Source organism: Sphingopyxis sp. SCN 67-31 (assembly GCF_001725095.1).
Genome location: NZ_MEFH01000056.1, coordinates 56936 through 112064, shown reverse-complemented (window position 1 = coordinate 112064; position 55129 = coordinate 56936). Strand labels below are relative to the sequence as shown.

Sequence of the window (55129 nt, the reverse complement as noted above, 5' to 3'; positions counted from 1 at the left end):
GACGGATGCTCGAACTGTTCAAGGCCGCGCTATAGTTTTTGATCACGGCATTGCGACCCCGGACCTGATCCGGGGGAAGCAATCCAGGGCGGGTTTACGCCAGCTCTGGATTGCCGCGTCGCCTTCGGCTCCTCGCAATGACGAGGTTACCCCATCGGGTATAGGATGTCCTTGCCGACCTTGTTCAGCGCCTTCATCACATCGTCACCCAGCACAAGGTCGATCGCATCGAGGATCGGGTCGACCTGGTCATAAGCGCTCACGCCTACGATCGTCGAGGCGACGAAATCATGCTGCTTCGACCAGGCGGTCGCCATCGTCACCGGATGCAGCCCCGCCTCTTCGGCGATGGCGAGGTAGCGTTCGGTCGCGGCGAGACTCCGGTCGTTCACGAAACGCCGCCCCATCGCGGCCTGCCGGCCCTCCATCGCCAGATAGCGCGAGAAGCGCGCGCCCTCCGGCCGTGCACCGTCCTGATATTTCCCCGACAGCACGCCGCCGGCGAGCGGCGAATAGGGGATCAGGCTGACGCCTTCCTGTCGGCAGACCTGCGCGAGCTCGTCCTCGAAGCGGCGGTTGTTGAGGCTGAAATTGTTCTGGATCGTATGATAGCGCGCGCCGCCCAGCCGCTCGGACGCCGCGAGCGCCTTCATCAGGCCCCAACTCGTCTCGTTCGAACAGCCGAGGATGCGCACCTTGCCCTCGCGCACCAGTTCGTCGAGCGCGTCCATCATCTCGTCATAAGGGGCGTCATGATCGGGCCAGTGCGTCTGGTAGAGGTCGATATAGTCGGTCTGGAGCCGCGTCAGGCTGCCCTCGATCGCCGCGCGGATATGGTGACGGTCGAGCGCGGTGGTGCCGCCGCGGCACGGCGATTTGAACCAGACGTGGCTCGGCCCGGACACCTTGGTCGCGAGAATGATCGCGTCGCGCGGCTTCGTCTTCATCCAGCGGCCGACGATCTCCTCGGTGCGGCCGACCCATTTGATGTCGGGCGGCACCGGATATCCCTCTGCCGTGTCGAAGAAATTGATGCCCGCCTCGAAGCAGCGGTCGAGTACCCGGAACGCGGTCGCTTCGTCGGCCTGGCTGCCGAAGGTCATCGTGCCCATGCAGATGTCGGTGACGTGGATGGCGCTCTGGCCGAGGCGGCGGGTCTTCATGGGCTGGGGTCTCCATCATTGTTCGGGGCCGAGGCGACTTGGAACGTCGGACATTAATTTGGTGCCACCCCTCTTCCGCGAGCGAAGTCGAGACACCTATCAACCTTGCGCTCTGTCGTTGGGTGTCTCGACTTCGCTCGACACGAACGGGAAAGATAATTCGGATATGACGGACGACGCTGTAGGTTGCGAAACGCAACGTTGCAATCGGAGGGGCGGGCACCCAATTAGGGCCGATGCTGAAACTCGCCTTCCTCGACCTCGTCCCCGTCACCGACAATGGGACGGTCGCGCAATCGCTCGCCAACGCCGCCGATCTGGCCGGCCATGCGGAAGAACTCGGCTATTCGCGCTATTGGGTCGCCGAGCATCACGGCATGGCGGGGATTGCGAGCGCCGCGACCTCGGTCGTTCTGGCGCATATCGGCCATGCGACGCGGACGATCCGCATCGGTGCGGGCGGCATCATGCTGCCGAACCATGCGCCGATGGTGATCGCTGAGCAGTTCGGGACGCTCGAGGCGCTGTTTCCCGGCCGCGTCGACCTGGGGCTCGGCCGTGCGCCGGGGTCGGACCAGCGCGTCGCGCAGGCGCTGCGGCGCAACCTTGCGAGCGACGAGCGCCAGTTCCCGCAGGACGTCGTCGAGTTGCAGGCCTTCCTCGCGGGCGACGAACGGCTCGGTATCCGCGCGGTGCCGGGAGAGGGAACGCACATCCCGCTGTGGATATTGGGGTCGAGCCTGTTCGGCGCGCAACTCGCGGCGATGCTGGGCCTGCCCTATGCCTTTGCCAGCCATTTCGCGCCCGACGCGCTCGACGAGGCCCTGGCGCTCTATCGCCGCCAGTTCAAGCCGTCGGCGCAGCTTTCCGAACCCTATGCCATGGCGGCGTTCAACGTCTTCGCGGCCGACACGCGCGAGGAGGCCGAATATCTCGCCTCGTCGCAGCAGCAGGCGTTCGTGGCGCTGCGCACCGGCAATCCGGGTCGCATGCCGCCGCCGCGCGCGGGGTACACGGACAGCCTGCCGCCGAATGCGCGCGCGATCCTCGACCATGTGCTGCAATGCTCGGCGGTCGGGACGGTCGAGGATGTCGCGGCGGGGCTGAAGGCGTTCGTGGCGCGCACCGGTGCCGACGAGGTCATCGTCGCATCCTCGATGTACGACCATGACGCGCGCAAGCGCTCGCTGGCGCTGGCGATGGAGGCGGCGAAGAGCCTTTAGCCCGCCGTGTTGACGCGCCTCCCGCCGCGGCGGTATAGGAGCCGCCCGACCAAGGGCGGCCCGGATGCGGTCGCCTTTTTCCTTTTATCTGTCTGGAAAGGTGCTGTGCCATGTCGATCACGCCGCTGATGCCCGTTTACCCCCGGTGCGGTGTGCGTCCGGTGCGCGGCGAAGGCGCCTATCTGATCGGCGAGCGAGGCGAGCGCTATCTGGATTTCGCCAGCGGCATCGCGGTCAACCTGCTCGGCCACGGGCACCCGCACCTGACCAAGGCGATCCAGGATCAGGCGGCGACGCTGATGCATGTATCGAACCTTTACGGGAGCCCGCAGGGCGAGGCGTTTGCGCAGCGCCTTGTCGACAATACGTTCGCCGACACCGTCTTCTTCACCAATTCGGGCGCCGAGGCGGTCGAATGCGCGATCAAGACCGCGCGCGCCTATCATTCGAGCGCGGGCAACGCCGAAAAGCATGTCCTGATCACCTTCAACAATGCCTTCCACGGACGAACGCTGGCCACGATCTCCGCAACGAACCAGGAAAAACTGCGCAAGGGCTTCGATCCGCTGCTTCCGGGTTTTGCCTATGCGCCGTTCGACGACCTCAACGCCGCGCTCGACCTCGTCGACGACAATACGGCGGGGTTCCTGGTCGAGCCGGTGCAGGGCGAGGGCGGCATCCGCCCCGCGTCACAGCCTTTTCTGCAGGGGTTGCGCGACATCTGCAACGAACGCGATCTGATGCTGATCTTCGACGAGGTCCAGTGTGGCGTCGCGCGCACCGGCACACTCTATGCCTATGAGCAATATGACGTCGCGCCCGACATATTGGCGAGCGCCAAGGGGATCGGCGGCGGCTTCCCGATGGGCGCCTGCCTGGCGGCCGAAAAGGCGGCGCGCGGCATGACGTTCGGCACGCACGGTTCGACCTATGGCGGCAACCCGCTGGCGATGGCGGCGGGACAGGCGGTGTTCGACGTGATCCTCGAGGAAGGGTTCCTCGATCAGGTCAAGGCGACCGGCGAGCGCCTGCGCGGCGCGCTCGAACAGATGATCCCGAACCACGACGACCTGTTCGAAAGCGTCCGCGGCATGGGGCTGATGCTCGGGGTCAAGCTCAAGGTGGAAAGCCGGGCCTTCGTCGCGCACCTGCGCGACAACCACGGGCTGCTGACCGTGGCGGCGGGCGACAATGTCGTGCGCGTCCTGCCGCCGCTCAACATCGAACAGCATCATATCGACGAATTCATCGAAAAACTGTCGGCGGGGGCGGCGAGCTATACGCCGCCGGAAAGCTGATGCGGCATTTCCTGAACCTGTCCGACGCCGGCGGCGACGCGATCGCGGCGATGCTGGCCGATGCGATCGACCGCAAGGCGGCGCGCGCCGGCTGGCCCAAGGGCAAGCCCGACGCCGATGCGCCGCTCGCCGGCCATGTGCTCGCGATGATCTTCGAAAAGAACTCGACCCGCACCCGCGCCTCCTTCGACATCGCGATCCGCCAGCTCGGCGGTTCGGCGATGGTCATGGACGCGGGGTCGATGCAGCTCGGGCGCGGCGAGACGATCGCCGATACCGCGCGGGTGCTGTCGCGCTATGCCGATGCGATCATGATCCGCACCGACGATCATGCCAAGGTCGAGGACATGGCGGCGCATGCATCGGTGCCGGTGATCAACGGGCTGACCGACCTGTCGCATCCCTGCCAGATCGTGGCCGACCTGCTGACGCTCGTCGAACATGGCAAGGCCCTGCCGGGGCTCGAACTCGCATGGCTGGGCGACGGCAACAATGTCCTGTCGTCGCTGATCGAAGCGGCGGGGCTGTTCGGTTTCCATATCCGCGCCGGCTGCCCACAGGGCTATGAGCCCGATCCAGGCTTCGTCGAGGCGGCGCGGGCGCGCGGCGTCCGCATCGACCTCTTTTGCGACGCGCGCGAGGCGGCGGCGGGTGCCGATGTCGTCGTCACCGACACCTGGGTGTCGATGGGGCAGGCGCATGCGCATAACAAACTCGCCGCGATGGCGCCCTTCCAGGTCGACGAGCGACTGATGGAGGAGGCGAAGGCGGACGCGCTGTTCCTGCATTGCCTGCCCGCGCATCGCGGCGAGGAAGTCGTCGACGCCGTGATCGACGGCCCGCAATCGCGCGTGTGGGACGAGGCGGAAAACCGCGTCCACGCCCAGAAATCGGTGCTGCTGTGGGCGCTCGGCCACCTATGAGCGAGGCGCCGGAAAGCTGGTTCGACCAGCCGCTGGTCTTCACCATCGCCGACCGCCATGTGCGCGGGCGGCTGGTGCGGCTCGGCCCGACGCTCAACCGGATCATGGCGGCGCACGACTATCCGCCGGTGGCCGAAAGGCTGCTGGCCGAGGCGCTGGCGCTGACGGTGCTGCTCGGCTCGACGCTCAAGGACGAGCGAAGCCAGCTTACCTTGCAGGCGCAGACGGGGGGGGGGGCGGTTGAGCTGCTGGTTTGCGATTATCGTGGCGGCGAGCTGCGCGGATATATGAAGTTCGATGCCGAGCGGCTGGCGGGAATCGGCCCGGATCCGAGCCTGTTCGCGCTGTTCGGCGAAGGCTTTCTCGCGATCACCTTCGACCATGCGGTGACCGGCGAGCGCTATCAGGGCATCGTTCCGCTCGAAGGCGCGTCGATCGGGGAGGCCGCGGAGCATTATTTCGAGCAGTCCGAACAGATCCCGAGCCTGATCCGCCTCGCGGCCCGGCGCGATCCGGAGGCGGGCTGCCTCGCGGGCGGCCTGCTGCTCCAGCATCTGCCCGAGGGCGAGGCGGGGCGCGACCGGCTGCACCTGCGGCGCGAGCATCCCGAATGGGAGCATGCCCGCACCATCGCGGCGACGCTGAGAGACGAGGAGCTGACCGACCCCGCGACCTCGCTCGAAACGCTGGCATGGCGCCTCTATCACGAGGATGAGGTGCGCGTGGAACCGGGCACGATGGTGTCGCGCGGGTGCCGGTGCAGCATCGAGCATTTTTCCGGGGTGCTGGCGCAGTTTCCCGAAGCCGAGCGGCGCGAGATGGCCGACGAAGGGGGCGTGATCCCGGTCGATTGCGCCTTCTGCTCGCGCATCTTCCCGATCGCGCTCGACGACATCGCGGCGCGCGATTGAGCCGGTGCGGTCCCGAAACGGGGCGACGAAACGACGCTATTCAGCGCCAAGCGGTTGAAACCGCGCCCTCGTCTTGCTAACGGACTGTCCACAGGGTCGCGTTTTGCCCGGGTGCGGGCAGCCGGTGGACAAGGTGGAAATGGCGATCTTCTCTCCCTTCATGCGATGGATTTCGATGAGCGCGGCGGTGGCGGCGGGTGCGACCGCTGTGCCCGCGCAGGCGCCGTCGCTGGCGATGCTCGACCGGCTCGAAAAGGGAAGCTGGCAGCTTCGCGAGCGCGGCAGCGACAAGGTCATGCAGACGCTGTGCGTCGGCGATGCGCGGCGGATGATCCAGGTCTATCACCCGCGCTCGGGCTGTTCGCGCTATGTCATCGAGGACACGCCCAATTCGGTGACGGTCCATTACACCTGCCCCGGCGCCGGGCACGGCCGCACCACCATTCGCGCCGAGACCAACCGCCTCGTCCAGATCGACACGCAGGGAATCGCCGAAGGACGGCCCTTTTCGCAGGCGATCGAGGGACGCCGCATCGGCGGCTGCTGAACCGCGTTAAGCGGGCCTTAACCTTCTTCCTTCACAAAGGGAGACAGAGCCGATGTGTGGTTCTTCTTCCTAAAGGCTTTCATGCCAAACTGGGCCGTGCGGCAAAGGCTGCGCGGCCCGTTTCCTTTGTCGGCGCGGGCCTTGCGCGGGCGCCGCCGCGAGCGTAACGGGCGGCGCATGCAGGACCTTGCCGGAAAGCCTTTGGTCGTCCTTTTGTCGGGCGGCCTCGATTCGATGGTCTGCGCGGGCCTCGCGCGCGAGGCCGGGGCGCGGATCGTCGCGCTCACCATCGATTATAACCAGCGCCACCGCGTCGAACTCGAATCGGCGGCGCGGATCGCCGCCGCGGTCGGCGCGGACGAGCATATCGTGCTGCCGCTCGACCTGCGGCGCTTCGGCGGGTCGGCGCTGACCGCCGACATCGCGGTGCCGAAGGACGGGGTGGGGGAGGATATTCCCGTCACCTATGTCCCGGCGCGCAACCTGATCTTCCTGTCGCTGACCCTGGGCCTTGCCGAAGCGCGCCGCGCGGCGGATATCGTGATCGGCGTCAACGCGCTCGACTATTCGGGTTATCCCGACTGCCGCCCCGAGTTCATCGCCGGCTTCGAGGCACTCGCGCGGCTCGCGACGCGCGACGGCGACCAGGGCGTCGCCTTTCGCATCCATGCGCCGCTGCAATATATGTCGAAGGCCGATATCGCGGCCGAGGCGGCGCGGCTCGGCATCGACGCGGGGATGAGCTGGTCCTGCTATGACCCGACGCCCGACGGCCTGCATTGCGGGCTGTGCGACAGCTGTCGCCTGCGCAGCAAGGGATTTGCCGAGGCGGGGCTGACCGATCCGACGCGCTATGCGGTGAAGCCCCCGGCATGAGCTATGCGGTCAAGGAGATTTTCCTGACCCTGCAGGGCGAAGGCGCCCGGTCGGGGCGCCGCGCGGTGTTCTGCCGCTTTGCCGGATGCAACCTGTGGACCGGTCGCGAGGTCGATCGGGCGAAAGCGGTATGCCGCTTTTGCGATACCGATTTCGTCGGCACCGACGGAACGCTGGGCGGCAAATATGCCGACGCTGCGACGCTGGCGGCGGCGATCGCGCGAAGCTGGGGTGAGGCGCGCGATCGTCGCTATGTCGTGCTGACCGGCGGCGAACCGATGCTGCAGGTCGACCGGGCGCTGATCGACGCGCTGCACGGCGAAGGTTTCACGATCGCGATCGAGACCAACGGCACGCTGCCGGTTCCGCGCGCCATCGACTGGATCTGCGTCAGTCCGAAGGCGGGAAGCGAACTGGTCCAGACGAGCGGCGACGAACTGAAACTGGTCTGGCCGCAGCCGGGCAGCGACGTCGGGCGTCTGGCCGGCCTCGATTTCGCACATCGGCTGATCCAGCCGCTCGACGACGCGCATGCGGCCGACAATGTACGCGCCTGCATCGAGCTGGTGATGCGCGATCCGCGCTGGCAGCTGTCGCTCCAGACGCACAAGCATCTGGGGCTGCGCTGACCGGCGGATCATGGGGAAGGCCGCGGGTGTCGACCTGGGTTCCAGGCGCGACGATCTGGATCGACCTGCTTGCGTCATTGCGAGCGGAGCGAAGCAATCCAGGGTGGTTTACGCACACTCTGGATTGCCGCGTCGCTTCGCTCCTCGCAATGACGATTCCAACGCATGACATCAGGCTCTAAATTCTTCCCCTTCAAGGGAGGGCCGGGAGCCAGCGGCCTTGCGCAAGGGTTCGAGCCCCCACCCCAACCCCTCCCCTGAAGGGGAGGGGCTTACCATGCCGCCTCGACCCTGAAACAAGCTGGCGATTATCGCTTTCCGGCGAGGGGCTGTTCCCCGGCGAAAGCCGGGGTCCATGTGGGGCAGCGCCATGCCATCTGGACCCCGGCTTTCGCCGGGGATCAGGCCGTTATCTGCCTGAGGGGCCTGTAGGCTGGCATCGCCTGCCGTTTTCTTCGCCGCAGCGCCGGAGGGCCGGAGGAGAGCCGGGCCATGGATGCCGAAACGGGTTCAGCGTGACGACATTCGGCAAAGGATCGGGTCAGCCCTTTTTGGCTGCGCTTTCCGGGGTGACCGCCTTGCGCGCCGCGGGCATGTCGACCGCGTCGGGATTGTCGTCGGCCGCGTCGGGGGCGGCATCGGCGTCGTCCGTCGCCGCCTCGTCGGGCTTGGCCGCTTCCTTCTTCGTCCCATCGTCGGGCACGCTGTTGTCGATCGCGGTGCCGTCGCCCGCGGCGTCGTCGAGGATGATCATCGAATCGCTGATCGTGCCCGGCTGCACCTCCACCGCGTCGAGCTTGGCGGTCGAGGAGCCGCCGCTGTCGCCGCCACCGCAGGCGGCAAGGGGAAGAAGCAGGAGCGAAGCGAGAAGCGAACGGTTCATGCGGGCTTCCTAATCGCTTGCCGGAAGCTTGTCGAGAAAGGCGGGCAGCGCCTGCCGCAAGGCGGCGTCGACGTCATCCATTCCCGCGTCGATGCCCAGCGCGGCGAGGCTGGTGACCGGAAATTCGGCGATGCCGCAGGGGACGATTCCGGAGAAATGCGACAGGTCGGGAGCGATGTTGAGCGCAAAGCCGTGCAGCGTCACCCAGCGCCGCACCCGGACGCCGATCGCGCCGATCTTCGCTTCGCGACCCTGCGCATCGTCGGTCCAGATGCCGATGCGCCCCTCGGCGCGCCGCGCCGCGACACCGAAAACCGCCAGCGCGTCGATCACCCAGCCCTCGAGCGCCGAGACATAGGCGCGCACGTCGCGCCCGCGCCGGGCGAGGTCCAACTGGACATAGCCGACGCGCTGTCCGGGGCCGTGGTATGTGTAGCGGCCGCCGCGTCCCGCGACATGCACCGGAAAGCGCGCTTCCAGCAGTTCGGCGGGATCGGCGCTCGTCCCGGCGGTGTAGAGCGGCGGATGTTCGAGCAGCCAGATGCGTTCGGGCGCATCGCCGGCCTGGATCGCGGCGGCGCGCCCCTCCATGTCGGCAAGCGCCTCCGCATAATCGGCAAGACCGGGCGTGACGCGCCATTCGGGCAGGACGGGGTCGGGCATGGTCGTTCCCTGCCTCGCGGTTCCCGACGACGCAAGCCCGCGCTGCGCGGCACTGCCGAGAATGCTGGACAGGAGAGGCCGGGCACGTCACTCTCCCCCCGAAAACGGAACCACCGAAGCGACGGGGTATCAATGACAAAATTCGACATGGGCGCGGCGTGGGACGATGCGGTCCAGCTACTGCGCTCCCACAGCGGCCTGACCGGCACGATCGCGGCAGTCTTTCTCTTCCTTCCGGCGCTCGCTGTCGCCTGGTTCGGCCCGGTGCCGATCGAACCGCCGAGCGGCGCGACGGTCGATCAGATCATGGCGACCTTTCGCGAGAATATCCGGCAGATGGTGCCGGGCAGCCTTATCGTGGCGCTGTTCACGATTGCCGGGACGCTGGCGATCCTGCGGCTGTGGCTGTCGCGCACCGGGACGAGCGTCGGCGAGGCGCTGAGCTTTGCGCTGACTTTGTTTCCGACGCTGGTGGTGGCGCATCTGCTGGCGGGCATCATGCTGGCGCTGGGCTTCATCCTGCTCATCGTGCCGGGACTCTATCTGGTCGGCCGGCTCGCCCTGATCGCGCCCGCGGTCGCCGACCGGCGAATCCGCAATCCCATGGCCGCGATCGGCGAAAGCTGGCGGCTGACCCAGGGCAATGCCTGGTCGATCTTCTTCTTCCTGTTCCTGGTCGCGCTGGTCTTCGGGATCGCATCGGTGATCCTCGGCAGCCTCGTCGGGCTCGTCGGCGGAACCGGCGCGGGGATCGGCCGGATCCTCAGCGGGCTTGTCGAGGCCGGGTTCGGCGCGGTTGCCAGCTTCGTTTCGATCGCGGTGTCGGCGGCGGCGTATCGCCAGCTCGCCGTGCGGCGGAGCGAACTGTTCGAATGATGGCAGGGGCCGGACAGCGGAAGCGCGGAAGCCGGTTCGGCAAGCAGGGGAGACGGACGATATGAACCGAATTAGCATAAGCGAGGCCTGGTCCTATGCGACCGGCTTTTTCAGCGGGCAGGCGGTCCATCACGCGATCGTGCTGATCGGCGTCGGCATCGCGGCGCCGCTGATCCTCCAGCTCCTGCTGGGCGGCGGCGCGACGATGTTCGATCCGGCGGCCATGGCCGAAAACAGCGCCGGCCTGGTCGCGGCGATGGGGGCGACGGGCGTCCTGCTCGGCATCGTCAACTATGTGCTCCAGACGGGCAGCTATTTCGCGTCGTGGCGGATCGGCCTGACCAATGGCGGCGAGCCGGTCGGCGCGGCGCTCGGCTATGGAATGATCGCTTCGTTGCCGGTGCTGTTGCTGGCGGTCGTGGTGGTCCTGCTGCTCGGCATCATCGGTTTCCTGTTCTTCGGCAGCGCTCTGACGACGCTGGCGAGCGGGGGCGAGCCGAGCAGTTCGGCGCTGATGGGAATCGGCGTGGCATTCTTTCTGATCGCGCCGCTGTTCCTGCTGTTCCTCGTCTGGCTCGCCGCGCGCCTTTGCTGCACCGGCCCCTATATGGCCGACCAGCGCAGCTATAACGTGCTCGCCGCGCTCGGCGCTTCGTGGCGGATGACCGCCGCGTCGCAGTGGAAGATTTTCGCCTATTTCATCCTGCTCGGCGTCGCGCTGATCGTGATCTTCATGATCCTGGGGATGATCGTCGGCGTGTCGCTGCTGGCCGGCGGCGCGCCGGGCACCGGGTCGATGCTCGGCCTGATCATCGGCGCGATCCTGCTCAGCGTCCCGATGGCCTATCTGCAGGTCGGGGTGCCAGCGGGCCTCTATCGCGCGCTGGGCGGGACCAACCGGAGCGACGTGTTCGCCTGATCTGCGACGTGAGGGAAGGCGGTCCGACCGTGGAGCCGCCTTCCGTCCGTCAGCTCCATTTGGCGACCGGCGGCAGGCTCATCAGGATCGCGTCGATATTGCCCCCGGTGCGCAGTCCGAACAGCGTGCCGCGGTCGTAGACGAGGTTGAACTCGGCATAGCGGCCGCGCCAGACGAGTTGCGCCTCGCGGTCCGCGTCGGTGAACGGCTGGTTCATCCGCCGCCGCACGATCTGCGGGAAGATGTCGAGGAACGCTTCGCCGACCCCGCGGGTGAATTCGAAGTTGCGGTCGAATTCGGCGTCGTCGCCGCATTCGAGATGGTCGTAGAAGATGCCGCCGACGCCGCGGGAAACGCCGCGGTGCGGGATGAAGAAATAGTCGTCGGCCCATTTGGCGTAGCGCTGATAGACATCGGGCCCGAAGGGCGCGCAGGCCGCGCGCAGCCGCGCGTGAAAGGCGTCGGTATCCTCGGCATAAGGAATCGGCGGGTTGAGGTCGGCGCCGCCGCCGAACCAGCGCTTCTGGGTGACGAGGAAGCGCGTGTTCATATGGACCGCGGGGACATGCGGATTCGCCATGTGCGCGACGAGGCTGATGCCGGTGGCGAAGAAGCTGGGGTCGTCGCCCGCGCCGTGGATCGACTGGGCGAAATCGGGCGCGAAACGGCCGCCGACGGTCGAGACGTTGACCCCGACCTTCTCGAACACCTGCCCCGTCATCACCCCGCGCACCCCGCCGCCGCCTTCGCCGGGGGCGAGCCCCTCGGCCTCGCGGTCCCAGGGCGTGTAAGCGAAGCGGGCGTCGCTGCCGGCTTCGGCCTCGATCGCCTCGAACGCGGCGCAGATCCGGTCGCGCAGCGACTCGAACCAGTCGCGCGCCGCCTGTTGCTGGGGATCGAGCGTGATCATGCGGGAAAGCCTTTCGTCTGCCTGAGCGCTTCGGCGAGCGCGATGCCAGCCGCCACCGCGACATTCAAGGACCGAAAGCCCGGACGCATCGGAATCGCGACCCGCGCCGCCGCGGCATCATGGACATGGGGCGGCGCTCCTGCGGATTCGCTGCCTAGCAGCAGCGTGTCGCCGGGCTGGAAATCGAAGGCGGGAAGGGGAGTCGCTCCGGCCGTCGTCAGCAGCACCAGCCGCTTCCCTTCCGCTGCGCTCCACGACCGGAACGCGGCCCAGTCGGCGTGGCGCCGGCTGTTGGCGCGCGTGGCGTAATCCATGCCGGCGCGTTTCAGCGCCGCATCCGAAAAGGGAAAGCCGCACGGCTCGATGATGTGGACCGCGACGCCCAGGCAGGCCGCGGTGCGCAGCGTCGTGCCGACGTTGCCCGCGATCTCGGGCTGGAACAGCGCCAGGTCCATGTCGCCGCCATAGCGCCGGCCCGGCAGCGAATCGAGAGGCGAGGGGCCAAGCCCGCCGCATTGGCGGAAAAGGGGAAATTGCCTGTTGGCAAGGCGGGTATGTGCGGCTATCAGGCCGGCAATTCCCGGAGGGGCCGCCGGGGCTGCGTCGTTTCGCGCGCATGCATCAGGGGCGGGTCATTCCTTTTCCGGGAACTTTGTCAGTTCACCCATGCAAGGGCAGTCGAATGGCCAGTGAAACCGAAACCTCCGCCGGCATCGAAGATGGCGTGCGGCGCCGGGACTTCATCAATATCGCGGCAGTGAGTTTTGCCGGAGTCGGGTCCGTCGCGGTGGTTCTTCCCCTGGTCAATCAGATGAATCCGTCCGCCGACGTGCTCGCGCTGTCGTCGACCGAAATCGACATTTCGGCGATCCAGCCGGGGCAGTCGATCAAGACGAGCTGGCGCAAGCAGCCGGTGTTCGTCCGCAACCTCGTTCCCGCCGAGATCGCCGAGGCGAACAAGGTGCCGCTCAGCGAACTGCGCGACCCCGAAACGCTGGCCGAGCGGACCAAGGTGGGCAAGGAGAACTGGCTGATCACGCTCGGTGTCTGCACGCACCTCGGCTGCGTTCCGCTGGGCGCCGCCGAAGGCGAGCCGCGCGGCGATTTCGGCGGCTATTTCTGCCCGTGCCACGGATCGCACTACGACACCGCGGCGCGCATCCGCAAAGGTCCGGCACCCAAGAATCTGGTCGTGCCGCCCTATGATTTCACCAGCGACACTGTCGTGACGATCGGCTGAGGAGCGAGATAAGATGAGCTTTCCCTGGGCCAACCAGTATCAGCCCCAGCACCCGCTGATGAAGTGGCTGGACGAGAAGCTGCCGATGCCGCGCCTCGTCTACAATGCCATCGGCGGTGGTTATCCGGTGCCGCGCAATCTCAACTATTTCTGGAACTTCGGCGTCCTCGCCGGCGCCGCGCTGGCGATCCAGATCATCACCGGCATCGTGCTGGCGATGCATTATGCCGCCAATGCCGGCGTCGCCTTCGACTCGGTCGAGCACATCATGCGCGACGTCAACGCGGGCTGGTTCATCCGCTACGCGCACATGAACGGCGCGAGCATGTTCTTCATCGTCGTCTATCTCCACATCTTCCGCGGCCTCTATTACGGGTCGTACAAGGCGCCGCGCGAAATGGTGTGGCTGCTCGGCGTCGTCATCTTCCTGCTGATGATGGCGACCGCCTTCATGGGTTACGTGCTCCCCTGGGGGCAGATGAGCTTCTGGGGCGCGCAGGTCATCACCGGCTTCTTCTCCGCCATTCCTGTGGTCGGCGAGCCGGTCCGCGTCTGGCTGCTCGGCGGCTTCGCGCCCGACAACGCCGCGCTCAATCGCTTCTTCTCGCTGCACTATCTGCTGCCGTTCGTGATCGCGGGGGTCATCATCCTCCACATCTGGGCGCTGCACATTCCGGGCTCGTCGAACCCGACGGGGATCGAGGTGAAGGACGAACAGGACACGGTGCCCTTCCACCCCTATTACACCGCGAAGGACGGGTTCGGACTCGGCATCTTCCTGCTCGTGTTCGTCGCGCTGACCTTCTTCGTCCCGAACATGCTGGGCCACGCGGACAACTACATCCCCGCGAACCCGCTTTCGACGCCCGCGCATATCGTGCCCGAATGGTATTTCTGGCCCTTCTACGCGATCCTGCGCGCCTTCACCTTCAACTTCCTGTGGATCGACGCGAAGCTGTGGGGCGTCATCGCGATGTTCGCGGCGATCGCGCTGCTGTTCTTCCTGCCCTGGCTCGACAGTTCGCCCGTGAAGTCGTCGAACTATCGTCCGCTGTACCGGAAGTTCTTCTGGCTGCTCGTCCTCGACGTGTTCATCCTGGGCTGGTGCGGCATGAGCCCCGCCGAGCAGCCCTATGTGATCATGAGCCAGCTCGCGTCGATCTATTATTTCGCGCACTTCCTGATCATTCTGCCGATCGTTTCGCGGATCGAACGTCCCGAACCGATGCCGAATTCGATCACGGAAGCGGTCCTTGCAAAACATGCCGACGCCGCGTCGGCGGCAACGGCCTGAGCGCCGGACTTATATAGGAGCTGATACAGCCATGGTTCGTCCGCTCGGTTTTCTCGTCGGCCTGGGTTTCATTGCCGCGCTGGTGCTCGCGATACTCACGACGCCGCTCACCAATGAGCCCAATGCCTCGCACGAGTTCCATAAACATCCGAAGCATTTGAAGCTCGCCAGTGACGGCCTGGTGCCGCACTGGGACAAGGCGCAGCTTCAGCGCGGGATGCAGGTCTACAAGGAAGTCTGCTCGGCCTGTCACAGCCTTAACCTCGTCGCGTTCCGCAACATTCAGGACCTGGGCTATACCGAAGGCCAGGTGAAGAGCTTCGCCAAGAGCTATGACAATATCCCGTCGATCAACCCGGACACGGGCGAACCGGCGACGCGCACCGGCCTGCCGTCGGATCATTTCCCGGCGCCCTATGCCAACGAGGTCGCGGCGCGTGCGGCGAACAACAACGCGCTGCCCCCCGACCTGTCGCTGATCACCAAGGCGCGCGAAGGCGGCAAGGATTACATCTATTCGCTGCTGACCGGTTTTCAGAACCCGCCGGCGAACCTGCCCAAGGAACTGCGCCCCGGCACCGGGCTGCACTACAACCCCTATTTCGCCAACCTGAACCTCGCGATGGCGCCGCCGCTCGCGGACGGTCAGGTCACCTATGCCGACGGCACCAAGGCGACCGTCGACCAAATGGCGAGCGACGTGACGGCCTTTCTGGTCTGGACCGCCGAACCGAAGCTGGTTAAGCGCGTGCAGGTGGGTTGGGGCGCCTTCATCTTCCTGCTGATCTTCAGCACGCTGACCTATCTGTCCTATCGGAACATCTGGGCCGACAAGGAGCACTGATCGGTGACGGAAGGGCGGCCGCTTGCATGATCGCCCTTCCGCCCCGTCCCGATCTCGACCTCGCGGCGCTCGTCCGCACGATCCCCGACTTTCCGAAGCCGGGGATTTCCTTTCGGGATATCACGACGCTGATTGGCGACGCTGCCGGTTTCGCCGAAAGCGTCCGCCGGCTTTGCGACCGCGCGGCGATCCATCGCCCCGACCTGATCGTGGCGGTGGAGGCGCGCGGTTTCCTGTTCGGTGCGGCGATGGCGACCGCGATGGGGCTGGGGCTCGTTCCCGTGCGCAAGGCGGGCAAACTGCCCGGCATGACGATCGGGGTCGATTACGAGCTCGAATATGGCGTCGATCGGCTTGAACTGCACGAAGGCGCGGTGCTTCCGGGCCATCGCGTCGTGCTGATCGACGATCTGCTGGCGACCGGCGGCACCATCCTCGCCACCGCACAGCTCATGCGCAGCGCCGGAGCCGAGGTCGCCGCCGCGCTGTTCGTGATCGACCTGCCCGACCTCGGCGGTTCGGCGCGGCTGGCAGCCGCCGGGCTGGCATGCGAAACGCTGATCGCCTTCGACGGGGAATAACGGGAATCCGGCGGCGGTTTCGGGGTGGGAAGCGGAGGTTTGGGCCATGCCCCGTTTTCTCCTCCCGCAGGCGGGAGGGGCAGCGAGGCTTACGAACTTGTTCGTTAGACTCTGATGACTTTGGATTGACCCACTTCGTCATTGCGACCCCGGACCTGATCCGGGGGAAGCAATCCAGAGCGGTTTGCGCACATTCCGGATTGCCGCGCGGCTTCGCCGCTCGCAATGACGATTCCATTCGATGTCATCACGCTTTAGTCGCAGCGGGGCGGGCCTTTGCACTGTCGCTGCCCACCCCCAGCCCCTCCCGCCTGCGGGAGGGGAGATGAACGTCGCCCAGGTGCCGAAGCGCGAGCCGTCTCATCCCTGGCGGGGCGGGATCAGAAGGGCAGCCAGCTCTGCTTCTTGCGGAACTTCATATAGCCGACATTGGCGCCGAGCCGCGCCCCGACGCCGACGCGGATCGGGATCAGCACGACGTCGCCGCGGCGCAGATAGGAGGCGTTGAAGCCGCCGAGCAGATAGGCGGCGCCTTCGCCCGCCGGATAGCGCTTGTAGAGATCTTCGCTGTCGAAGAGATTGTAGACGAGCACGAAGGTATTGCCGGCGTTGGCGCCCGCGTCGAAACCGATCGACGGCCCGGTCCAATATGCGGGGCGTTCGCCCTCGACCTTGTGGTACAGCGTTCCCGACCCATAGCGCAGCCCGATGCCGAGCGCGCCGCTGGCCTCGCGGCCGACGATATAGGCGTTGGGTTCGCCCTGCTTGCGCAAAATGTCCTCGATCATCGCGGCGAGCCCTTGCGCGCCCTTGCCGAACACGCCTTCGGCGGCGCCGATCAGGTCGTCCTGCTTGTAGGTCGTGCCGGGCTGGGCGCTGGTTGCCGCCGTCGCCGGATCGGTGGTTGCGGTCGTCGTGTCGGGCGTGGTGCCATATTGCTCGCTGCCCGTCGCGAGGTCGCTGTCATAGGATTCGCTTTCAGGCGCCGTCGAGGGCGTATCGACGGGCGGTGGCGGGGCGGGGTTGTCGAGATCCGAATCGATCGCGGTATTCGGATCGACCGAGGTCATCTGCGCGGCCGCCGGCAACGGCGCGAGCGCCATCCCGATCGACGCGAGGGCCATGGTCGCAAAGGTGGTGAGCGTCCGGCGCATTTCTTCCCCCAACAGCTGTCCGGCCCGCATCGACGGGCCGAAGGTCGCGTTAATCATGACTCGCTTTGGTCTTCGGGCAATGAACCGGCGATGACCCGAGTCGAATTTGCGTTGGACCGAATCGCGCGGGCCGTCAAATGCGCCGAACGAGCCGTGAAATGCCGAATCTTAGGCGTTGCGGGCTGGCACGGGGCTGGCTATAGGCCCCGCTCAGGCCAACACCGTCGCACTTGCGGCGGGCCATGCGGAGACGTGGGTGAGTGGCTGAAACCAACGGTTTGCTAAACCGTCGTACTGGTAAATCCGGTACCGAGGGTTCGAATCCCTCCGTCTCCGCCACCTTTTCCCATTTGGTCAGCGCCGGCGTTCGAGCCACCAGTTCTGGCGCCAGCCATAGCTGCTGGCGATCGGCCGGCCCGCCGCGTCGGTGGCGGGGCGGAAGCGGAAGCGCTCTTCGATCAGCCGGCAGGTGGTCGAATCGAGCGCGGGGTCGCCGCTCGACCGCGTGACGCGGCAGGCGGTGACGCGCCCGGTCGGCTGGATGGTGAAGCGGACCTCGACTTCTCCGCCGATCTTCGCGCGGCTGGCCGCCTTCGGATAGTCGCTGTCGCGGATCGTGCCGCTGCGCCAGACCGGCCGCGTCCCGCCGCCGGTGCCGTTCCCCGAGCCGCCGGCGCCGGTGCCGTCGCCGCGCCCTCCGGCGCCCGAGCCCGGTCCGGCGACCGGGGCGGCACCCGCCGACGCCTGGCTTCCCTCGCCGGGGCGCGGGGCGGCCGCGATCGGCGGAGGATTCGGCGGTGGAACCAGCGGTTTCGGGGCCGTGGCCGCCGCCGCTTTCGCCTGTTTGTTGGCGGGAGACGCCTTGCCGCTGGCGCTGCGGGACGGGGTCGGCTGCGGGGCGGGAGCGACCTCCGGCTCCGGCCGGGGTGCGGGAATCGCTATGGCCGCGATCGTCTCGCTGGCGCGGCGCACGACCGCAAGATCGAGGCCGCTCGCGAGGCCGAGTCCGATCGCGGCCGCGACCAGCAGCGACGCCGTGCCGGCCGCGACCCGCTCGCCCTTCGATGCCTGCCCCGAATAGACCCCCGAATAGACCATCGTGCGCCGTTCCTTCCGCGCACCCGCGTGCGCCGCGACGACATTCTAGAGAAACTCCTCTAGCGTGGACATGAACCGATCGAACTGGTCGTGATGCAGCCAGTGGCCCGCCTTTTCGAATTCGATCACCTTTGCGGTGCGGAAATGCTCGAGCCGCCCGTCCTTTTCGGGATTCGAGGCCCAGCTGTCGGCGCCGTAGAGAAGCAGCGTGGGGCAGGCGATCGCCGCCCACAGCGACGCAATGTCGTCCTGCGGCATGTCGAAACCCGACCAGACGTTCAGATAATTGTCGAACTTCCAGCTCCAGCTGCCGTCCTCGTTGCGGTTGATCCCCTGCACGGTCAGATGGCGCGCCTGTTCGGGTGTCAGATAGCTGTTCTCCGCCATCATCCGCGCGAGCGCGTCGTCGAGCGTGGCATAACGCTTTGGGATGCGCCCGGCGGCCTGGCGCTTGTCCTCGATCCATTGGCGGAAGCGGTCGGCGACGGGTTTCGCGGCGCGTTCGGCGAGCATCTTGGGCGAAGGGCCGAGTCCCTCGATCGCCACCAGCTTGCGCACATTGTCGGGGTAGAGACCGGTATAGCGCAGCGCGACATTGCCGCCCATCGAATGCGCGACGATCGTCACCGGCGCGAGGTCGAGCTGGTGGATGAGCTGCGCGAGATCGTAGACGAAGGCGTCCATGTCGTAATTGCCGTCGGGCGACCAGGCGCTGTCGCCATGGCCGCGCAGGTCGGGCGCGATGACATGATAACGGTCGCACAGCCTCTCCGCGACCCAATCCCAGCTTCGGCAATGATCGCGGCCGCCGTGGACGAGCAGCAGCGGCGGCGCGTCGTCATTTCCCCAGTCGACATAATGCAGCTTGAGCCGCTGCGAGATGAAGCTGTGCGATGTGGGGCCACTTGCCATCGGTTCGTCCTTGCTGTCTGGTCGCGTTTCAAAAGGCGACCGATTCCGATCCGTCAACCCGCTTTGCGGATCGGGGTGCGGTCGCCGCGCGAAAATCGAGCGAGGAGCAAGGACGGATGACGACGTTTCGGGACAATCTGCTGGCCGGCAAGACGGCGTTCGTGGCCGGCGGAACCAGCGGCATCAACCTCGGCATCGCGAAGCGCTTCGCCGAACTGGGGGCGAAGGTCGCGGTCGCCGGGCGCGATCCCGACAAGGCGGCGCGCGCGGCGGCCGAGATCGGCGCGGGCGCGCTCGGCCTGTCGGGCGATGTGCGCGATTATGATGCGATTCGCGGGGTGATGGAGACGGTCGCCGACAGGCTGGGGGCGATCGACATCGTCATTTCGGGCGCCGCGGGCAATTTCCTCGCCCCGGTGCTCGGCATGTCGGCCAACGCCTTTCGCACCGTCGTTGACATCGATCTCAACGGCACCTTCAACGTCTTCCGGGGGTGTCACGACCTGCTGAACAAGCCCGGCGCGTCGCTGATCGCGATCACGGCGGGGCAGGCGGTCAACGCGATGGCGCTTCAGGCGCATGCCTGCGCCGCGAAGGCCGGGATCAACCAGCTCGTCCGCACGCTCGCGCTCGAATGGGGCCCCGACGTACGGGTGAACGGCATTTCGCCCGGGCCGATCGCCGATACCGAAGGCATGAAGCGGCTGGCGCCCGACGCGGCGACCCGCGAGGCGCATTATGCGCGCATTGCGATGAAGCGGTGGGGCAAGGTCGAGGAAGTGGCCGAATCGGCGGTGTTCCTCTGCTCGCCGGCGGCCGCCTACATCACCGGAACGATCCTCGATTGCGACGGGGGCAGCCAGGTCGGCGATGCGTCGCGCATCGACCAGACCCAAGGCCTGTGACGGACGCGCCGTGCCATGTACGGCGCGGCCAGGTCGGCGGCGATGGGAAGGGAATGGTGGGCGTGGCAAGGATTGAACTTGCGACCCCTGCGATGTCAACACAGTGCTCTACCACTGAGCTACACGCCCACACGTTCTGGGGTGACGCGCCCCTTAATGGGCTTGGCGCAGGCTGGCAAGCCTTTCGCGCGCCCGGCGATGATTATTGTTGGTGCGACCGGTCGGCGCGCCCGAACAGCAGGTCGACCTCGCGCACCAGGTCCTTGAGGTGGAAGGGCTTCGACAGCAGCTTCGCCTGCGGGACATTCTCTTCCGCGCGCAGCGTGACGGCGGCGAAGCCGGTGATGAACATCACCTGCGTCTGCGGCGCCGCCTTCGCGCAGTGCTGCGCGAGTTCGATGCCGTCCATCTCCGGCATCACGATATCGGACAGCAGCAGGTCGAACGTCCCCGAATCGATATAGGGCACCGCTTCGGTGCCGCGGTCGACGGCGGTCACGTGATAGCCGGCGCTGGTCAGCGCATGCGCCAGATATTCGCGCATCACGTCATCGTCTTCGGCCAGCAAAATCCGGATCATGCTGTCAATTCGCCCCCTGGTCATGCGGCGTCGCCCCATGGGATCCTGCCGTCGTCGCGATGCCCGCCATAGTGGCAGAGGCTTAACAAATTCGGTGACGCTGGATTCGCCGGGCGAATTTTGCCACCTTGGCCGCATGCCGCAGCCTATCTTCCAGAGCGCCGCCATCGCTGTCAATCGGCCTGCGGTCAGCGGCCCCGTTCTGGTCTCGGTTCCCCATGCGGGACGTCTTTATCCGCCCGAGATATTGGCGGCGGCGCGCGTCGACCGCGCGATGCTCGAGCGGCTGGAGGATGGCTGGTGTGACCTGCTGGCGGCCGGTGTGACGGCGGCGGGCGGCACGGTCGTCCAGGCCCTGTGGGCGCGCGCGGTCGCAGACTGCAATCGCGGCGAAGGCCAGATGGCGCCGGGCGAGGTCGCGGTGACGCTGCGCCCGCAATTCTCGGCGCCCGGCCGCAAGGAGCGGGCGGGGCTGGGCGTTGTCCCGACGCGCCTCGCCGATTGCGGGCCGCTGTGGAAGCGCCCCATGGATGCGGCCGGCCTGCGCTGGCGACTCGATTCGCTGCACCGGCCCTATCATGCCGCGCTCGCGGCCGAGCTGGCTGCCCTGCGTGCGCGCTTCGGCCACGCGATCCTGATCGACCTCCACAGCATGCCGCCGATTCCGTCGGGTCAGCCGGGGCATGGCGCGCGGATCGTGGTCGGCGACCGTTTCGGCGCGACGGCCGATCCGGCGCTGGTCGATCTGGTCGTCGATGCGGCGGCGGGGCTTGGCGAGCCGGTAACGCGCAACCAGCCCTATGCCGGCGGTCATATCATCCGGACCCACGGCTGCCCCGCGGACGGCCAGCATGCGGTTCAGATCGAGATCGATCGACGCCTGTATCTGGACGGGATGGGCAGACCCGACGCCGCGGGCGTGGCGCGGCTCTCGCGCTGGCTCGCGGAACTGGTCGCCGCCGCAAACAGCCTGTTTTCGGGCGACGAAGGGCTGCCGCAAGCGGCCGAATAAAAAACCACCTCGTACCGAAGTACGAGGTGGCCAGGGTCCAGGGAGGACGCACCCGCGTCATGGGACGGGGCACTCGCCGCAGTGGAAAGGGGGCAACCACGACGGCGTACCGACAATCTAGGACGTTCCGCGCCGCGTTACAAGAAGCGGAAAGAAATAATGTTGCGAAAGAAAACTGGTCGGGGAGAGAGGATTCGAACCTCCGGCCCCTGCCTCCCGAAGACAGTGCTCTACCAGGCTGAGCTACTCCCCGACCGATCTCCAGCGCCGACGAAGCGGCGCGAAGGCAGGGCGGTCCTCTAGACGCGCCGCCCGGGAACTGCAAGCGGCAATCGCACCAGGATCGGGACCTACAGCAGGTGCGCGCGGCGAAAGCTGAAATGACCGCTGTCGACGAAGATCAGATGGTCGAACAGATCGATCCCCATCGGACGAAGGAGCCGCGAAACCGCGCGGGTGCAGGCGAGGTCGCCTTCGCTGGGCCAGGCGACGCCCGAGGGATGGTTGTGCGCCATCAGCACGCCGGTCACCGCCGGGCCGAGCAGCCTTCGCCAACGCATCGGGGGAATGGTGCAGCGCCCCGACAGCGTCGCTTCGATCCGTTCGGCGGAAATCAGCCGTGCATGGCCATCGAAGGCCAGCAACTGGACGGTTTCGCCGTCGTTGGTGAAGGACGGGCGCAGCAGGTGGCGCGCGACATCGTCCTCGTCCGCGCATTGCACGAAGCCGGTCGCGGCCATGTCGGCCCCGTTGCCAAGCGGATCGGAGAGATTCATCGCGCCGTCTATGCGGCGCGGAGGCCGGCGCTCCAATCGGCATCTGCGCCGTAACGGAGAGTCATGGCTGCTGCCGCCCTTGCCGTCCTTCCGTCGCGCGCTTAGCACTGGGGCCCGCAACACAGGAGCAGGTCTTGCCCGATTCCATCCATTATGAACTGCAATATCTCGACCTGATGCGCCGAATCTGGGCCGAGGGCGACGAGCGGGTCGACCGCACCGGCGTCGGCACGCGCTCGCTGTTCGGCGAGACGATGCGATTCTCGCTCGCCGACGATGCGATCCCGCTGCTCACCACCAAGCGGGTCTATTGGAAAACCGCGCTGCGCGAGATGCTGTGGTTCCTGACCGGCGACACCAATATCCGCCCGCTGGTCGCGCAGGGGGTGCGGATCTGGACCGACTGGCCGCTCGATCGCTATCGCCGCGAGACCGGCGAAGATATCGGCGCGGAGGATTTCGAGGCGCGCATCCTTTCGGATTCCGATTTCGCGGCGGCATGGGGCGATCTCGGTCCCGTTTACGGCCACCAATGGGTGAACTGGCCGCGCTACGAGCCCGCGGGGGATGGTCTGTTCCGCCGGGCCGAAAAGGGGCACGACCAGATCGCGGCGCTGATCGATTCGCTGCGCAGCAATCCCGGGTCGCGGCGGCACATCTTCACCGGCTGGAACGTCGCCGACCTCGATCGCATGGCCTTGCCGCCGTGCCACATGACCTATCAGTTCCATGTGCGCAGCGACGGCGGATTGTCGTGCCTGCTGTTCCAGCGCTCGTGCGACCTGGGGCTCGGCTTCGCGTTCAACATATTCGAGGCGGCGCTGCTGACGCGGATGATCGCGCAGCAATGCGACCTGCACGCGCACGAACTGGTGTGGACCGGCGGCGACGTGCATCTCTATCTCAACCACACCGCGCTCGTCGAAGAGCAGTTGCGGCGGACCCCGGCCGGCGCGCCAAAGCTGCGCCTCCTGCGGCGGCCGGAAAGCATCTTTGCCTATCGCTTCGAGGATTTCGCGGTCGAGGCCTATGCGCCGCAGGCGCATATTCCGGCGCCCGTCGCGGTCTGATCGCAGGCATTGCAATGGATCGGCGACGGTAATAATATGTCGCCGCATTGAAATATAACTAAACGGCGCGTGATTCGCGTCGAAGGGAAGAAGACATGCCTGAGACGCCTCGGCGCCCGGCGGGCAATCTGCCGCCGCTGTCGCTCCATATTCCCGAACCGCGCTATCGCCCCGGCGATACCCCCGACTTCAGCGACGTTCCGGTTCCTGCCGTCGATGCCACGCCGCGCCCCGGCGAGGCGACGAAACCCGACGCGATGCGCGACCTGTGTTACGGCCTGGTGCGCGTGCTCGATTTCGACGGGCAGGCGAAAGGACCGTGGGACCCGAAGCTGGCGCCCGAGCGGCTGCGCACGATGCTGCGCTACATGATGACGGTGCGGGCGTTCGACGACCGCATGTTCCGCGCGCAGCGGCAGGGCAAGACCAGCTTCTACATGAAATCGACCGGCGAAGAGGCGACCTCGGTGGCCTCGACGATGGCGATCGACCGCGCCGACATGGTGTTTCCCAGCTATCGCCAGCAGGGCATATTGATCGCGCGCGACTATCCGCTGGTCCAGATGATGAACCAGATCTATTCGAATCGCGGCGACCATCTGCTCGGGCGGCAGCTTCCGATCATGTATTCGGCGCCCGACTACGGCTTCTTCAGCGTCTCGGGCAATCTGGCGACCCAATATCCGCAGGCGGTGGGCTGGGCGATGGCGTCCGCTTCGAAGGGCGACAGCCGCATCGCGACGACATGGTGCGGCGAGGGATCGTCGGCCGAGGGCGACTTCCACTCGGCGCTGACCTTCGCGACCGTCTACAATGCGCCGGTCATCTTCAACGTCGTCAACAACCAGTGGGCGATCTCCAGCTTTTCGGGTTTCGCCGGCGGTGAGCGCACCACCTTCGCGGCGCGCGCGGTCGGCTATGGCATCGCCGGGCTGCGCGTCGACGGCAACGATCCGCTCGCGGTCTATGCAGCGACCCAGTGGGCCGCGGACCGTGCGCGGACGAACAACGGCCCGACGCTGATCGAACATTTCACCTATCGCGCCGAGGGGCACAGCACCTCCGACGACCCGAACGCCTATCGCGCGGCGCAGGAGGCCAGCGCCTGGCCGTTCGGCGATCCGATCATGCGGTTGCGCGAGCATCTCGAACGGCTCGGCGAATGGGACGGCGAGCGTCACGAAGCGTTGAAGCAGGAACTCGACGATCTGATAAAGACGTCACAGAAGCAGTCTGAAAAACTTGGAATTTTGGGGCATGGCATGCACCAGCCCTTCGAAACCATGTTCGAGGATGTGTTCGAGCACATGCCCTGGCATCTTCAGGAACAATGCGAACAGATGCTTGCCGAACAAAGGGCCAAGTTCGGCCCCGACTGGAAGCCCGAGTGATGAGCGCGCCCGTGAAGACCATGAACATGATCGAGGCGATCAACAGCGCCATGGACATCATGCTCGAACGCGACCCCGCCACCGTCGTGATGGGCGAGGACGTCGGCTATTTCGGCGGCGTTTTCCGCGCCACCGCGGGGCTGCAGAAAAAGCATGGCCGGACCCGCGTCTTCGACACGCCGATCAACGAATGCGGCATCATCGGAGTCGCTGTCGGCATGGGCGCCTATGGCCTGCGGCCGGTGCCGGAGATTCAGTTCGCCGACTATATCTACCCCGGTCTCGACCAGCTGGTCAGCGAGGCGGCGCGCCTGCGCTACCGGTCTGCCAACGACTATATCTGCCCGATGACGGTGCGCACGCCGTTCGGCGGCGGCATCTTCGGCGGGCAGACGCACAGCCAGTCGCCCGAAAGCATCATGGCGCATATCTGCGGCGTGAAGACAGTGATTCCGTCCAATCCCTATGATGCGAAGGGGCTGCTGATCGCGGCGATCGAGGATAACGACCCCGTCGTATTCCTCGAACCCAAGCGCATCTACAACGGGCCGTTCAGCGGCTATTACGACCGCCCGGTCGAGCCCTGGTCGAAGCATGCGGCGAGCGCGGTTCCCGAGGATTATTACCGCATCGAACTCGGCAAGGCCGCGACGGTGCGCGAGGGCGAGGCGGTGACGGTGCTCGTCTATGGCGCGATGGTCCATGTCGCGAAGACGATCATCGAGGAGATCGGGGTCGACGCCGAGATCATCGACCTGCGCACGCTGCTGCCGCTCGACATCGAGGCGGTCGAGGCGTCGGTGAAGAAGACCGGACGTTGCCTGATCATCCACGAGGCGACGCGCACGTCGGGTTTCGGCGCCGAGCTCGCCGCGCTGGTGCAGGAACGCTGCTTCTATCATCTCGAGGCGCCGGTCGAGCGCGTGACGGGTTTCGACACGCCCTATCCGCACAGCCTCGAATGGGCCTATTTCCCGGGTCCGGTGCGTATCGCGACCGCGCTCGACAAGTTGATGAAGGACTGACCGCCATGGCCCGCTATTCGTTCCGCCTGCCCGATATCGGCGAAGGGATCGCCGAGGCCGAGATCGTCGCCTGGCACGTCCGGGTCGGCGACCGCATCGAAGAAGATGCGCAGCTTGCCGACATGATGACCGACAAGGCGACCGTCGAGATGGAATCGCCGGTGTCGGGCGTGATCGTCGAACTGGCGGGCGAGGTCGGCGACATGGTGCCGATCGGATCGACGCTCGCGGTCATCGAAACCGATGCCGACGCGGAAGCATCCGATACGCCGGCGGATGGTTCGAGTAGAGAATCGACCGATGAAGTCACGGTTTTAGAAGAAGTTGCAGAGACTTCCGAAGATTCCGTCGAGGAGTCAGCCGAAGCGCCTGCCGCCGTTGCCGAAGCAAGCCCGTCCGCGGCCGCTCCCGCAGGCGGGAAAGAGGACAGGGCGGTGCTGGCGTCTCCCGCCGTTCGCGCGCGGGCGCGTGATCTCGGCGTCGACCTGTCGCAGGTCCAGGCCGAGGGCGACCGTATCCGCCACGCCGATCTCGACGCCTATCTGCGCTATGGCGCGGGGCAGGGCTATCAGGCGCCGGGCGCATCGCGCGCCCGCGCCGACGAACCGATCAAGGTCATCGGCATGCGCCGCAAGATCGCCGAGAATATGGCCGCCTCGAAGCGCGCGATTCCACATTTCACCTATGTCGAGGAAATGGACGTCACCGCGCTCGAGGCGATGCGCGCCGATCTGAACGCAAATCGCGGAAATCGGCCGAAGTTGACGATGTTACCTTTCCTGATCGTCGCGATCTGCCGCACGATTCCCGAATTTCCGATGATCAACGCGCGCTACGACGACGAAGCGGGCGTGGTGACGCGGCACGGCGCCGTGCATCTGGGCATGGCAACGCAGACCGACGCCGGGCTGATGGTCCCGGTGATCCGCGACGCGCAGGACAAGAATGTCTGGCAATTGGCGTCGGAAATCAGCCGCCTGGCTGAAGCCGCGCGTACCGGCAAGGCGAAGGTCGACGAACTCACCGGCGGCACGCTGACCGTCACCTCGCTCGGCCCGCTCGGCGGCATCGCGACGACGCCGGTGATCAACCGGCCCGAGGTCGCGATCATCGGCCCCAACAAGATCGTCGAGCGCCCGGTGTTCGCCAAAAATCCTCAAGGGGGCGACGACATCCGCCGCGCCAAGCTGATGAACCTGTCGATCAGCTGCGATCACCGCGTCGTCGACGGCTGGGACGCCGCGAGCTTCGTCCAGGCGCTCAAGCGGCTGGTCGAAACGCCAGTGCTGCTGTTCGCCGACTGATAGGCTTGCCCTACAGGCCGAGCCCCGCGAAGCTCGTCTGGTCGAATTTCAGCCGGAAGGTCGCATAGGCGCCCGAGCGGGCGAAGCGCGCTTCCTCGAAATCGCGGTCGTGAAAGCCCGCGAAATTATAGCCGAGGGTGATGTTGACATTGTCAACCGGCGCAATCGTCAGCGTCGGACCGCCGGCCCAGGCGACGGTATTGGCGTCGGTGCCGACGCGCAACGTGCCCGAAGCGCCGATCGCGGCCCGCGTGCCGAGGTTGAGGCGCAGGTCGGCGCCGAACAGGTTCGACCAGCCCTTCACATCGTCGGCGCCGAACCGGTCGAAATTGTAGCGCGTGCCCCAGAAGAAGCCGAATTCGCCGCGTTCGTACCACATACGGCCTTCGGCCTGCCGTGCGTCGCGAGCGGCAAGCGGCGTCCAGTTCACCGACAGGCTGTTGAGCAGCCGGCGGCTCGTCACGTCGCCGCTGACGGTCAGCGGGGCGCTGCCCACGGGACCGGGCTGGCCCGCAACGGCGCCGCGCACCTCGTCCGACCGATATTCGGCCTTGTTCAGCCACGACACGCGCGAATCCGCGGGGCGATGCGCCCAGCTCGCTTCGAACTGCATCGTTTCGGTACTCGGCATCGCGCCGCTGCCGCTCGCCCGCGTCCAGCTGAGCAGCGCGCCGAGCGCCCGGCCTTCGCCGAGCTGGCGGAGACCGCCGAGCGTCAGGCCATAGCGGTTGGCCAGTTCGCCGTCGCGATATTCGGCGCGGCTGGTCAGCGTCCAGCGGTCGGCGCGATAGGTGGCGCCGCTGCTGATCGCGACGAAATCCTCGGTCAGCGTGCCTGGATTGCCAAGGAAACCGCCCGAGGCGACCGGGGTGTTTACATTGATAACATCGCGCGCTCGGATACCGCCGAGCGTCCGGTTGCCGTCGACGGCCATGTCGACCGACCAGCGCTCACCGAGCCGCAGCGACTGCGACAGACCATAGGCGGCGAAACTGCGCGGGCCATATTCGCTGATCTGCTGCTGGTTGGCGGCGGCGAGCAGGCGAGCGCCGGCCCACGGCGTCAGATCGAAGCCGAGGCGGGCCGTGCGCGCCTTCACCGTGTCGCCGTCGGCAATCTCGTAGCTGCCGACCAGATTGACGTCGCGCGTCACCGCGAAGCGTGCGCCGAGGCGGTGTCGGCTCGGGAAATCGACGCTCGCATCCCGGCCGCCGAGCGCGAATTCGGTCTGGGCGTCGAGTTCAAGCCGCTTTTCGAACAGGCGCTGCGTCGCACCCAACTGGACGATGTCCGAACGGTTGCGCGTGCCGTCGCTCAGCCGGTCGTCGGCATGGGTCAGGCCGGCGCGCGCGACGGTCGTTCTCCCGCCCGCGCTCCGATCATATTCGACCAGCGCGCGCGCGGCGCGGCGGCGGGTGCCGGCGTCGAGGAAGCTTTCCTGCCACGCGCTTCCCGTCATCGACAGCGCCGAACCGACGCGCAGACGGGCATCGACTCCGATCTTGCGCGTGCCGTCCTCTCCGCCGCCGAGTTGGCCGGTGCCGAATCCCGCCTCGCGCTCGCGGGCGTAGGCGAGCAGGTCGGCGCGGCTGCTGTGATACTCGGCCTCGACCAGCCACGCGCGGGCCGTGCCGCGAGCGGCCTTGCCGCCCGCGCGGGTGCTGGCGTCGCTCAGGGCGAGTTCGGCGCGGATCTCGGTATCGGCGCCGGGGCGATAGCGCGCATCGACGCCGCCGAGGTCGGTGCGGGCGTCGCTATCCTCGTCGTGGATGAAGGTTGCGCCGACGCGCAGCTTTTCGTCGCGCGACCGATAGCTGACGCGGCCGCCCGCGTTGAGCACGCGCTCGCCGACGCCGTCGACCTCATATTCCGCGACGATATATTGGGGATCGAGGTTCGACGAGCGGCTGAGAATGGGGGAGCGGAACCGCAGCGTTCCAGCCAGATAATCGATATCGTAATCGACGTGGCGGGTCATGGTAACACTGTCAACAATGCGCTCGCTATGCAGGCGGTCGCGCGTTTCGATCGTGATCCGCTCGCTGTTCGGCAGGATATCGCGGGCGCCGAGCGGGTAGGGGCCGGTAAGGCCGTTGCCCTGGATCTCGTCGCGGCGAAAGCGGTAGGGGGTGTCGGCGACGAAAGCGGTCGCGGCAAGCGTGCGGCCGCGATACTCGGCCTTGCCGCCGTTCAGCGCCCGATTGTAGCGCGCGAGCTGCGGATCGGAGATGCCGGTCTCGAAATCGCCGAACATCGCATAGAATTGCGGCCGTTCGAGCCGCAGATAGAGCTTGCGTACCGACGCCGCATCATGGCGCATCTCGTTGCGGTCGGCGTAGACGGTGTAATAGGCGCGCGGGTCGATCACGCCGCCGAAGCGCGCGTCGTCCTGCTCCTTGTCGCTGTCATAGGCGAGCGTCATCAGCCATTTGCCGCGCACCCGCCCCTTGGCATAGAGTGCGAGCCGCGCGTCGGTGTGAAGGTCGTCGAGCGTTTCGGCCACCGATTCCATGCGGTCGTCGAGCGTATTGTAGCCGAGCGTTCCGGCGGCGAAGCCGACTACGGTCCACGGGCGGTCGCCGGGGTCGAGCCACATGTCGAGCGTCTGCCTGCGCTCGACCTTGTCGTCGCGAAAGGCGAAATCGATCGTCAGCGTGCCCGAGGCGGTGGTGGGTTCGAGCTCGATATAGGCGATGCCGTCGTCGCCCGCGGTTTTCCACAGCGGGCGCGCCCGTTCGAGCCCGGCAAGCTGGCGGGCCTGCTGCGCATCGGCCTCGACAGCGGGATAATATGGGGCAGGGACGCTGAAATCGCCCGTCAGCCCCTTGCGGATCGGCTTGCCGTCGCGGTCGGTCAGCCGCACCGCGATGACGGGACGGGTGACGCCGTCGGCGACGAGGATCGACCGTTCGCGCACCAGCGTCGCGCGCGTCGGGGTTATCGAATAATGGACCTTGCGCTCGATCCTTTCGATGATGACACCGTCAACACCGCGGATTTCCGCGGTCAGGCTGTTGTCGCCTTCGTGAATCTCGATCCCGCGCCAGACGCTGACCGCGATCCGGCCGTCGGCGGACTTGGTCATGCCGTCGAAGGCGAGCGGGTCGACGGGCTTGCCGTTGATGCGGAGCGCGACGCTCTGGCCGGGCAGATGCTTGATCGCCGCCCGCACCGACTTGGCGCGCGGATTGTGATCGGGGGCGGGAAAGAGCCATGCGATGCCCGGTTCCTGGCCAGCCAGCCAGTCGCGATGCGCGCCCGCGGCGTCTGCATCGCCGGGTACCGCCGTCGCTTCGGGGGCCGTGGTCCGGGGCGCGATCCGCGGAGCGGCGGGCGCGGCGCGGAAGTCGGCGCGCTTCAGCGATCCGCCGCGTCCCTCGACGAAGCGCGAGATGGGGCTGCCGGCGCTTTGCGTCGAGCGCGCGCAATCGACGGCTTCGCGATCGAGCGGCAGCGTCGACGGGTCGATCTGGACGACGTGAAGGCCCGGGCGCACGCCCTCGAAATGATAGCGGCCGTCCTCGTCGGTGACGGTATAGCTGCCGTCCTGCAGCATCACGCGCACGCCGGCGACGCCGGCCGCCTTGCCCGGATCGACGCTGCATCCGCCATCGGCGATGCGGCCGATGATCGTCATTCGATCGCCCAGCCGGTCGCGCTTGATCGCAATCGCCGCCTCCGCGACATTGCTCGCCGACCCGCGGTTGTCGGACGCCGATGCCCGATTGAGCGCCCGTCCCGGCTGCGCCGAGACGATCACCTCGGCCAGATAGGTCAGCAACACCGAACGGCCGGGCGCGACGCCGGGCAGCGTGACCGCGAAGTCTCGGCCGTTCGCCGCAACCTGTGCCTCGACGCGCTCACCGTCGGCGCGGACGGTATCGGTCCGCAGGCGCATGCCGGCGGGCAGCGTGTCGCGGACCGTCACCGCGCCCGTGGTGCGCCGCGCGTCGCCATTGGCGACCTCTATGCGATACTGGACGATGTCGCCGGGAACCGCGACTTCGGTCGAGGTCGTCTTGCGCAGCGCCAGCGGCAGGCCGGGCTTGTCCACCGGAATATCGATCCGGACCGGCGCCGGGCTGGCAAGGGTGAAGGTTCGGCCATAGCTGGCATCGCCGATCGTGAAGGGGTGATCCGCATCGGGACGGCGGAGACCGGCCAGTTCGGCCGGACTCGAAGCCGAGGGGGCGGCATAGGGCGCCGGCGGCTCGACGACCAGGCGATAACGGCCGGGCGCGAGGAAGGGAAAGCGATAGTCGCCTTCGGGAAAGCGATAGACGGTGCCGCCCGCGTCGGTCACCGACTGGCCGGTGACGACCGACGAAGGATAGGCGGACACGCCGTCGTCGCCGAACACCGGCGCCGGGTTGCCGGTCGCCGCATCGACGATCGTCACGCGGGCGCCCGCCACGGGGGCGCCGTCGCCGCTGTCGAACACGATGCCGAAGGGATCGACGAGGAAATCGATCGTCGCGAGCGCGGTCATTCCCGCGCCGGCCTGGTCGGATATGTGCAGCGTCATCGTGGCGCCGGGCTCGACCGACAGGCGGCAGTCGCCCGCCGCAATCGCCGGCGGCGTGCCGATGGTGTTGATGAAACCGACGAACTCGCCGCTGTCCGGCGCCGTTTCGGTGAGGGTGACGCGCTCGCTGTCGCCGTTTTCCAGCGCCAGGACGACGGGGAGCGTATCGCGCCGCGACGGATCGCGATTGGCCGAAGCGAGCGTCACGCCGATCACCAGCAATTCGCCGGCGCGGAAGCTGCCGCTCTGTTCGAGCGCCGCGGGATCGGTCGAAAGGCCGGCATAGGCGCCCGCGACCTGGATCAGATGCGCACCGCATCGCGCGGCGGAGGCTCCGTTGGAAGCGCCGCCGTCGCACGGCGTCGGCATCAGCGGCATCGATTTGCCGCCACCGCCGTCGGTCAGGCGATAGGTGGCGATCGTCGGCTTTTCGGGGGAACGCGGCCGGACTGCGATATCGACCCGGTTCGACGAGATCCGCGCGGAATCGCCGATGCCGTCATTCCATTGGGCAGAAGCCGTGTTCGAGATGATTCTCGGGGCATCCTGCGCGCGCGTCGGCGGGCCCGCGCACAGCATGGCTGCCGCGGCGAGAGCGCCCGCAAGGCTCAGGGATTTCGCGATCGATGTCATCGGCCGTGCGTAGGGAAGGCGGGGGTGCCGGAAGCGCCGGCACCCCCTGCGCCATCCCTGCTTTCGTCAGTTGACCGTGGCGCGGAAGACGAGCGTGCGGGTGTCGCCCGCCGCGATCGTCGGGATCGTTCCGGTCACGTTCGGTTCCGAATAGCCGCCGCCCGCGTTGCCGTCGGCATTGCAGACGCCGCCGCTGACCGTGCCGTCGAGCCGGATCGAATCGGCGACGAAGGTCAGTTGCGTCGGAACGGGATCGGTGATCGCCACCGATGTCGCCTCCGCACCGCCCGGCGCGTTGGCGACTGCGATGCAGTATTCGACCGTCGCCCCCGGGATCAGCTTCGGATTCGTCCCGTGATTATAGGGGTCGGATATGACGCGGCTCGATTTGGTGACGGTCAGTGTCGCGGTCTTGACCGTATAGTCGTCGGCCGCGCTGTGCGATCCGTCGCGGCTGCCGTCGATTGCACCGCCGGTATCGGCGAACACCGTGTCCTTGGCCGCGGTGTTGGCGCCCGTCGTCTGGCTGATCGCGCCGCCCTGCGTGCCGGGCGTATTGCCCTCGAACGCGGTAGCCTGCAACTGCACGACCGCCTTGGCGCCCGTCGCAAGCCCGGCGGGGATGTCCGCGACGACGAACAGCGTGATCGGCGTATCGGTCGCGAGTTCGTCGATATAGGTGACGAGCGTATCCGACGGATCGAAGGCGCCGACGGTTCCACCGGCGCTGTCGCGATAGATGCGGACATTGGTCGCGTTGAACGAATCGGTGCCGCCGTGCGGCGCCGACCCGCCGGCCGGCTGCGTCACCGTCAGGCCGAAGTCGAGCACCTCGTTCGATGAATTGGTGAGCTGAAAGGTGGTGACGGCACTGGTCGTTCCCGGCGCAACTTCGGTCGTCGCATTGCCGGCCTCTTCGACGAGCAGGTTGATCTTGCGGTCGACGACGAACTCGTCCGACGCGGTCGTGGTGCCCTGATCGACGCCCCCCACCTGATATTGGACGCTTGCGATATTGGTAATCGGGGTGCCCGCGGTCGTGCCGGCCGCAAGGGCCGGCGTGGCGGCGATGCTTGCGATCGCCGCGAAACCGAAGGCGCCCGTGGTCGTCAGCTTGCTGGTCATAGCTGAGCTCCTAGGCCTTGATTGGTCGCTGTCCCCACCGCCGCGACCGTTAAGCGGTTTGTTTCAGGGAGTTATTTGACAACCCCCCGGAACATGAGCTTGCCGCCGCCACCGGCCGGAATGGGTTTCTGAAAGGCCCAGCGGATATGCGTGACATCGGCGGGCTGCGCGGCGCGCCGGCTGCCGTCGGGCAGCGCGACCGTCAGGTCGGCGAGCAGTCCCCAGTTCCGGCCGCCGTCGACCGAAACGAGCGGGCTGCTCGCGGCGTCGGTGAAGCGGATCGCATCGGGAAGCGGATTGGTGACGACGAAACGCTCGGCCGGGCGCGCGCTGGCGTTGCGATAGTCGAGCACGAAGACGAGCCGGTCGCCGGGCGTGACGACCTTGGGCTCCTCCAGCGAGACGCGCTGCTTGCCGGCGGCATCGGTGGTCACCCGTTCGACGAACACGCTGTTGGCCAGCGCGACCTGGTCGGCGGCGAGCGCCTGGCCCGGCAGGCCCGCGGCGAGCAACAGAAGAATGGCGGTGCGCATGGACTTCTCCATCAGTTGATTTTCGTCTGGAAGGTGACGGTGCGGGTTTCGCCCCCGGCGACGGCGCCCAGAGCCACATGGACCCGCGTTCCGTCATAATCGCCCGAATCGCCGTCGGCGGCGTCGGACAGCGCCGTGCCGCCCAGCCTGATCGAGCCGGCGACATAGCTGGTGTCCGCCGGGACCGTGTCGGTGATGGCGAGACCGTTGACCGATCCGCTGCCGTTGACCGTGGCGGTGATCGCATAGGTGATGGTGGCGCCGGGAACCGGTTCGCTGCCGCCGAAGGGGTCGGCGACGGTGGCGACCTTCACCAGCGCCACGGTGGCGGACGAGACCTTGAACGCGCCGGCATCCTGCCCGTCGGCGCCGGTCGATCCGACGACCGCGTCGCCGCCGCCCTCGCCCAGGCCGGCGAAACTGGTGCCGGGCGTGCCGGTTCCGGTCTTGGCGGCCGCGGTCAGGCTGACGATGCCGCGATGGCCGTCGCTGACGGTGCCCGGCGTCGTCGCGAGCACGAAGATCGTGACGCTCTCGTCGGGATCGAGCAGCGGGTCGTTCGCGCCCGGCGTATAGAGCGTATCGGTGCCGGCATCGAAGACGCCGTCGCCATTGTCGATGTAGATCTGGGTGACGGCCGGATCATAATCGTCGCCGCCGCCGTTGGCGACCGTGCCGAGCACGAAGGCCTCCTCGCCATTGCCGTTGTTCGTCACCGAGAAGGTGAGCCGCTGCTCGGTCGCGCCCGGCGTCGTGACGACGTCGCCCGGGTCGCTCGAATCGACGGTGACGTCGAGCAGTTCGTCGACGCGCAGGTCGACCTTGTTCGAATCGATCGTCTGCGGTCCCCCGCCATTGTCGAAACTGGCGGTCGCGGTGTTGCTGATCGTGGAACCGGCACGGGTGCCGGCGGCCTGGGCCTGCATCGGCACGGCCAATGCCGCGAGCAGGACGAGGGAATAAGGGAAGGGTGTACGAAGCGGTCGCTGCGCGCCCCCCACAGGCGCTTTTACCATGATATGTGACTCCGAAGGCTGGTCCGTGCCGACGGTCATCGCGGAAAAAGGAAAATTTCTGGTTAAATTGCCGGTAGGGACGCGGCATTCTGGCTCGAAACAGGACAGGATGGTTTTTCGCGTCTCGCCTCAGCGGCCGGCTGGCGCGGTCCGGGAAACTCGCTTAAGACGAAGCGGTTAACCAGGAGGCCCACGTGAGCGAGGACAGGGGGAGGAAGGGCGCGCGCCCGGCGCGCGGCAATCCCCTGCAGCAGATCGAGATCGACGATTTTCGCCGCGATCGGCTGCTCGCGGCGCTGGCGCTGATATTGGGCGCGTCCTTTTGCCTCGGGCTGCCCTTCGCGCTTCAGGCCGGCGCCGAATTCTTCCTGCCGCTGACCGCCGCGATCGTGATCGCCATCGCGCTGGTGCCGCTGCTCGAATGGCTCGAACGGCGCGGCGTGCCGTCGGCGCTCGCGTCCTTCCTGTCGCTGTCGGCCTTCCTGATGCTGGTGAACGCCGCGCTGGCGATCATCGTCGTTCCCGCGACCGGCTGGTTCGCGCGGCTCCCCGAATCGATCCCGCGCATCCAGAGCAATCTCGCGCCGCTGATCGACTTCTATTCGACGTTGCAGAAGTTCGTCGACCGGACGCTGACCTCGGTCGCGAGCGGGACCGAAGCAGCGTCGCAGGCGGTCGCGGCGACCGCGCCGACCTCCGTGGTCGATTATTTCATCTCCGCCGCGCCGTCGGCGGCGATCCAGCTCTTCTTCGCGGTGCTGGTGATCTTTTTCTTCCTCGCCGGCTGGACACGGCTGCGCAAGGGAACGATCCGGCGCCGCGGCAGCTTCGACGGCGCGATGCAGACGGCGCGCGTGATCCAGAATGTCGTCGATGCGACGGCCGACTATCTGGCGACGATCACGATGATCAACGCGATCCTGGGCCTCGTCGTCGCGCTGCTGCTTTGGGCGCTGGGCATGCCGTCGCCCTTCATGTGGGGCGGGATCGTCACGTTGTGCAACTTCGTACCCTATCTGGGCCCGATCGTCGCTGCGACTTTGCTCGGGCTGGGCGGGCTGATGACGTTCGACGCGGTCGGATTCGCGCTGCTGCCCGCGCTGATCTTCGTCGGCGTCCATCTGGTTGAGGCGAATCTGATCACGCCGCTGGTCCTCGGACGGCGGCTGACGGTCAATCCGCTGCTGATCCTCGTCTCGCTGAGCTTCTGGGGCTGGGTCTGGGGGGCGCCCGGCGCGCTGCTCGCGGTACCGCTGCTGCTGATTCTCCAGACGGTGCTGCAGTCGACGGGAACCCCCGATCTGGCCGGTTTCCTGTTCGAGCGCGGCACGTTGACGACAGTGGAGGAGATGCGCGACCGGTTAAATCGCACCGAGATGGAAAGCGACGGTTGACAGGTCGGGACAGGGGCCATATTGGCGCGGCTCCCAAGCGCAAGCGGGTGTAGCTCAGTTGGTTAGAGCGCCGGCCTGTCACGCCGGAGGTCGCGGGTTCGAGTCCCGTCACTCGCGCCATTCCCTGTCCAAGGCGGGAAGGCGCCCCTCCCAAAAATATCTGGAAAAACCGTTGCGCTGTCGTCGACCGAAGCCGTTCGGCCTCGATCTATCCGCGCCAGCGGCCGAGTTCCATCCAGCGCAGTAGCGGTTTCAGCGGCAGCACCCACACGATCCCCGCCACCAGATAGAACAGGCCCTGCACCAGCACCGGCCAAGTGCCGACCCACGGCGAAAGCGCGACGACGATCGTCGCCCAGGCGACGATCAGCAGCAGGATCAGCGCGATTCCGGCGGGCTTGCGCCAGCTTGGCTGGGGATCGGGGGCAGCGGTCATAGACGGTCTCCACACAGGATGAATTCCTGTTCGGTCCATATGGCATCGAGCGGCGCGTCGAGCGCCGACACGGGAAGCGCGTCCACCTCCTGCACCGACCATCCGACGCCGATGCGGGGGAGGGACGGGTGGTCCGCAAGGAAGCGGTCGTAATGCCCGCCGCCCTGCCCGAGGCGGCCGCCGTGCCGGTCGAAACCGACGAGCGGGACGAACAGGATCGACGGGATCGCGCTTTCGGTGTCGGGGCCCGGTTGCGGTGAGCCCCACGGCCCGCGCACCAGCGCCGCACCCTTCGGACAGTGCCGGAACGCCATGGCGGCGTCGCGCGCCGCATGATGGGGCAGCGCAAGCGCGCCGCGCGCCGCGATGCCGGCCAGCGCGGGCAGGATGTCGGGTTCATCGCCCCACGGCGCATAGCCGCCGACCAGCGGCTCCTCCGCCAGCCGCTCGGCGAGCGGGGCGGGCAGCGCGCGGAAGGCGGCGAGCCGCGCCATCGGATCGAGATTCGCCGCGAAATGCCGGCGCCGGAAACGCAGCCTGTCGCGCAGTTCCTGTTTTCGCTGCGCCAGGTCGGGGGCCGGGTCGGTCATCGCCTGTCGCAGCCTCTCTTGCGCGGTGGGTGGCGGGACCACCGTGGTCGTTTGCCGGAAAATCCTCTGACGCCAGTAACGTCAGGTGGGGGCCATGTACGTCGGACCAGGGTCCGGGCAGGGACAGCTCCCTTGGATGATGTATCGCCTCAGGGATATTCGCAGCGGCTCGTGCCGGGCAGTGCCCGCCGCCCCCTATCTAGGGATGCCGGCGCCCGGTCTCAACCCATTCCGTCAGGGCATCCGCTCGGCCCGGTCGGCGAGCGCTTCGATCCGCTCGGCGATCTGGAGCAGGGCACGGTCGTGGGGGTTGCGCGGTGGCGGCGCTGACGCCTGCCGTGCGGCGTTGAGTTCGGCGCGCAGCGCCTGCTCGCGCGCCTCGGCTTCGCGCAGGGCGTCGTGCGCCGCCGCCTCGCGGCTTTCGGCGAGCGCGACTGCGGCGCGCAGCGAATCGGACTGGGGTTCGGCCTTTTCGGCCTTGGCCCGCGCCTCGTGCGCCTCGTCGGCGAGCAGAAGCGCGGTGAACAGCAGCTGGCGGACTTCGGTTCCACCCTGGATCGTGCGCGCCTTGGTGTCGACGATCCCCGCGAGCTGGTGAAGCCGCTCTTCCTGCCCGTCGGCGCAATGCACGTCATAGGGGCGGCCGGCGATCTGGAGCTTGACGTCAGCCATGTTTCGCCTCGTTGATCAGCCGGTCGAGTTCGCCGATGACCGCCGCAACCTCGGCTTTCAGGGCGCTTTGACTGGCGGTTTCGGACGGTGCGGCGGCAGGAGCCGGTCTGCTTTCGCGATCGGCCAGCGCCTTTTCGATCCGGCTCAGCGCCCGCTCGATGCGGCCGATGGCCAGGCTGGATTCGTCGAGATCGAGTTCCATGACCAAGGGTTAGCAGCGCCGCGAAGGGGGTGCAATCGCCTCTCCACGCCGAAATGCGGGCGAAATTCTGCCGCGAGCGGTTGACTCTGGGCACTGCCCCCGCAAAGGGCTGTCGCGCAACCAGCCTGTCCACTCCGGGGGAATGATGACACTGCCCGAACGTCAGCTCGCCAACGCGATCCGCGCGCTCGCGATGGACGCCGTCCAGGCCGCGAACAGCGGCCATCCGGGCATGCCGATGGGCATGGCCGATGTCGCGACGGTGCTTTATTCGGATTATCTGAAGTTCGATCCCAGCGATCCGGCATGGCCCGATCGCGACCGATTCGTTCTTTCGGCGGGGCATGGCTCGATGCTCGCCTATGCGACGTTGCACCTCGCGGGCTATGCGCATCCGACGATCGACGAAATCCGCGCGTTCCGCCAGCTGCACAGCCCGTGCGCAGGACATCCCGAGAATTTCGAGCTGGCGGGCGTCGAGATGACGACCGGGCCGCTGGGGCAGGGGCTCGCGACCGCGGTCGGGATGGCGATCGCCGAGCGCCATCTGAACGCGATCTACGGCGACGAGCTGGTCGACCACCGCACCTGGGTGATCGCCGGCGACGGCTGCCTGATGGAGGGCATCAACCACGAAGCGATCGGCCTGGCCGGACATCTGGGGCTCGGCCGCCTGATCGTGATGTGGGACGACAATCGCATCACCATCGACGGCTCGACCGACCTGTCGACGAGCGAGGATGTGCGGGCGCGCTATGCGGCGACCGGCTGGCACGTCGAAAGCTGCGACGGGCACGATCCCGCCGATATCCGCCGCGCGATCGACGCCGCCATCGCCGACGGCCGCCCGTCGCTGATCGCCTGCCGGACGCTGATCGGCTTCGGCGCCCCGAACAAGCAGGGCACCGCGGCGACGCACGGATCGCCGCTCGGCGCCGACGAGATCGCCGCGGCGCGCGCCAATCTCGGCTGGACGGCCGAGCCCTTCGTGATTCCCGCCGACATCGCCGAAGCGTGGCAGGGGTTCGGCGCGCGTGGCCGGGCACTTCATGCCGAATGGAATGATCGGCTTGCAACGAACGGGAATAAAAAGGAATTCGAAGATCGGCTAAGCGGCAAGGTCGCGCCGGGCGACGCTTTCCGCACCTATCTCGACTCGCTGGTGGCCGAACCGCCCAAGGTCGCGACGCGCAAGGCGTCGGAAAATGCCCTGACCGCGCTCACCGCCGATATCGCGGCGCTCGTCGGTGGCAGCGCCGACCTGACGGGTTCAAACAATACCAAAACGTCGTCGACCAAGCCGTTGACCAAGGACGATTATTCGGGCCGCTATATCTATTATGGCATCCGCGAGTTCGGCATGGCGGCGGCGATGAACGGCATGGCGCTCCATGGCGGCGTCATCCCCTATGGCGGCACCTTCCTGGTGTTTTCGGATTATTGCCGCGGTGCGATCCGCCTGTCGGCGCTCCAGCGCCAGCGCGTCGTCTATGTGATGACGCACGACAGCATCGGACTGGGCGAGGACGGTCCGACACACCAGCCGATCGAGCATCTGCAGTCGCTGCGCGCGATGCCGAACCTGCTCGTCATGCGCCCCGCCGACGCGGTGGAGGCCGCCGAGTGCTGGGCGATCGCGCTCGCGCAGGACAATCGCCCGACGCTGCTCGCGCTGACCCGCCAGAACCTGCCGCCGTTGCGGCATGACGTCACCGAAAATCTTTGTTTGAAAGGCGCTTACCGCCTTCGCGACGCAGCGGCGGCGCGCCGCGTCGTGCTCGTCGCGACGGGTTCGGAGGTGTCGCTTGCGCTCGACGTTGCCGAGCGGCTCGAAGCGGCGGGGCAGGGTGCCGACGTCGTTTCGATGGTCTCGACCGAATTGTTCGACGAACAGGATGCCGCCTATCGCGCCGACGTCCTGCCGCGCGATGCGCTGATCGTCTCGATCGAGGCGGGCACCACCTTCGGATGGGAACGCTATACCGGCCGCGACGGTCTGCGCTTCGGCATCGACAGCTTCGGCGCTTCGGCGCCGATCGACGATCTCTACCGGCATTTCGGCCTGACCGCCGATGCCATCGCTCCCCAGATCCTGGCCCGGCTCGGTCAATAAGGACCCGCCCGACCTCTTCCGCAGAAAGGACGTTTCGACATGGCAGTGAAAGTCGCAATCAACGGTTTTGGACGCATCGGCCGCCTGGTGGCCCGCGCGATCCTCGAACGGCCGGACTGCGGCCTCGAACTGGTCGCGATCAACGACCTCGCCGATGCGAAGGCGAATGCGCTGCTGTTCAAGCGCGACAGCGTCCACGGCCCGTTCCCGGGCGAGGTCAAGGCCGAAGGCGATCAGATGATCGTCAATGGCAAGGCGATTCGCGTGACCAAGGAACGCGATCCCGCGAACCTGCCGCACGGCGAGCTCGGCGTCGACATCGCGCTCGAATGCACGGGCTTCTTCACCGACGCCGAAAGCGCGGGCAAGCACCTCGCCGCCGGCGCCAAGCGCGTGCTGATCTCGGCCCCCGCCAAGGGCGTCGACCTGACCGTCGTCTATGGCGTCAACCATGACAAGCTGACCGCCGATCACAAGATCGTGTCGAACGCGAGCTGCACCACCAACTGCCTCGCGCCTGTCGCCAAGGTGCTTCACGAGGCGCTGGGGATCGAGCGCGGCCTGATGACCACGGTCCACGCCTATACCAACGACCAGAAGATTCTCGACCAGATCCACAGCGACATGCGCCGCGCTCGCGCCGCCGGCATGTCGATCATCCCGACGACGACCGGCGCCGCGCGCGCGGTTGCTGAGGTGCTGCCCGAGCTCAAGGGCAAGCTCGACGGTTCGGCGATCCGCGTGCCGACCCCGAACGTCAGCCTCGTCGACCTGACCTTCACGCCGGGCCGTGACACGAGCGTCGAGGAAGTGAACAAGATCCTCAAGGATGCGTCGGAAGGCGCGCTGAAGGGCGTCCTCGCCTATTCGGACGAGCCGCTGGTGTCGATCGACTATAATCATTGCCCGGCCAGCTCGACGGTCGACAGCCTCGAAACCTCGGTGCTCGAAGGCAAGCTGGTTCGCGTCGTCAGCTGGTACGACAATGAATGGGGCTTCTCGAACCGCATGGTCGATACTGCGGGCGTGATCGCCGGGCTGCTGTAAGGCAATTCGCATATCGTCATTGCGAGGAGCGCAGCGACGAAGCAATCTCCAGCCATGGCGCATGAGCCACCGGCCGGAGATTGCCGCGGCCCCTTCGGAATCTCGCACCGACGGGATATAGAGACGCGAAGATGCTTCGACGCGATCGGGGCGAATGGAGTTGAATATGGCCGGCTTCAAAACCCTCGACGACATCGGCGACGTTACCGGCAAGAAAGTGCTGGTGCGCGTCGACCTCAACGTCCCGATGTCCGACGGCGCGGTCACCGACGACACGCGCATCCGCGCGGCGATGCCGACGATCCGCGAACTGTCCGACAAGGGCGCGATCGTGCTGCTGCTCGCGCATTTCGGGCGGCCGAAGGGAGCGAAGAATCCCACCCAGTCGCTGAGCCTCGTCATCGATGCGGTGATCGACGTGCTCGGCCATTCGGTGATGTTCATCCCCGACTGCATCGGCGAGGGCGCGAAGGCCGGCGTCGCGGTGCTCGCCCCCGGCGACGTCGCGGTGATGGAGAATACGCGCTTCCACCCCGGCGAGGAGAAGAACGACCCCGCCTTCGCCGACGCGCTGGCCGAGGTGGGCGACCTCTATGTCAACGACGCCTTCTCCGCCGCGCACCGTGCCCATGGCTCGACCGAAGGCATCGCGCATCGCCTGCCGGCCTATGCCGGGCGGGCAATGGAGGCCGAGCTCAAAGCGCTAGACGCGGCGCTCGGCAACCCGGCGCATCCCGTCGCGGCGGTCGTCGGCGGCGCCAAGGTGTCGACCAAGATCGACGTGCTGCGGAACCTTGTCGGCCGGGTCGATCACCTGATCATCGGCGGCGGCATGGCGAATACCTTCCTCGCCGCGCGCGGGGTCGATGTCGGCAAGTCGCTGTGCGAGCACGATCTGGTCGAGACCGCCAACGCCATCTTCGACAGCGCCGATAAGGCCGGATGCACGATCCATCTGCCCTATGACGTGGTGGTCGCGAAGCAGTTCGCGCCCAATCCGCCGACGCGCACCGTCAACGTCCACGAGGTTGCGGCCGACGAGATGATCCTCGACGTCGGCCCGGCGGCGATCGAGGCGCTGGGCGATGTGCTCAAGACCTGCCGCACGCTGGTGTGGAACGGGCCGCTCGGCGCCTTCGAGACGCCGCCTTTCGACACCGCGACGGTCGCGCTCGCCCGAACCGCGGCGGCGCTGACGCGCGAAGGGTCGCTGACCTCGGTCGCCGGCGGCGGCGATACCGTCGCAGCGCTCAATCACGCGGGTGTGGCGGACGACTTCACCTTCGTCTCGACCGCCGGCGGCGCCTTCCTCGAATGGATGGAAGGCAAGCCGCTGCCGGGTGTCGATGCGCTGAGGGTCTGACGCGGCCCCGCGATTTGCTTCCTGTCGGGGCGCGGGCTATCGCTCCCCCAATCTATGCAGCCCAATGGAGATGACATGACTGCCGCCAATGCCGAGATGCTGGACAAGATCAAATCGGGTCAGGGATTCATCGCCGCGCTCGACCAGAGCGGCGGCTCGACGCCCAAGGCCCTGAAGGGCTATGGCATCGACGAAGGGGCCTGGTCGGACGACGAGGAGATGTTCGGGCTGATCCACGCGATGCGCAGCCGCATCGTCACCGCGCCCTGCTTCGGCGGCGGCAAGGTGATCGGCGCGATCCTGTTCGAACGCACGATGGACGGCGAGGCCGGCGGCAAGCCGGTGCCGGCGCTGCTGTGGGAGCGTGGCGTGGTGCCGTTCCTGAAGGTCGACAAGGGGCTGGAGGCCGAGGCCGACGGCGTCCAGATGATGAAGCCGATGCCCGATCTCGACGCGCTGTGCCAGCGTGCGGTCGCCAAGGGGGTGTTCGGCACCAAGATGCGCAGCGTCATCAACCTCGCCAACCCGGCGGGCGTCAAGGCGATCGTCGAGCAGCAGTTCGCCGAGGCGAAGCGCATCGCGGCGCACGGCCTGGTTCCGATCATCGAGCCAGAAGTGAACATCAAGAGCGCCGAGCGTGCCGCGGCGGATCGCCTGCTGCTCCAGGAAACGCTGGCGGCGCTCGATGCGTGGGACGGCGCGCCGGTGATGCTGAAGCTGTCGCTGCCGACCGAGCCCGGCCTGTTCCAGCCGCTCGTCGACCATCCCAAGGTGCTGCGCGTCGTCGCGCTGTCGGGCGGCTACAAGCGCCCCGAAGCCTGCGTCGAACTGGCCAAGAACCCCGGCATCATCGCGAGCTTCAGCCGCGCGCTGCTCGAAGACCTGCGCGCCTCGATGGACGACGCGGCGTTCGACGCCTCGCTGGGCGGAGCGATCGACGAAATCCACGCCGCCTCGGTGGCTTGATGAGCGACAGCTGGCGAGCCGTCGATGCCTATATCGCCGGGAAACTGCTCGGCGATGACGACGCGCTCGCCGCTGCGCTTGCGAACAACGAGGCCAATGGCCTGCCGCCGATCGACGTTTCGGCGGCGCAGGGCAAGATGCTGTTCCTGCTCGCGCAGATCGCGGGCGCCCGCCGCATCCTCGAAATCGGGACGCTCGGCGGCTATTCGACGATCTGGCTCGCGCGCGCGCTGCCCGAAGACGGCGAGTTGGTGACGCTGGAGATCGAGGAGGCGCACGCCCGCGTCGCGCGCGCAAATCTCGATCGTGCGGGGGTGTCGGATCGGGTCGATATCCGCGTCGGGCCGGCGAGCGACAGTCTCGCCGCGATGACCGGCGCGGCGCCGTTCGACTTCGTCTTCATCGACGCCGACAAGCAGGGCAACGCCCATTATGTCGCCGAAGCGATCCGGCTCGGCCGCAGCGGTACCACGATCGTCGTCGACAATGTCGTGCGCGAAGGCGGTGTGCTCGATCCGGACAGCGGCGATCCGCGGATCGACGGCACGCGGGCGCTGTTCGACATGCTGAACGCCGACGCGCGCATCGACGCGACCGCGGTGCAGACGGTCGGCGTCAAGAAATGGGACGGGTTCGTCCTGGCGCGAGTGCGCTGATTTCTCGCCGGAGCAGGCGGGGGCCCGGGCGCGCTGATACCACTTGGCAATTCTTCCCTTTCGGCAGTTCATCGTTCCCCGGCGAAAGCCGGGGTCCACGCGAGGTAGGGCTATGCCATCTGGACCCCGGCTTTCGCCGGGGAACGAGCGCCGACGTTCCGACCGATTGCCTGCGTGGAGCGCTACAGCCCGCCGTCGAAGCGGAACGAGAAGCGATAATCCTCGGGCGCGATCGCCGTGTCGGTGCGTCTGTCCGGGCGCACCGCCAGCAGGCGGACGCTGCCGTCGGCGAGCGGGGTCGCTCCGCCCAGCATGACCTCGAACGGCTGTTCTTCTCCGGTCGGGCGCAGCCACAGCATCTTCACCCGCACCCGCCCCGCATGAACGCAGCGCACGTTCGCTGGACACCGGCTGTCCTCCAGCACCTCCTCCGGTTGCACGATCGGGCCGTCGACGTAGGCGCGCTGGCCGAGCGCGACGTTGCTACCGTCGGGAAGCGGGGCCTGCTGGCCCGTCGCGGCGCAGGCCGAGAGGGCGAGAGCGGGGAGGAACGCGAGAGAGGGAAGCTTCTGCATTTGCCGGACCATGAACGCGCCGCTATGAACCCGCCATGACCACGCCAGCCTGCCAGCTCTACCTGATTTCCCCGCTCGACGTCGGGGGTGATTTTCCCGAGAAGCTCGAGCAGGCGCTGGCGGCGGCGCCCGTCGCGGCCTTTCAGTTTCGCGTCAAGGATGCGACCCAGCACGAAGCCGCCCGGCTCGCCGAACCGTTGCAGGCGATCTGTGCAGCGCACGGCACCGCCTTCATCGTCAACGACGACATGGCGCTTGTCCGGCGGATCGGCGCGGACGGCGTGCATCTGGGGCAGGGTGACGGCGATCCGAAGGAGGCGCGCCGCCTGCTGGGGCCGCAGGCGCAGATCGGCGTTACCTGCCACAACAGCCGCCATCTCGCGATGGAGGCGGGCGAGGCGGGCGCCGACTATGTCGCGTTCGGCGCCTTCTTCCCGACCAGCACCAAGGCGGTCGAGCATCGCGCCGATCCCGAGATATTGACCTGGTGGCAGGGGTTGTTCGAGCTGCCCTGCGTCGCGATCGGCGGCATCACCACCGACAATGCGCGGATACTGATTGATGCGGGCGCCGATTTCCTCGCGGTGTCGGCGGGCGTGTGGGCTTATCCCGGCGGTCCCGCAGAGGCGGTGCGGGCGTTCGCCGCGATCCTCGACCTCCGGTCGGGGGGATAATCCTTTCCCGGCTCGTCGGCCTCCTCCGCCTCACGGCGCGGCGCGGCCGCGTCCTTGCGCCAGCCGAACAGGCCGGCACAGGGCGCATGGTGCGGCTGTGCGCCGGGCGGGGCAGGGGGCGGATGCAGCGTCATGCGAAACACTATGACGACGGCGGAAATCGGAATATTGGATCAATGCGTCAAACCCGCTTCGGCTCGTCGCCTTTCGGCGCGGGTGTGGGATCGGACGGACGCGCGGCCGCCGCGTAGAGGCGAGTGGGGAGGAAAAAGATGATCGACACCAGCGGACGCGCCGCGGACCTGCGCGAACTGACGCTTCGCGGGATCATCCTCGGCGGGCTCATCACGCTGCTCTTCACCGCGGCGAATGTCTATCTGGGGCTCAAGGTCGGACTGACCTTCGCGACCTCGATTCCCGCGGCGGTGATCTCGATGGCGATCCTGCGCTTCCTGTCGGGCGCGACGATCCTCGAGAACAATATCGTCCAGACGATTGCCAGCGCCGCGGGGACGCTCGCCGCGATCATCTTCGTGCTGCCGGGGCTCGTCATCGTCGGCTGGTGGCAGGGCTTTCCCTATTGGACCACCGCCGCTGTCTGCTTCATCGGTGGAACGCTGGGCGTGATGTTCTCGGTACCGCTGCGGCGCGCGCTCGTCGCCGGATCGGACCTGCCCTATCCCGAGGGGGTCGCCGCCGCCGAGGTGCTGAAGGTCGGTTCGCGCGCCGGCGATGGCGCCGAGGAGAATCAGCGCGGCCTGCGAACGATCCTGCTCGGCTCGCTCGTCAGCGCCGGGTTCGCGTTGCTCGGCGCGATGAAGCTGGCGGCGACCGAGATCGGCCGGAATTTCAAGATCGGCGCGGGCGCGAGCGGGGCGAGCGCCAGCCTGTCGCTCGCGCTGATCGGCGTCGGCCATCTCGTCGGCCTGTCGGTCGGCCTCGCCATGCTGCTCGGCATGCTGATCGCGTGGGGCGGGCTGATGCCGGTGCTGACCGCGGCGCAGGGCGTCGCGGGATCGGTCGACGATGTCGTCGGCGCGGTCTTTTCGCAGCAGGTGCGTTTCATCGGCGCGGGCACGATCGGCGTCGCCGCGCTGTGGACGCTGTTCAAGATCGTCGGGCCGGTCGTCCGGGGCATCCAGGGATCGATCGCTTCGTCGCGCGCGCGCGGCGCGGGCGAGACGGTCGCGCTCGGTGAACGCGACCTGTCGTTCGGCATCGTCGTCGGCACCATCCTCGGCTCGCTCGTCCCGATCGCCGGGCTGCTGTGGTTTTTCGCGCAGGGCGGGCCGATCGCCGCGCACCCCGTCGGGGTGATCGCCGCGACCCTGGTCTTCGTGTTGTTCGTCGGCGCGATCATCGCCGCGGTCACCGGCTATATGGCGGGCCTGATCGGCGCGTCGAACAGCCCAGTGTCGGGGGTCGGCATCCTCGCGGTCATCGCGGCGTCGCTGATGCTGCTCTTCTTCTTCGGGCGCAATCACAGCGAGGCCGATACGGCGGCGCTCGTCGCCTATGCGCTGTTCACGACCGCGATCGTCTTTTCGGTGGCGACAATCTCGAACGACAATCTTCAGGACCTGAAGACCGGCCAACTCGTCGGGGCGACGCCGTGGAAGCAGCAGTTCGCGCTCGTCATCGGTGTCGGTTTCGGTTCGCTCATCATCCCGCCGGTGCTCGACCTGCTCAACCAGGCGTTTGGCTTCGCCGGTGCGGAAGGGGCGGGGGCCAATGCGCTGCCCGCGCCGCAGGCGGCGCTGATCAGCGCGCTGGCGAAGGGCGTGCTCGGCGGCGACCTGCGCTGGGACCTGATCGGCTATGGCGCGCTAATCGGCGTTGTGGTGATCGCGGTCGACGAACTGCTGGGGCGGCTTGGCAAGATGCGGCTGCCGCCGCTCGGCGTCGGCATGGGCATCTATCTGCCGATGTCGCTCACCATCCTGATCCCGATCGGCGCCGCCATCGGCCATCTGTGGGAGAAGCGCGCGGCGCGCAGCGCCAAGCCCGAATTCTACAGCCGCATGGGCGTGCTGCTCGCGACCGGCTTCATCGTCGGTGAAAGCCTGTTCGGCGTGCTCTTCGCGGGCGTCGTCGCGGGTTCGGGAAGCGACGCGCCGCTCGCGGTGGTGGGCGAGGGGTTCGCGACGAACGCGATCCTGATCGGGGTGCTGCTGTTCGTCGGCGTGATCGCCTTCACCTATCGCCGGACGCGGGCGGCGGCGGACGCGACGCCGTAAGCCGCTTGCTCTCCGCCGCGCCGACCGCTAAGGGCGCGCTCCTGTGACCGGTGCGCTCCGCACGCGCCGGCGGCTCTTTACCATCCTTGTTCAAGTGAGTGTGCGCGATGAAAATCTCCGGCGTTGATATCCGTCCCGGCAATATTATCGAATATGAGGGCGGCATCTGGAAGGTCACCAAGATCCAGCACACCCAGCCGGGCAAGGGCGGCGCCTATATGCAGGTGGAGGCCAAGAATCTGATCGACGGCCGCAAACTCAACAACCGCTTCCGCAGCGCCGACACGGTCGAGAAGGTCCGCCTCGACACCAAGGATTTCCAGTATCTCTATGCCGAGGGCGACGATCTCGTCTTCATGGACAAGGATACGTACGAGCAGATCAACATCTCGAAGGATGTCGTCGGCGATGCCGCCGATTTCCTGCAGGACGGGATGGAGGTCGTGCTCGAACTGTGGGAAGAACGCCCGATCTCGGTCGAACTGCCCGAACAGATCGAAGCGACGATCGTCGAGGCCGACGCGGTGGTGAAGGGCCAGACGGCGTCCTCGTCCTACAAGCCCGCGATCCTCGACAACGGCGTGCGCGTGATGGTGCCCCCGCACATCACCAGCGGCACCCGCATCGTGGTCAATGTCTATGACCGCGAATATGTGCGGCGCGCCGACTGATTGAGTCCCCCTCCCGCAAGCGGGAGGGGTTAGGCCTCCCGCAGGCGGGAGGGGGGAGATAGAAAATGGCCATTTCCGGCATCATCACCGTCATGGAACGCGCCGCGCGCAAGGCGGGCACGAAGCTGCGCCGCGACTTCGGCGAGGTCGAGCATCTTCAGGTCTCGCAGAAGGGGCCCGCCGATTTCGTGTCGAAGGCCGATCAGGCGGCCGAGCGCACCCTCTATGACGAATTGAGCCATGCGCGCCCCGGCTGGGGTTTCCTGATGGAAGAGGCGGGGGAGATCGAGGGAGAAGCGGGCAAGCCGCGCTTCATCATCGACCCGCTCGACGGCACGTCGAATTTCCTGCACGCCATTCCGCAGTTCGCCATCTCGATCGCGGTGCAGGAACCGAAGCTCGGCGGCGGCTGGGGCGACGTCACCGCGGCGCTCGTCTATCAGCCGGTGACCGACGAAAGCTATTGGGCCGAGCGCGGCCGCGGTGCGTGGCTGCACGACCGCCGCCTCCGCGTCTCGTCGCGCCGTAGCCTGCACGAATGCCTGATCGCGACCGGCATCCCCTATATGGGCCATGGCGACATGGCGCAGTGGGGCCGCGTCTTCGGCGTCGTCGCGCCCGAGGTTGCCGGCATCCGCCGCTTCGGTGCGGCGTCCCTCGACCTCGCGTGGGTCGCGGCGGGCCGCTTCGACGGTTTCTGGGAAAGCGACCTCGCGATCTGGGACGTCGCGGCGGGAATGCTGCTGGTGCGTGAGGCGGGCGGATTCGTCAGTGACTTCCGCGGCGGCGACCGCACGATCGAGCGCCGCGAATTCGTCGCCGGCAGCGCGGCGGTGCATTCGAAGCTGCAAAAGCTCGTCGCCGGCGCCTTGCGCGGCGCCTGAGAAGAAAGCACGGGGCAGACGACCGGCTTTCAACCTTGAGTCACTCTGGACTTGTTTGGCGTATATATCGTTCAGGCAAGTAAGAGCTTGTTCCCCGGCGAAAGCCGGGGCCCGGATGGCATGGCGCGGCTCCGCATGGACCCCGGCCTTCGCCGGGGAACAATCACCTGTCGGCGCCCGGCGCTCAGTCTTCGAAGATGAATTCGCGGAACGTGTCCATCAGCGAGGACCAGGTGTTGAAGGTCTCGCCGATATTCTCGCGCGGGATGCCGTTGAAATCGACGTCGACATCCATTTCGAGCACCGGATCGCCCTCGTCGTCGCGATAGGCGCGGGCGAAGCGCTTTTCCTTGTTCCACTGGTTGAACTTTTCGAGCGGCACCTGCTTGGCGTCGCTGAATCCCATGTAATATTGCAGCGTCTTGCAGTTCCGGCCTTCGGTGCAGTTCATGAACAGGACCAGGAATTTCAGCCCGTTGCGGTTGCTTTCGATATAGGGGTCGTCGCCCGGCTTGCTGACCAGCGTCGCGGGCCAGCCCTGCGACTCGACGATCGCCTTGATCGTCGCCGGATTCGACGCGTTCACCAGTTCGGCGTGGGCCGGAACGGCCGCCAGCGTGGCGATCGTCGCCATGGCGAGGGCGCCCCGCAGAAGAAATCGTCCCATATATGCTCCCATCTCGCAATCGGACCCGATCCGGGCCGTCGGCCGGCCCCCATCATCGGCCTATCACAGCCCTGGCGCGCCTTGCCAGCGCCGTTTATGCTCTGGATCACAGCATGCTGGGAATTTCATGCCCGCAGCGCTTGCGAGGCGCGACGCGCTGGCCTAAAGCGCCCCGCTAACGGGTGGCGAACAACCCAGAAACGAACACAGGACTGCGTGCTTCATGGTCGACCTGACGCAATATCTGCCGATTCTGATTTTCCTGGCCGTCGCGGTCGGGCTGTCGGCTGCCTTCGTCTTCCTGCCGATGGGAATCGCCCGGCTCACCGGCGCCCATCAGCCCGATCCGGCGAAGCTCAGCGAGTATGAATGCGGCTTTCCGGCATTCGAGGATGCGCGCAGCCAGTTCGACGTGCGTTTCTATCTCGTCGCGATTCTCTTCATCATCTTCGATCTCGAAGCCGCCTTCCTCTTTCCGTGGGCGGTCAGCCTCAAGGAGATCGGCTGGGCCGGCTGGGCGACGATGATGATATTCCTGGCCGAACTCGCGATCGGCCTTGTCTATGCGTGGAAGAAAGGGGCTCTGGACTGGGAATGAGCAACACCTCCATCCTGACCCCCGGCCAGATGCCGGTCGCGCCGGGCACCGCCCCGGACCAGGGCTTTTTCGACGACCTCAACGCCGAAGTCGGCGACAAGGGTTTTCTTGTCACCACGACCGAGGATCTGTTCGGCTGGGCGCGCACCGGCTCGCTGTGGTGGATGACATTCGGGCTCGCCTGCTGCGCGGTCGAGATGATCCACGTCAACATGCCGCGCTATGACATGGAGCGCTTCGGCGCCGCGCCGCGCGCCAGCCCGCGCCAGTCGGACGTGATGATCGTCGCCGGGACGCTGTGCAACAAGATGGCGCCTGCGCTGCGCCGGGTCTACGACCAGATGTCGAACCCCAAATATGTCATCTCTATGGGAAGCTGCGCCAACGGCGGCGGCTATTATCATTACAGCTATTCGGTGGTGCGCGGCTGCGACCGCATCGTGCCGGTGGACATCTACGTCCCCGGCTGCCCGCCGACCGCCGAGGCGCTGCTCTATGGCGTGATGCAGTTGCAGCGGAAGATCCGCCGCGTCGGGACGATCGAACGCTGATGTCCAGCCCCGCTCCCCTGATCGCGCCGCGCGAAGGCCTCGCCGAGGCGCTGAAGAAGCTGCTCGGCAAGGATCTGCTCGCGCATGTCCAGGCCGTCGGCGAGGACAGCATCACCGTTCGCCGCGACGCGGTCGACGGCGTGATGGTGACGCTGCGCGACGCGCTCGAATATCAGCAGCTCATGGAGATTGCCGGGGTCGACTATCCCGACCGCCCGGAGCGCTTCGAGGTCGTCTATCACCTGCTCAGCGTCACCCGGAACCATCGCCTGCGCGTCCGCGTCACCACCGACGAGGTGACGCCGGTGCCGACCGTGGTGCCCGTCTGGCCGGTGGCCGGCTGGCTCGAGCGCGAGGTGTTCGACATGTACGGGGTGCTGTTCAGCGGCAACCCCGACCTGCGCCGCATCCTGACCGACTATGGCTTTCAGGGCCATCCGCAGCGCAAGGATTTCCCGCTCACCGGCTATATCGAACTGCGCTATTCGGAAGAGGACAAGCGCGTCGTCTATGAACCGGTGCGGCTGGCGCAGGATTTCCGCAACTTCGACTTCATGTCGCCGTGGGAAGGCGCCGACTATATCCTGCCGGGCGACGAAAAGGCGGGCGGCACGGGCGAGGCACCGGGCAAGGGCGCGCCCACCCCGATGACTGCCGACCAGGTCAAGAAGGCCGACGAGGCCAAGGCCGCGCCGCCGCCGACTCCCAAGACCACCGACAAGCCGACGCAGACGGGCGCGGGGAGCAAGGCGAACGACGCCGCCGCGAAGACAAGCGAAGACGGCGCCAAGGCCAAGCCCGCGTCGAAGGCGAAGACGCCCGCGACCGCGAAGGCCGAGAAGGCCCCCGCGAAGGCGAAGGCTCCGGCCAAGCCGCGCGCGCCGCGCAAGCCCAAAGGAGGTGACGCATGACCGATTCTCCCACGGTCCGGCATCACGGCAGCGACATGTTCGAAGGCTATCCGGTCGACACCGCGGACACGGCGGGCGACCAGGCGGTGACGAACTACACGATCAACTTCGGCCCGCAGCACCCTGCGGCGCACGGCGTGCTGCGGCTGGTGATGGAGCTCGACGGCGAGATCATCGAGCGCGTCGATCCGCATGTCGGCCTGCTCCACCGCGGCACCGAAAAGCTGATCGAATACAAGACCTATCTTCAGGCGCTGCCCTATTTCGACCGGCTCGACTATTGCTCGCCGCTGGGGATGGAGCACAGCTACGTCCTCGCGATCGAGAAGCTCCTTGATCTGGAGGTGCCGGCGCGCGCGCAATATCTGCGGACGCTGTTCGCCGAACTGACGCGCATCTGCAACCACATGCTCAACATCGGGTCGCACGTGATGGACGTCGGCGCGATGACCCCGAACCTGTGGGTGTTCGAACTGCGCGAGGATTGCCTGAACTTCTTCGAACGCGCGTCGGGCGCGCGCATGCACTCGGCGTGGTTCCGCCCCGGCGGCGTGCATCAGGATGCGCCCGAAAAGCTGCTCGTCGACATCGGCGAATGGTGCGAGACGCGCCTGCCGAAGCTGTTTGGCGATGCGATGAGCCTCGTCATCGACAACCGCATCTTCAAGCAGCGCAACGTCGATATCGCGACGGTGAGCAAGGAAGACGCGCTGGCATGGGGTTTCTCGGGCCCGATGATCCGCGGCAGCGGCATTCCGTGGGATATCCGCAAGAGCCAGCCCTATGACGCCTATGCGCAGATGGAATTCGACATTCCGGTCGGCACGCGCGGCGACTGCTACGACCGTTTCATGGTCCGCGTGCAGGAAGTCTATCAGTCGGCGCGCATCATCAAGCAGTGCCTGCGCGACATGCCGAGCGGCCCGGTCGCCAGCCTCGACCGCAAGGTCGTGCCGCCGAAGCGCGCCGAGATGAAGAGCTCGATGGAATCGCTGATCCATCACTTCAAGCTCTACACCGAGGGCTTCCACGTCCCCGCGGGCGAGGTTTACGTGGCGACCGAAAGCCCGAAGGGCGAATTCGGCGTCTATCTGGTCAGCGACGGCAGCAACAAGCCGTACCGCTGCAAGATCCGCCCGACGGCGTTCAGCCACCTTCAGGCGATGGACATGATGACCAAGGGCCACATGCTCGCCGACACGACTGCAATCATCGGCGCCATCGACGTCGTTTTCGGAGAGTGTGACCGCTAATGGCTGACGCACCCAACATCCCCGACGAAGCCGAAGTCCGCGCGCGCTGGGGCGATTTCGCGTGGACGCCCGAAAATGCCGAACAGGCGAAGGTCATCATCGCGCGCTACCCCGCGGGACGGCAGCGCTCGGCGGTGATGCCGCTGCTCGACCTCGCGCAGCGGCAGGTGGGGGCAGCGACAAACACGCAGGGCTGGCTGCCGATACCGGTGATCGAATATGTCGCCGCGCAGCTCGATATGCCCTATATCCGCGCCTACGAGGTCGCGACCTTCTATACCATGTACAATCTCGCGCCGGTCGGCCGCTATCATGTGCAGGTCTGCGGGACGACGCCGTGCATGCTGCGCGGGTCGGACGATGTCATGGCGGCGTGCAAGAACCGCGGCATGGTCAAGGGAAAGACCACCCCCGACGGCCTGTTCACGCTGACCGAGGTCGAGTGCATGGGCAATTGCACCAACGCGCCGATGGTCCAGATCAACGACGATAATTATGAAGACCTCGACTACGACAGCATGACCCGCATCCTCGACGATCTGGCGGCGGGCAATCAGCCGAAGACCGGGACGCAGAACCCGAAGCGCCACACCAGCGATCCCGAGGGCGGCCCGACGACGCTGACCGAAATGGTGTCGGCGAACCACGATTACCGGAAGGAGTGGTGAGGATGAGAGCCGACACCCTTTTCCTTCGTCATGCCGGACTTGATCCGGCATCCATTCTTCCTTCGTCCATTGGCGTGAGCGCCGAATGGACCCCGGATCAAGTCCGGGGTGACGATGCGGCAGGAGGGGACGCATGAGCCTCGCCGACAAGGATCGCATCTTTACCAACCTCTACGGGTTCCAGCCGTGGAACCTGAAGGCCGCGCAGGCGCGCGGGGATTGGGACAAGACCAAGGATCTGCTGAAGCGCGGCCAGGACGCGATCATCGAGGAGGTCAAGGCGTCGGGCCTGCGCGGACGCGGCGGCGCGGGCTTCCCCACGGGGCTCAAATGGTCGTTCATGCCCAAGGAGCCGCGCGAGGATCGTCCGAGCTTCCTCGTCATCAACGCCGACGAATCCGAGCCGGGGTCGTGCAAGGACCGCGAGATCATCCGCCACGATCCGCACAAGCTGATCGAGGGCGCGCTGATCGCCGGCTATGCGATGCGCGCGCGCGCGGCCTATATCTACATTCGCGGCGAGTTCATCCGCGAGGCCGAAACGCTCTTCGCCGCGGTGCAGGAGGCGTATGACGCCGGCCTGCTCGGCAAGAATGCCGCGAAATCGGGCTACGACTTCGACGTCTTCGTCCACCGCGGCGCCGGCGCCTATATCTGCGGCGAAGAAACCGCGATGATCGAAAGCCTCGAAGGCAAGAAGGGGCAGCCGCGCCTGAAACCGCCGTTCCCGGCGGGCGCGGGCCTCTATGGCTGTCCGACGACGGTCAACAATGTCGAGAGCATCGCGGTCGTGCCGACGATCCTGCGCCGCGGCGCGGCGTGGTTCGCGAGCTTCGGGCGCGAAAACAACAAGGGCACCAAGCTTTTCCAGATCAGCGGCCATGTCGAGCGGCCGTGCGTGGTCGAGGAAGAGATGGGCATCACCTTCCGCGAACTGATCGAAAAACATTGCGGCGGCATCCGCGGCGGCTGGGACAATCTGCTCGCGGTGATCCCCGGCGGATCGTCGGTGCCGCTGGTCCCGGCGGCCGAGATCATGGACGCGCCGATGGATTTCGACGGGCTGAAGGCGCTCGGGTCGGGCCTCGGCACCGCCGCCGCGATCGTGATGGACAAGTCGACCGACGTCGTCCAGGCGATCAGCCGCATCAGCTATTTCTAC

56 protein-coding genes and 4 tRNA genes (2 of these 60 cut by a window edge) are annotated in these 55129 nt (G+C 66.9%); 38 read left to right on the top strand and 22 right to left on the bottom strand.

Annotated elements, in window-relative coordinates; all coding sequences use genetic code 11:
• On the top strand, positions 1-35 hold the end of the coding sequence (locus tag ABS88_RS09990; protein WP_076075224.1) for a dienelactone hydrolase family protein. 835 nt of this gene lie to the left of the window's left edge; 35 of the gene's 870 nt are visible here — the last part of the coding sequence; its start codon lies beyond the left edge, outside the window; its stop codon occupies positions 33-35.
• 111 nt (positions 36-146) lie between these two features.
• Here ABS88_RS09990 and ABS88_RS09985 read toward each other — a convergent pair whose 3' ends face one another.
• Positions 147-1163: an aldo/keto reductase gene (locus tag ABS88_RS09985; RefSeq protein WP_076075226.1), complete on the bottom strand. Its 1017-nt coding sequence runs from the start codon at positions 1161-1163 to the stop codon at positions 147-149.
• Positions 1164-1399: 236 nt separating this feature from the next.
• Between ABS88_RS09985 and ABS88_RS09980 the strand changes: the two genes are divergently transcribed.
• From ABS88_RS09980 to queE, 7 genes are all read left to right on the top strand, one after another.
• The gene (locus ABS88_RS09980; protein WP_076075227.1) at positions 1400-2386 is read left to right on the top strand and encodes an LLM class flavin-dependent oxidoreductase; all 987 of its coding nucleotides are present in this window, start codon (positions 1400-1402) and stop codon (positions 2384-2386) included.
• A gap of 110 nt (positions 2387-2496) precedes the next feature.
• Positions 2497-3684 (top strand): aspartate aminotransferase family protein, encoded by a 1188-nt coding sequence (locus tag ABS88_RS09975; protein WP_076075229.1) that lies wholly within the window; start codon positions 2497-2499, stop codon positions 3682-3684.
• Positions 3681-4607 carry an ornithine carbamoyltransferase gene (argF, locus tag ABS88_RS09970; protein WP_076075230.1) on the top strand — a complete coding sequence of 309 codons (927 nt, stop codon included), beginning with the start codon at positions 3681-3683 and terminating at the stop codon, positions 4605-4607. The genes ABS88_RS09975 and argF overlap by 4 nt, the downstream gene beginning before the upstream one ends.
• Positions 4604-5518, top strand: a complete 915-nt coding sequence (gene hslO, locus ABS88_RS09965; RefSeq protein ID WP_104959690.1) for an Hsp33 family molecular chaperone HslO — start codon at positions 4604-4606, stop codon at positions 5516-5518. Before argF ends, hslO begins: the two co-directional genes overlap by 4 nt.
• A gap of 124 nt (positions 5519-5642) precedes the next feature.
• The gene (locus ABS88_RS09960; protein WP_083675081.1) at positions 5643-6065 is read left to right on the top strand and encodes a DUF3617 domain-containing protein; all 423 of its coding nucleotides are present in this window, start codon (positions 5643-5645) and stop codon (positions 6063-6065) included.
• Between the two features lie 177 nt (positions 6066-6242).
• Positions 6243-6941, top strand: coding sequence for a 7-cyano-7-deazaguanine synthase QueC (gene queC, locus ABS88_RS09955; RefSeq protein WP_067106917.1), 699 nt, complete (start codon positions 6243-6245; stop codon positions 6939-6941).
• Positions 6938-7570 carry a 7-carboxy-7-deazaguanine synthase gene (queE, locus tag ABS88_RS09950; RefSeq protein ID WP_076075233.1) on the top strand — a complete coding sequence of 211 codons (633 nt, stop codon included), beginning with the start codon at positions 6938-6940 and terminating at the stop codon, positions 7568-7570. Before queC ends, queE begins: the two co-directional genes overlap by 4 nt.
• Positions 7571-8111: 541 nt before the next feature.
• Here the strand turns inward: queE and ABS88_RS09945 are convergent.
• The gene (locus tag ABS88_RS09945; RefSeq protein WP_076075235.1) at positions 8112-8453 is read right to left on the bottom strand and encodes a hypothetical protein; all 342 of its coding nucleotides are present in this window, start codon (positions 8451-8453) and stop codon (positions 8112-8114) included.
• A 9-nt stretch (positions 8454-8462) separates the two neighbouring features.
• Positions 8463-9116, bottom strand: a complete 654-nt coding sequence (gene lipB, locus ABS88_RS09940; RefSeq protein WP_076075237.1) for a lipoyl(octanoyl) transferase LipB — start codon at positions 9114-9116, stop codon at positions 8463-8465.
• Positions 9117-9248: 132 nt separating this feature from the next.
• Between lipB and ABS88_RS09935 the strand changes: the two genes are divergently transcribed.
• Complete coding sequence (locus ABS88_RS09935; protein WP_076075239.1) at positions 9249-9992, top strand: glycerophosphoryl diester phosphodiesterase membrane domain-containing protein; 744 nt, start codon at positions 9249-9251, stop codon at positions 9990-9992.
• A 61-nt stretch (positions 9993-10053) separates the two neighbouring features.
• Complete coding sequence (locus tag ABS88_RS09930; RefSeq protein WP_076075241.1) at positions 10054-10911, top strand: hypothetical protein; 858 nt, start codon at positions 10054-10056, stop codon at positions 10909-10911.
• A gap of 49 nt (positions 10912-10960) precedes the next feature.
• Here ABS88_RS09930 and hemF read toward each other — a convergent pair whose 3' ends face one another.
• Together hemF and ABS88_RS09920 are read right to left on the bottom strand one after the other, a co-directional pair.
• Positions 10961-11821, bottom strand: a complete 861-nt coding sequence (gene hemF, locus ABS88_RS09925) for an oxygen-dependent coproporphyrinogen oxidase (protein ID WP_076075244.1) — start codon at positions 11819-11821, stop codon at positions 10961-10963.
• Positions 11818-12276, bottom strand: coding sequence for a tRNA (cytidine(34)-2'-O)-methyltransferase (locus ABS88_RS09920; RefSeq protein WP_067183481.1), 459 nt, complete (start codon positions 12274-12276; stop codon positions 11818-11820). Before ABS88_RS09920 ends, hemF begins: the two co-directional genes overlap by 4 nt.
• Positions 12277-12503: 227 nt before the next feature.
• Here ABS88_RS09920 and petA point away from each other — a divergent pair, with 227 nt between their 5' ends.
• Genes petA through ABS88_RS09900 form a run of 4 tightly spaced genes read left to right on the top strand, consistent with a single transcriptional unit; the run spans position 12504 to position 15780 of the window.
• Positions 12504-13061, top strand: a complete 558-nt coding sequence (gene petA / locus ABS88_RS09915; protein ID WP_067106747.1) for a ubiquinol-cytochrome c reductase iron-sulfur subunit — start codon at positions 12504-12506, stop codon at positions 13059-13061.
• A gap of 13 nt (positions 13062-13074) precedes the next feature.
• Positions 13075-14355, top strand: a complete 1281-nt coding sequence (locus ABS88_RS09910; RefSeq protein WP_067106745.1) for a cytochrome b — start codon at positions 13075-13077, stop codon at positions 14353-14355.
• A 31-nt stretch (positions 14356-14386) separates the two neighbouring features.
• On the top strand, positions 14387-15199 hold the full coding sequence (locus tag ABS88_RS09905; RefSeq protein ID WP_067106743.1) for a cytochrome c1: 813 nt from the start codon (positions 14387-14389) through the stop codon (positions 15197-15199).
• A 26-nt stretch (positions 15200-15225) separates the two neighbouring features.
• Positions 15226-15780, top strand: coding sequence for an adenine phosphoribosyltransferase (locus tag ABS88_RS09900; protein WP_104959689.1), 555 nt, complete (start codon positions 15226-15228; stop codon positions 15778-15780).
• Positions 15781-16160: 380 nt separating this feature from the next.
• On the opposite strand, the gene ABS88_RS09895 is transcribed toward ABS88_RS09900, so the two are convergent.
• A complete protein-coding gene (locus tag ABS88_RS09895; RefSeq protein WP_076077820.1) occupies positions 16161-16934 on the bottom strand; it encodes a DUF1134 domain-containing protein in 774 nt (257 codons plus the stop codon).
• Between the two features lie 246 nt (positions 16935-17180).
• Between ABS88_RS09895 and ABS88_RS09890 the strand changes: the two genes are divergently transcribed.
• Positions 17181-17273 (top strand) — tRNA-Ser (locus ABS88_RS09890).
• Positions 17274-17288: 15 nt separating this feature from the next.
• Here the strand turns inward: ABS88_RS09890 and ABS88_RS09885 are convergent.
• Positions 17289-18032 carry an energy transducer TonB gene (locus ABS88_RS09885; protein ID WP_104959688.1) on the bottom strand — a complete coding sequence of 248 codons (744 nt, stop codon included), beginning with the start codon at positions 18030-18032 and terminating at the stop codon, positions 17289-17291.
• A 45-nt stretch (positions 18033-18077) separates the two neighbouring features.
• Complete coding sequence (locus ABS88_RS09880) at positions 18078-18944, bottom strand: alpha/beta fold hydrolase (protein ID WP_076075248.1); 867 nt, start codon at positions 18942-18944, stop codon at positions 18078-18080.
• A gap of 116 nt (positions 18945-19060) precedes the next feature.
• On the opposite strand from ABS88_RS09880, the gene ABS88_RS09875 reads away from it, so the two are divergent.
• Positions 19061-19849, top strand: coding sequence for an SDR family oxidoreductase (locus tag ABS88_RS09875; protein WP_076075250.1), 789 nt, complete (start codon positions 19061-19063; stop codon positions 19847-19849).
• Positions 19850-19903: 54 nt separating this feature from the next.
• Here ABS88_RS09875 and ABS88_RS09870 read toward each other — a convergent pair.
• Both ABS88_RS09870 and cpdR read right to left on the bottom strand, forming a co-directional pair.
• Positions 19904-19978: transfer RNA gene (locus ABS88_RS09870), tRNA-Val, on the bottom strand.
• A 73-nt stretch (positions 19979-20051) separates the two neighbouring features.
• Entirely contained in the window at positions 20052-20429 is a 378-nt protein-coding gene (gene cpdR / locus ABS88_RS09865) for a cell cycle two-component system response regulator CpdR (protein ID WP_076075253.1), read from the bottom strand.
• Between the two features lie 136 nt (positions 20430-20565).
• On the opposite strand from cpdR, the gene ABS88_RS09860 reads away from it, so the two are divergent.
• Complete coding sequence (locus ABS88_RS09860; RefSeq protein ID WP_076075256.1) at positions 20566-21441, top strand: N-formylglutamate amidohydrolase; 876 nt, start codon at positions 20566-20568, stop codon at positions 21439-21441.
• Positions 21442-21617: 176 nt separating this feature from the next.
• Here ABS88_RS09860 and ABS88_RS09855 read toward each other — a convergent pair.
• Positions 21618-21694: transfer RNA gene (locus ABS88_RS09855), tRNA-Pro, on the bottom strand.
• A gap of 97 nt (positions 21695-21791) precedes the next feature.
• Entirely contained in the window at positions 21792-22217 is a 426-nt protein-coding gene (locus tag ABS88_RS09850; protein WP_076075258.1) for a JAB domain-containing protein, read from the bottom strand.
• Between the two features lie 134 nt (positions 22218-22351).
• Here ABS88_RS09850 and thyA point away from each other — a divergent pair, with 134 nt between their 5' ends.
• From thyA to ABS88_RS09830, 4 genes are all read left to right on the top strand, one after another.
• Positions 22352-23287 (top strand): thymidylate synthase, encoded by a 936-nt coding sequence (gene thyA, locus ABS88_RS09845; protein ID WP_267894974.1) that lies wholly within the window; start codon positions 22352-22354, stop codon positions 23285-23287.
• A 95-nt stretch (positions 23288-23382) separates the two neighbouring features.
• A complete protein-coding gene (locus ABS88_RS09840) occupies positions 23383-24678 on the top strand; it encodes a 3-methyl-2-oxobutanoate dehydrogenase (2-methylpropanoyl-transferring) subunit alpha (RefSeq protein WP_076075261.1) in 1296 nt (431 codons plus the stop codon).
• Between the two features lie 20 nt (positions 24679-24698).
• A complete protein-coding gene (locus ABS88_RS09835) occupies positions 24699-25703 on the top strand; it encodes an alpha-ketoacid dehydrogenase subunit beta (protein ID WP_076077825.1) in 1005 nt (334 codons plus the stop codon).
• A 5-nt stretch (positions 25704-25708) separates the two neighbouring features.
• A complete protein-coding gene (locus ABS88_RS09830; RefSeq protein WP_076075263.1) occupies positions 25709-27007 on the top strand; it encodes a dihydrolipoamide acetyltransferase family protein in 1299 nt (432 codons plus the stop codon).
• A gap of 10 nt (positions 27008-27017) precedes the next feature.
• Here ABS88_RS09830 and ABS88_RS09825 read toward each other — a convergent pair whose 3' ends face one another.
• The 4 genes from ABS88_RS09825 to ABS88_RS09810 all read right to left on the bottom strand — a co-directional run bounded on the left by ABS88_RS09825 (position 27018) and on the right by ABS88_RS09810 (position 34839).
• Positions 27018-32165 carry a hypothetical protein gene (locus ABS88_RS09825; RefSeq protein ID WP_286749664.1) on the bottom strand — a complete coding sequence of 1716 codons (5148 nt, stop codon included), beginning with the start codon at positions 32163-32165 and terminating at the stop codon, positions 27018-27020.
• Positions 32166-32231: 66 nt separating this feature from the next.
• Positions 32232-33290: a DUF11 domain-containing protein gene (locus tag ABS88_RS09820; protein ID WP_076075269.1), complete on the bottom strand. Its 1059-nt coding sequence runs from the start codon at positions 33288-33290 to the stop codon at positions 32232-32234.
• Positions 33291-33361: 71 nt separating this feature from the next.
• A complete protein-coding gene (locus ABS88_RS09815; protein WP_158682201.1) occupies positions 33362-33823 on the bottom strand; it encodes a DUF11 domain-containing protein in 462 nt (153 codons plus the stop codon).
• 11 nt (positions 33824-33834) lie between these two features.
• Positions 33835-34839, bottom strand: a complete 1005-nt coding sequence (locus ABS88_RS09810) for a DUF11 domain-containing protein (RefSeq protein WP_076077828.1) — start codon at positions 34837-34839, stop codon at positions 33835-33837.
• Between the two features lie 194 nt (positions 34840-35033).
• On the opposite strand from ABS88_RS09810, the gene ABS88_RS09805 reads away from it, so the two are divergent.
• Together ABS88_RS09805 and ABS88_RS09800 are read left to right on the top strand one after the other, a co-directional pair.
• Complete coding sequence (locus ABS88_RS09805) at positions 35034-36233, top strand: AI-2E family transporter (RefSeq protein WP_082796981.1); 1200 nt, start codon at positions 35034-35036, stop codon at positions 36231-36233.
• A 43-nt stretch (positions 36234-36276) separates the two neighbouring features.
• Positions 36277-36353 (top strand) — tRNA-Asp (locus tag ABS88_RS09800).
• Between the two features lie 88 nt (positions 36354-36441).
• On the opposite strand, the gene ABS88_RS09795 is transcribed toward ABS88_RS09800, so the two are convergent.
• The 4 genes from ABS88_RS09795 to ABS88_RS09780 all read right to left on the bottom strand — a co-directional run bounded on the left by ABS88_RS09795 (position 36442) and on the right by ABS88_RS09780 (position 38133).
• A complete protein-coding gene (locus tag ABS88_RS09795) occupies positions 36442-36669 on the bottom strand; it encodes a DUF2842 domain-containing protein (RefSeq protein WP_067106677.1) in 228 nt (75 codons plus the stop codon).
• Positions 36666-37259 (bottom strand): 5-formyltetrahydrofolate cyclo-ligase, encoded by a 594-nt coding sequence (locus tag ABS88_RS09790; protein WP_067106675.1) that lies wholly within the window; start codon positions 37257-37259, stop codon positions 36666-36668. The genes ABS88_RS09795 and ABS88_RS09790 overlap by 4 nt, the downstream gene beginning before the upstream one ends.
• A 234-nt stretch (positions 37260-37493) precedes the next feature.
• A complete protein-coding gene (locus ABS88_RS09785) occupies positions 37494-37931 on the bottom strand; it encodes a cell division protein ZapA (RefSeq protein WP_076075275.1) in 438 nt (145 codons plus the stop codon).
• The gene (locus tag ABS88_RS09780) at positions 37924-38133 is read right to left on the bottom strand and encodes a hypothetical protein (protein ID WP_076075278.1); all 210 of its coding nucleotides are present in this window, start codon (positions 38131-38133) and stop codon (positions 37924-37926) included. The genes ABS88_RS09785 and ABS88_RS09780 overlap by 8 nt, the downstream gene beginning before the upstream one ends.
• Positions 38134-38278: 145 nt before the next feature.
• On the opposite strand from ABS88_RS09780, the gene tkt reads away from it, so the two are divergent.
• From tkt to ABS88_RS09755, 5 genes are all read left to right on the top strand, one after another.
• Entirely contained in the window at positions 38279-40246 is a 1968-nt protein-coding gene (gene tkt, locus ABS88_RS09775; protein ID WP_076075280.1) for a transketolase, read from the top strand.
• A gap of 39 nt (positions 40247-40285) precedes the next feature.
• The gene (gene gap / locus ABS88_RS09770; RefSeq protein WP_076075283.1) at positions 40286-41293 is read left to right on the top strand and encodes a type I glyceraldehyde-3-phosphate dehydrogenase; all 1008 of its coding nucleotides are present in this window, start codon (positions 40286-40288) and stop codon (positions 41291-41293) included.
• Positions 41294-41459: 166 nt separating this feature from the next.
• Positions 41460-42656 (top strand): phosphoglycerate kinase, encoded by a 1197-nt coding sequence (locus ABS88_RS09765; RefSeq protein ID WP_067106659.1) that lies wholly within the window; start codon positions 41460-41462, stop codon positions 42654-42656.
• 75 nt (positions 42657-42731) lie between these two features.
• Positions 42732-43622: a fructose bisphosphate aldolase gene (locus ABS88_RS09760; RefSeq protein ID WP_082796980.1), complete on the top strand. Its 891-nt coding sequence runs from the start codon at positions 42732-42734 to the stop codon at positions 43620-43622.
• Positions 43622-44278: an O-methyltransferase gene (locus ABS88_RS09755; RefSeq protein WP_104959673.1), complete on the top strand. Its 657-nt coding sequence runs from the start codon at positions 43622-43624 to the stop codon at positions 44276-44278. Before ABS88_RS09760 ends, ABS88_RS09755 begins: the two co-directional genes overlap by 1 nt.
• Positions 44279-44460: 182 nt before the next feature.
• Here ABS88_RS09755 and ABS88_RS09750 read toward each other — a convergent pair whose 3' ends face one another.
• Positions 44461-44865, bottom strand: coding sequence for a hypothetical protein (locus ABS88_RS09750; RefSeq protein ID WP_158682199.1), 405 nt, complete (start codon positions 44863-44865; stop codon positions 44461-44463).
• A gap of 23 nt (positions 44866-44888) precedes the next feature.
• Here ABS88_RS09750 and thiE point away from each other — a divergent pair, with 23 nt between their 5' ends.
• The 4 genes from thiE to ABS88_RS09730 all read left to right on the top strand — a co-directional run bounded on the left by thiE (position 44889) and on the right by ABS88_RS09730 (position 49319).
• Positions 44889-45527, top strand: a complete 639-nt coding sequence (gene thiE / locus ABS88_RS09745) for a thiamine phosphate synthase (protein WP_076075291.1) — start codon at positions 44889-44891, stop codon at positions 45525-45527.
• 272 nt (positions 45528-45799) lie between these two features.
• On the top strand, positions 45800-47764 hold the full coding sequence (locus ABS88_RS09740; RefSeq protein ID WP_076077830.1) for an OPT family oligopeptide transporter: 1965 nt from the start codon (positions 45800-45802) through the stop codon (positions 47762-47764).
• Positions 47765-47871: 107 nt separating this feature from the next.
• Positions 47872-48435, top strand: coding sequence for an elongation factor P (efp, locus tag ABS88_RS09735; protein ID WP_067112206.1), 564 nt, complete (start codon positions 47872-47874; stop codon positions 48433-48435).
• Positions 48436-48500: 65 nt separating this feature from the next.
• Entirely contained in the window at positions 48501-49319 is an 819-nt protein-coding gene (locus ABS88_RS09730) for an inositol monophosphatase family protein (RefSeq protein ID WP_067112203.1), read from the top strand.
• A gap of 184 nt (positions 49320-49503) precedes the next feature.
• Here the strand turns inward: ABS88_RS09730 and ABS88_RS09725 are convergent, their stop codons facing one another.
• Positions 49504-49986, bottom strand: a complete 483-nt coding sequence (locus ABS88_RS09725; protein WP_067183547.1) for a YbjN domain-containing protein — start codon at positions 49984-49986, stop codon at positions 49504-49506.
• 223 nt (positions 49987-50209) lie between these two features.
• On the opposite strand from ABS88_RS09725, the gene ABS88_RS09720 reads away from it, so the two are divergent.
• The 6 genes from ABS88_RS09720 to nuoF form a co-directional block, all read left to right on the top strand.
• Complete coding sequence (locus ABS88_RS09720; RefSeq protein WP_067112197.1) at positions 50210-50584, top strand: NADH-quinone oxidoreductase subunit A; 375 nt, start codon at positions 50210-50212, stop codon at positions 50582-50584.
• Positions 50581-51135, top strand: a complete 555-nt coding sequence (locus tag ABS88_RS09715) for a NuoB/complex I 20 kDa subunit family protein (RefSeq protein WP_104959671.1) — start codon at positions 50581-50583, stop codon at positions 51133-51135. The genes ABS88_RS09720 and ABS88_RS09715 overlap by 4 nt, the downstream gene beginning before the upstream one ends.
• Complete coding sequence (locus ABS88_RS09710; protein WP_076075294.1) at positions 51135-52046, top strand: NADH-quinone oxidoreductase subunit C; 912 nt, start codon at positions 51135-51137, stop codon at positions 52044-52046. The genes ABS88_RS09715 and ABS88_RS09710 overlap by 1 nt, the downstream gene beginning before the upstream one ends.
• 35 nt (positions 52047-52081) lie before the next feature.
• Positions 52082-53299, top strand: a complete 1218-nt coding sequence (locus ABS88_RS09705) for an NADH-quinone oxidoreductase subunit D (protein ID WP_199775103.1) — start codon at positions 52082-52084, stop codon at positions 53297-53299.
• A complete protein-coding gene (locus ABS88_RS09700; RefSeq protein WP_076075299.1) occupies positions 53299-53967 on the top strand; it encodes a complex I 24 kDa subunit family protein in 669 nt (222 codons plus the stop codon). Before ABS88_RS09705 ends, ABS88_RS09700 begins: the two co-directional genes overlap by 1 nt.
• Before the next feature lie 133 nt (positions 53968-54100).
• A protein-coding gene (nuoF, locus tag ABS88_RS09695; protein ID WP_104959669.1) for an NADH-quinone oxidoreductase subunit NuoF crosses the window boundary here: on the top strand, positions 54101-55129 show its 5' portion. It continues 264 nt past the right edge of the window; 1029 of the gene's 1293 nt are visible here — the first part of the coding sequence; its start codon is at positions 54101-54103; its stop codon lies beyond the right edge, outside the window.

Excerpts from the sequence above, each read along its gene's own strand:
- ABS88_RS09780 (WP_076075278.1), bottom strand. The coding sequence starts at position 38,133 with ATGGAACTCGATCTCGACGAATCCAGCCTGGCCATCGGCCGCATCGAG.
- ABS88_RS09715 (WP_104959671.1), top strand. The coding sequence starts at position 50,581 with ATGAGCAACACCTCCATCCTGACCCCCGGCCAGATGCCGGTCGCGCCG.
- ABS88_RS09815 (WP_158682201.1), bottom strand. The coding sequence starts at position 33,823 with ATGCGCACCGCCATTCTTCTGTTGCTCGCCGCGGGCCTGCCGGGCCAG.
- ABS88_RS09930 (WP_076075241.1), top strand. The coding sequence starts at position 10,054 with ATGAACCGAATTAGCATAAGCGAGGCCTGGTCCTATGCGACCGGCTTT.
- hslO (WP_104959690.1), top strand. The coding sequence starts at position 4,604 with ATGAGCGAGGCGCCGGAAAGCTGGTTCGACCAGCCGCTGGTCTTCACC.
- ABS88_RS09910 (WP_067106745.1), top strand. The coding sequence starts at position 13,075 with ATGAGCTTTCCCTGGGCCAACCAGTATCAGCCCCAGCACCCGCTGATG.
- ABS88_RS09825 (WP_286749664.1), bottom strand. The coding sequence starts at position 32,165 with ATGACATCGATCGCGAAATCCCTGAGCCTTGCGGGCGCTCTCGCCGCG.
- ABS88_RS09820 (WP_076075269.1), bottom strand. The coding sequence starts at position 33,290 with ATGACCAGCAAGCTGACGACCACGGGCGCCTTCGGTTTCGCGGCGATC.
- ABS88_RS09835 (WP_076077825.1), top strand. The coding sequence starts at position 24,699 with ATGAACATGATCGAGGCGATCAACAGCGCCATGGACATCATGCTCGAA.
- lipB (WP_076075237.1), bottom strand. The coding sequence starts at position 9,116 with ATGCCCGACCCCGTCCTGCCCGAATGGCGCGTCACGCCCGGTCTTGCC.
- gap (WP_076075283.1), top strand. The coding sequence starts at position 40,286 with ATGGCAGTGAAAGTCGCAATCAACGGTTTTGGACGCATCGGCCGCCTG.
- ABS88_RS09830 (WP_076075263.1), top strand. The coding sequence starts at position 25,709 with ATGGCCCGCTATTCGTTCCGCCTGCCCGATATCGGCGAAGGGATCGCC.
- ABS88_RS09895 (WP_076077820.1), bottom strand. The coding sequence starts at position 16,934 with ATGCGCCGGACGCTCACCACCTTTGCGACCATGGCCCTCGCGTCGATC.
- efp (WP_067112206.1), top strand. The coding sequence starts at position 47,872 with ATGAAAATCTCCGGCGTTGATATCCGTCCCGGCAATATTATCGAATAT.
- ABS88_RS09945 (WP_076075235.1), bottom strand. The coding sequence starts at position 8,453 with ATGAACCGTTCGCTTCTCGCTTCGCTCCTGCTTCTTCCCCTTGCCGCC.
- ABS88_RS09900 (WP_104959689.1), top strand. The coding sequence starts at position 15,226 with ATGATCGCCCTTCCGCCCCGTCCCGATCTCGACCTCGCGGCGCTCGTC.
- tkt (WP_076075280.1), top strand. The coding sequence starts at position 38,279 with ATGACACTGCCCGAACGTCAGCTCGCCAACGCGATCCGCGCGCTCGCG.
- ABS88_RS09795 (WP_067106677.1), bottom strand. The coding sequence starts at position 36,669 with ATGACCGCTGCCCCCGATCCCCAGCCAAGCTGGCGCAAGCCCGCCGGA.
- ABS88_RS09980 (WP_076075227.1), top strand. The coding sequence starts at position 1,400 with ATGCTGAAACTCGCCTTCCTCGACCTCGTCCCCGTCACCGACAATGGG.
- ABS88_RS09790 (WP_067106675.1), bottom strand. The coding sequence starts at position 37,259 with ATGACCGACCCGGCCCCCGACCTGGCGCAGCGAAAACAGGAACTGCGC.
- ABS88_RS09700 (WP_076075299.1), top strand. The coding sequence starts at position 53,299 with ATGGCTGACGCACCCAACATCCCCGACGAAGCCGAAGTCCGCGCGCGC.
- ABS88_RS09710 (WP_076075294.1), top strand. The coding sequence starts at position 51,135 with ATGTCCAGCCCCGCTCCCCTGATCGCGCCGCGCGAAGGCCTCGCCGAG.
- ABS88_RS09760 (WP_082796980.1), top strand. The coding sequence starts at position 42,732 with ATGACTGCCGCCAATGCCGAGATGCTGGACAAGATCAAATCGGGTCAG.
- ABS88_RS09875 (WP_076075250.1), top strand. The coding sequence starts at position 19,061 with ATGACGACGTTTCGGGACAATCTGCTGGCCGGCAAGACGGCGTTCGTG.
- ABS88_RS09920 (WP_067183481.1), bottom strand. The coding sequence starts at position 12,276 with ATGGACCTGGCGCTGTTCCAGCCCGAGATCGCGGGCAACGTCGGCACG.
- ABS88_RS09880 (WP_076075248.1), bottom strand. The coding sequence starts at position 18,944 with ATGGCAAGTGGCCCCACATCGCACAGCTTCATCTCGCAGCGGCTCAAG.
- ABS88_RS09705 (WP_199775103.1), top strand. The coding sequence starts at position 52,082 with ATGTTCGAAGGCTATCCGGTCGACACCGCGGACACGGCGGGCGACCAG.
- ABS88_RS09860 (WP_076075256.1), top strand. The coding sequence starts at position 20,566 with ATGCCGCAGCCTATCTTCCAGAGCGCCGCCATCGCTGTCAATCGGCCT.
- ABS88_RS09740 (WP_076077830.1), top strand. The coding sequence starts at position 45,800 with ATGATCGACACCAGCGGACGCGCCGCGGACCTGCGCGAACTGACGCTT.
- ABS88_RS09755 (WP_104959673.1), top strand. The coding sequence starts at position 43,622 with ATGAGCGACAGCTGGCGAGCCGTCGATGCCTATATCGCCGGGAAACTG.
- ABS88_RS09985 (WP_076075226.1), bottom strand. The coding sequence starts at position 1,163 with ATGAAGACCCGCCGCCTCGGCCAGAGCGCCATCCACGTCACCGACATC.
- ABS88_RS09935 (WP_076075239.1), top strand. The coding sequence starts at position 9,249 with ATGACAAAATTCGACATGGGCGCGGCGTGGGACGATGCGGTCCAGCTA.
- petA (WP_067106747.1), top strand. The coding sequence starts at position 12,504 with ATGGCCAGTGAAACCGAAACCTCCGCCGGCATCGAAGATGGCGTGCGG.
- ABS88_RS09975 (WP_076075229.1), top strand. The coding sequence starts at position 2,497 with ATGTCGATCACGCCGCTGATGCCCGTTTACCCCCGGTGCGGTGTGCGT.
- ABS88_RS09905 (WP_067106743.1), top strand. The coding sequence starts at position 14,387 with ATGGTTCGTCCGCTCGGTTTTCTCGTCGGCCTGGGTTTCATTGCCGCG.
- queC (WP_067106917.1), top strand. The coding sequence starts at position 6,243 with ATGCAGGACCTTGCCGGAAAGCCTTTGGTCGTCCTTTTGTCGGGCGGC.
- hemF (WP_076075244.1), bottom strand. The coding sequence starts at position 11,821 with ATGATCACGCTCGATCCCCAGCAACAGGCGGCGCGCGACTGGTTCGAG.
- ABS88_RS09720 (WP_067112197.1), top strand. The coding sequence starts at position 50,210 with ATGGTCGACCTGACGCAATATCTGCCGATTCTGATTTTCCTGGCCGTC.
- ABS88_RS09885 (WP_104959688.1), bottom strand. The coding sequence starts at position 18,032 with ATGGTCTATTCGGGGGTCTATTCGGGGCAGGCATCGAAGGGCGAGCGG.
- ABS88_RS09785 (WP_076075275.1), bottom strand. The coding sequence starts at position 37,931 with ATGGCTGACGTCAAGCTCCAGATCGCCGGCCGCCCCTATGACGTGCAT.
- queE (WP_076075233.1), top strand. The coding sequence starts at position 6,938 with ATGAGCTATGCGGTCAAGGAGATTTTCCTGACCCTGCAGGGCGAAGGC.
- ABS88_RS09840 (WP_076075261.1), top strand. The coding sequence starts at position 23,383 with ATGCCTGAGACGCCTCGGCGCCCGGCGGGCAATCTGCCGCCGCTGTCG.
- ABS88_RS09810 (WP_076077828.1), bottom strand. The coding sequence starts at position 34,839 with ATGGTAAAAGCGCCTGTGGGGGGCGCGCAGCGACCGCTTCGTACACCC.
- ABS88_RS09850 (WP_076075258.1), bottom strand. The coding sequence starts at position 22,217 with ATGAATCTCTCCGATCCGCTTGGCAACGGGGCCGACATGGCCGCGACC.
- ABS88_RS09730 (WP_067112203.1), top strand. The coding sequence starts at position 48,501 with ATGGCCATTTCCGGCATCATCACCGTCATGGAACGCGCCGCGCGCAAG.
- ABS88_RS09725 (WP_067183547.1), bottom strand. The coding sequence starts at position 49,986 with ATGGGACGATTTCTTCTGCGGGGCGCCCTCGCCATGGCGACGATCGCC.
- thiE (WP_076075291.1), top strand. The coding sequence starts at position 44,889 with ATGACCACGCCAGCCTGCCAGCTCTACCTGATTTCCCCGCTCGACGTC.
- ABS88_RS09765 (WP_067106659.1), top strand. The coding sequence starts at position 41,460 with ATGGCCGGCTTCAAAACCCTCGACGACATCGGCGACGTTACCGGCAAG.
- cpdR (WP_076075253.1), bottom strand. The coding sequence starts at position 20,429 with ATGATCCGGATTTTGCTGGCCGAAGACGATGACGTGATGCGCGAATAT.
- ABS88_RS09750 (WP_158682199.1), bottom strand. The coding sequence starts at position 44,865 with ATGGTCCGGCAAATGCAGAAGCTTCCCTCTCTCGCGTTCCTCCCCGCT.